The organism is Lacticaseibacillus hulanensis (genome assembly GCF_004010095.1).
Classification (GTDB): Bacteria; Bacillota; Bacilli; order Lactobacillales; family Lactobacillaceae; genus Lacticaseibacillus; species Lacticaseibacillus hulanensis.
Window position 1 is genome coordinate 115,343 of record NZ_RRYD01000001.1, and the last position, 57,671, is coordinate 173,013.

General features: G+C 53.9%; 48 protein-coding genes, 1 pseudogene and 1 riboswitch (2 of these 50 running past the window's edge). Of the genes and pseudogenes, 10 read left to right on the forward strand and 39 right to left on the reverse strand.

What is annotated here, in order from left to right; translation table 11 throughout:
* From EKN00_RS00530 to EKN00_RS00540, 3 genes are all read left to right on the forward strand, one after another.
* A protein-coding gene (locus EKN00_RS00530) for a uracil-xanthine permease family protein (protein WP_127848181.1) crosses the window boundary here: on the forward strand, positions 1-65 show its final stretch. 1,225 nt of this gene lie to the left of the window's left edge; the window shows 65 of its 1,290 coding nt (coding positions 1,226-1,290); the start codon falls outside the window, past its left edge; it ends in the stop codon at positions 63-65.
* 339 nt (positions 66-404) lie between these two features.
* Positions 405-1,481 carry a carbamoyl phosphate synthase small subunit gene (locus tag EKN00_RS00535; RefSeq protein ID WP_127848182.1) on the forward strand — a complete coding sequence of 359 codons (1,077 nt, stop codon included), beginning with the start codon at positions 405-407 and terminating at the stop codon, positions 1,479-1,481.
* Between the two features lie 13 nt (positions 1,482-1,494).
* Positions 1,495-4,359 carry an ATP-binding protein gene (locus EKN00_RS00540; RefSeq protein ID WP_164847972.1) on the forward strand — a complete coding sequence of 955 codons (2,865 nt, stop codon included), beginning with the start codon at positions 1,495-1,497 and terminating at the stop codon, positions 4,357-4,359.
* Positions 4,360-4,563: 204 nt separating this feature from the next.
* Here EKN00_RS00540 and EKN00_RS00545 read toward each other — a convergent pair whose 3' ends face one another.
* A complete protein-coding gene (locus EKN00_RS00545; protein WP_127848184.1) occupies positions 4,564-6,270 on the reverse strand; it encodes an NFACT RNA binding domain-containing protein in 1,707 nt (568 codons plus the stop codon).
* 368 nt (positions 6,271-6,638) lie between these two features.
* On the opposite strand from EKN00_RS00545, the gene EKN00_RS00550 reads away from it, so the two are divergent.
* The 5 genes from EKN00_RS00550 to EKN00_RS00570 all read left to right on the forward strand — a co-directional run bounded on the left by EKN00_RS00550 (position 6,639) and on the right by EKN00_RS00570 (position 11,898).
* The gene (locus EKN00_RS00550; protein WP_241559427.1) at positions 6,639-7,508 is read left to right on the forward strand and encodes a DegV family protein; all 870 of its coding nucleotides are present in this window, start codon (positions 6,639-6,641) and stop codon (positions 7,506-7,508) included.
* Positions 7,509-7,725: 217 nt separating this feature from the next.
* A complete protein-coding gene (locus EKN00_RS00555; protein ID WP_127848186.1) occupies positions 7,726-8,283 on the forward strand; it encodes an NUDIX hydrolase in 558 nt (185 codons plus the stop codon).
* 219 nt (positions 8,284-8,502) lie between these two features.
* Positions 8,503-8,796, forward strand: coding sequence for an ArsR/SmtB family transcription factor (locus tag EKN00_RS00560; protein WP_206611252.1), 294 nt, complete (start codon positions 8,503-8,505; stop codon positions 8,794-8,796).
* A gap of 1,234 nt (positions 8,797-10,030) precedes the next feature.
* Entirely contained in the window at positions 10,031-11,431 is a 1,401-nt protein-coding gene (locus tag EKN00_RS00565; protein ID WP_127848241.1) for an MDR family MFS transporter, read from the forward strand.
* Positions 11,428-11,898 carry a DUF4811 domain-containing protein gene (locus EKN00_RS00570; protein ID WP_127848187.1) on the forward strand — a complete coding sequence of 157 codons (471 nt, stop codon included), beginning with the start codon at positions 11,428-11,430 and terminating at the stop codon, positions 11,896-11,898. Before EKN00_RS00565 ends, EKN00_RS00570 begins: the two co-directional genes overlap by 4 nt.
* A 95-nt stretch (positions 11,899-11,993) precedes the next feature.
* On the opposite strand, the gene EKN00_RS00575 is transcribed toward EKN00_RS00570, so the two are convergent.
* The 4 genes from EKN00_RS00575 to parE all read right to left on the reverse strand — a co-directional run bounded on the left by EKN00_RS00575 (position 11,994) and on the right by parE (position 18,741).
* Positions 11,994-12,920: a manganese-dependent inorganic pyrophosphatase gene (locus tag EKN00_RS00575; RefSeq protein ID WP_127848188.1), complete on the reverse strand. Its 927-nt coding sequence runs from the start codon at positions 12,918-12,920 to the stop codon at positions 11,994-11,996.
* A 123-nt stretch (positions 12,921-13,043) separates the two neighbouring features.
* Complete coding sequence (locus EKN00_RS00580) at positions 13,044-14,030, reverse strand: LysR family transcriptional regulator (RefSeq protein ID WP_127848242.1); 987 nt, start codon at positions 14,028-14,030, stop codon at positions 13,044-13,046.
* Positions 14,031-14,289: 259 nt separating this feature from the next.
* Positions 14,290-16,725, reverse strand: coding sequence for a DNA topoisomerase IV subunit A (gene parC / locus EKN00_RS00585; RefSeq protein WP_127848189.1), 2,436 nt, complete (start codon positions 16,723-16,725; stop codon positions 14,290-14,292).
* Positions 16,726-16,728: 3 nt separating this feature from the next.
* On the reverse strand, positions 16,729-18,741 hold the full coding sequence (gene parE, locus EKN00_RS00590) for a DNA topoisomerase IV subunit B (RefSeq protein WP_127848243.1): 2,013 nt from the start codon (positions 18,739-18,741) through the stop codon (positions 16,729-16,731).
* 325 nt (positions 18,742-19,066) lie between these two features.
* On the opposite strand from parE, the gene plsY reads away from it, so the two are divergent.
* Positions 19,067-19,684 carry a glycerol-3-phosphate 1-O-acyltransferase PlsY gene (gene plsY, locus EKN00_RS00595; protein ID WP_127848190.1) on the forward strand — a complete coding sequence of 206 codons (618 nt, stop codon included), beginning with the start codon at positions 19,067-19,069 and terminating at the stop codon, positions 19,682-19,684.
* An 85-nt stretch (positions 19,685-19,769) separates the two neighbouring features.
* Here plsY and EKN00_RS00600 read toward each other — a convergent pair whose 3' ends face one another.
* The 14 genes from EKN00_RS00600 to EKN00_RS00665 all read right to left on the reverse strand — a co-directional run bounded on the left by EKN00_RS00600 (position 19,770) and on the right by EKN00_RS00665 (position 33,785).
* Positions 19,770-20,642, reverse strand: coding sequence for an aldose 1-epimerase family protein (locus EKN00_RS00600; RefSeq protein WP_127848191.1), 873 nt, complete (start codon positions 20,640-20,642; stop codon positions 19,770-19,772).
* Positions 20,643-20,825: 183 nt separating this feature from the next.
* Positions 20,826-22,220, reverse strand: a complete 1,395-nt coding sequence (gene hslU, locus EKN00_RS00605) for an ATP-dependent protease ATPase subunit HslU (protein WP_127848192.1) — start codon at positions 22,218-22,220, stop codon at positions 20,826-20,828.
* An 11-nt stretch (positions 22,221-22,231) separates the two neighbouring features.
* On the reverse strand, positions 22,232-22,756 hold the full coding sequence (hslV, locus tag EKN00_RS00610) for an ATP-dependent protease subunit HslV (protein WP_127848193.1): 525 nt from the start codon (positions 22,754-22,756) through the stop codon (positions 22,232-22,234).
* A gap of 127 nt (positions 22,757-22,883) precedes the next feature.
* Positions 22,884-23,819, reverse strand: a complete 936-nt coding sequence (gene xerC, locus EKN00_RS00615) for a tyrosine recombinase XerC (protein WP_127848194.1) — start codon at positions 23,817-23,819, stop codon at positions 22,884-22,886.
* A 155-nt stretch (positions 23,820-23,974) separates the two neighbouring features.
* Complete coding sequence (topA, locus tag EKN00_RS00620) at positions 23,975-26,056, reverse strand: type I DNA topoisomerase (RefSeq protein WP_127848195.1); 2,082 nt, start codon at positions 26,054-26,056, stop codon at positions 23,975-23,977.
* A 159-nt stretch (positions 26,057-26,215) separates the two neighbouring features.
* Positions 26,216-27,064 carry a DNA-processing protein DprA gene (dprA, locus tag EKN00_RS00625; protein WP_127848196.1) on the reverse strand — a complete coding sequence of 283 codons (849 nt, stop codon included), beginning with the start codon at positions 27,062-27,064 and terminating at the stop codon, positions 26,216-26,218.
* Between the two features lie 70 nt (positions 27,065-27,134).
* Complete coding sequence (locus EKN00_RS00630) at positions 27,135-27,893, reverse strand: ribonuclease HII (protein WP_127848197.1); 759 nt, start codon at positions 27,891-27,893, stop codon at positions 27,135-27,137.
* Positions 27,890-28,750, reverse strand: a complete 861-nt coding sequence (gene ylqF / locus EKN00_RS00635) for a ribosome biogenesis GTPase YlqF (RefSeq protein WP_127848198.1) — start codon at positions 28,748-28,750, stop codon at positions 27,890-27,892. The genes EKN00_RS00630 and ylqF overlap by 4 nt, the downstream gene beginning before the upstream one ends.
* 257 nt (positions 28,751-29,007) lie before the next feature.
* Positions 29,008-30,507, reverse strand: a complete 1,500-nt coding sequence (locus EKN00_RS00640) for a S41 family peptidase (protein ID WP_127848199.1) — start codon at positions 30,505-30,507, stop codon at positions 29,008-29,010.
* Positions 30,508-30,524: 17 nt separating this feature from the next.
* Positions 30,525-30,746 (reverse strand): YozE family protein, encoded by a 222-nt coding sequence (locus EKN00_RS00645; RefSeq protein ID WP_127848200.1) that lies wholly within the window; start codon positions 30,744-30,746, stop codon positions 30,525-30,527.
* Positions 30,747-30,776: 30 nt separating this feature from the next.
* Positions 30,777-31,292, reverse strand: a complete 516-nt coding sequence (gene msrA, locus EKN00_RS00650; protein WP_127848201.1) for a peptide-methionine (S)-S-oxide reductase MsrA — start codon at positions 31,290-31,292, stop codon at positions 30,777-30,779.
* Between the two features lie 29 nt (positions 31,293-31,321).
* A complete protein-coding gene (locus EKN00_RS00655) occupies positions 31,322-31,963 on the reverse strand; it encodes a YpmS family protein (RefSeq protein WP_127848202.1) in 642 nt (213 codons plus the stop codon).
* A gap of 2 nt (positions 31,964-31,965) precedes the next feature.
* Complete coding sequence (locus EKN00_RS00660; RefSeq protein ID WP_164847973.1) at positions 31,966-32,799, reverse strand: SGNH/GDSL hydrolase family protein; 834 nt, start codon at positions 32,797-32,799, stop codon at positions 31,966-31,968.
* Positions 32,800-32,942: 143 nt separating this feature from the next.
* On the reverse strand, positions 32,943-33,785 hold the full coding sequence (locus EKN00_RS00665) for a DegV family protein (protein WP_127848204.1): 843 nt from the start codon (positions 33,783-33,785) through the stop codon (positions 32,943-32,945).
* 205 nt (positions 33,786-33,990) lie between these two features.
* On the opposite strand from EKN00_RS00665, the gene trhA reads away from it, so the two are divergent.
* Complete coding sequence (gene trhA, locus EKN00_RS00670) at positions 33,991-34,641, forward strand: PAQR family membrane homeostasis protein TrhA (RefSeq protein ID WP_127848244.1); 651 nt, start codon at positions 33,991-33,993, stop codon at positions 34,639-34,641.
* Positions 34,642-34,930: 289 nt separating this feature from the next.
* Here the strand turns inward: trhA and EKN00_RS00675 are convergent, their stop codons facing one another.
* From EKN00_RS00675 to EKN00_RS00770, 20 genes and pseudogenes are all read right to left on the reverse strand, one after another.
* A complete protein-coding gene (locus tag EKN00_RS00675; protein WP_127848205.1) occupies positions 34,931-36,823 on the reverse strand; it encodes an ABC-F family ATP-binding cassette domain-containing protein in 1,893 nt (630 codons plus the stop codon).
* A gap of 16 nt (positions 36,824-36,839) precedes the next feature.
* Complete coding sequence (locus EKN00_RS00680; protein ID WP_127848206.1) at positions 36,840-38,027, reverse strand: CCA tRNA nucleotidyltransferase; 1,188 nt, start codon at positions 38,025-38,027, stop codon at positions 36,840-36,842.
* Positions 38,028-38,055: 28 nt separating this feature from the next.
* Positions 38,056-39,324 (reverse strand): tetratricopeptide repeat protein, encoded by a 1,269-nt coding sequence (locus tag EKN00_RS00685; protein WP_479680737.1) that lies wholly within the window; start codon positions 39,322-39,324, stop codon positions 38,056-38,058.
* Between the two features lie 171 nt (positions 39,325-39,495).
* On the reverse strand, positions 39,496-39,771 hold the full coding sequence (locus EKN00_RS00690) for an HU family DNA-binding protein (protein ID WP_054676083.1): 276 nt from the start codon (positions 39,769-39,771) through the stop codon (positions 39,496-39,498).
* Positions 39,772-40,004: 233 nt separating this feature from the next.
* A complete protein-coding gene (gene der / locus EKN00_RS00695) occupies positions 40,005-41,312 on the reverse strand; it encodes a ribosome biogenesis GTPase Der (protein WP_127848208.1) in 1,308 nt (435 codons plus the stop codon).
* 145 nt (positions 41,313-41,457) lie between these two features.
* Positions 41,458-42,657 (reverse strand): annotated as a pseudogene (gene rpsA / locus EKN00_RS00700) (30S ribosomal protein S1); the annotation flags it as partial.
* An 85-nt stretch (positions 42,658-42,742) separates the two neighbouring features.
* Positions 42,743-43,405: a (d)CMP kinase gene (cmk, locus tag EKN00_RS00705; RefSeq protein WP_127848210.1), complete on the reverse strand. Its 663-nt coding sequence runs from the start codon at positions 43,403-43,405 to the stop codon at positions 42,743-42,745.
* A gap of 93 nt (positions 43,406-43,498) precedes the next feature.
* Complete coding sequence (locus tag EKN00_RS00710; protein WP_127848211.1) at positions 43,499-44,110, reverse strand: LysM peptidoglycan-binding domain-containing protein; 612 nt, start codon at positions 44,108-44,110, stop codon at positions 43,499-43,501.
* Positions 44,111-44,164: 54 nt separating this feature from the next.
* Positions 44,165-45,583: a RecQ family ATP-dependent DNA helicase gene (locus EKN00_RS00715; RefSeq protein ID WP_127848212.1), complete on the reverse strand. Its 1,419-nt coding sequence runs from the start codon at positions 45,581-45,583 to the stop codon at positions 44,165-44,167.
* Positions 45,576-46,565: a helix-turn-helix domain-containing protein gene (locus EKN00_RS00720; RefSeq protein WP_164847974.1), complete on the reverse strand. Its 990-nt coding sequence runs from the start codon at positions 46,563-46,565 to the stop codon at positions 45,576-45,578. The genes EKN00_RS00715 and EKN00_RS00720 overlap by 8 nt, the downstream gene beginning before the upstream one ends.
* A 107-nt stretch (positions 46,566-46,672) precedes the next feature.
* Positions 46,673-47,248, reverse strand: a complete 576-nt coding sequence (locus EKN00_RS00725; RefSeq protein ID WP_127848214.1) for an ECF transporter S component — start codon at positions 47,246-47,248, stop codon at positions 46,673-46,675.
* 147 nt (positions 47,249-47,395) lie between these two features.
* Positions 47,396-47,514, reverse strand: a riboswitch (FMN riboswitch).
* Positions 47,515-47,582: 68 nt separating this feature from the next.
* Positions 47,583-48,308: a pseudouridine synthase gene (locus EKN00_RS00730; protein ID WP_127848215.1), complete on the reverse strand. Its 726-nt coding sequence runs from the start codon at positions 48,306-48,308 to the stop codon at positions 47,583-47,585.
* Entirely contained in the window at positions 48,301-48,888 is a 588-nt protein-coding gene (gene scpB, locus EKN00_RS00735; protein WP_127848216.1) for an SMC-Scp complex subunit ScpB, read from the reverse strand. The genes EKN00_RS00730 and scpB overlap by 8 nt, the downstream gene beginning before the upstream one ends.
* Before the next feature lie 24 nt (positions 48,889-48,912).
* The gene (locus EKN00_RS00740) at positions 48,913-49,644 is read right to left on the reverse strand and encodes a segregation and condensation protein A (protein WP_127848217.1); all 732 of its coding nucleotides are present in this window, start codon (positions 49,642-49,644) and stop codon (positions 48,913-48,915) included.
* Positions 49,645-49,647: 3 nt separating this feature from the next.
* Positions 49,648-50,010 (reverse strand): N-acetyltransferase, encoded by a 363-nt coding sequence (locus EKN00_RS00745; RefSeq protein ID WP_241559428.1) that lies wholly within the window; start codon positions 50,008-50,010, stop codon positions 49,648-49,650.
* A 77-nt stretch (positions 50,011-50,087) separates the two neighbouring features.
* On the reverse strand, positions 50,088-50,969 hold the full coding sequence (gene xerD, locus EKN00_RS00750; protein WP_127848219.1) for a site-specific tyrosine recombinase XerD: 882 nt from the start codon (positions 50,967-50,969) through the stop codon (positions 50,088-50,090).
* A 15-nt stretch (positions 50,970-50,984) separates the two neighbouring features.
* Positions 50,985-51,854, reverse strand: a complete 870-nt coding sequence (locus tag EKN00_RS00755; protein ID WP_127848220.1) for a CvfB family protein — start codon at positions 51,852-51,854, stop codon at positions 50,985-50,987.
* A gap of 185 nt (positions 51,855-52,039) precedes the next feature.
* On the reverse strand, positions 52,040-53,806 hold the full coding sequence (gene pyk / locus EKN00_RS00760) for a pyruvate kinase (RefSeq protein WP_127848221.1): 1,767 nt from the start codon (positions 53,804-53,806) through the stop codon (positions 52,040-52,042).
* A 61-nt stretch (positions 53,807-53,867) separates the two neighbouring features.
* Complete coding sequence (gene pfkA, locus EKN00_RS00765) at positions 53,868-54,827, reverse strand: 6-phosphofructokinase (RefSeq protein WP_127848222.1); 960 nt, start codon at positions 54,825-54,827, stop codon at positions 53,868-53,870.
* 112 nt (positions 54,828-54,939) lie between these two features.
* Positions 54,940-57,671, reverse strand: the 3' portion of a protein-coding gene (locus tag EKN00_RS00770; RefSeq protein ID WP_127848223.1) for a DNA polymerase III subunit alpha. Its footprint extends 538 nt past the window's final position; only the last 2,732 of its 3,270 coding nucleotides appear in the window; the start codon falls outside the window, past its right edge; the stop codon is at positions 54,940-54,942.

The window sequence follows — 57,671 nt, forward strand, 5'->3', positions numbered from 1 at the left end:
CCCTCGCCACGGTCATCGGCATTATCTTGAACCTCGTTTTGCCCGCTAAGGCCGCCAACGAATAACCTGTTTCCAACCAAGCCAGTTGGTCCGTTCGCGGATCAGGTGGCTTTTTTTAAGGCAATTGCCGCGTTTACCTAGGCGATGTTGCAAACAAAAGAGAGATTTAATCATTCACCCAAAATCGCAGTGGCTTGCACCTTCGCCAAATCACTTTCCGCAATTTGGCTATTCTGTAGCGCATAATTGGTAGTAAATAAAAGCGGATAAACATATAATTGAAAGCGTAACAACTTCGCAACAACCATGAACCTGGGCGCTTGCGCCCGGTTCCGATACATACGCGCCCTAGTTAGGGTGCGAGCAGGGTGGCCGTTAACGCCGCCCCAGAAAGGGTGATAAATATGCGCCGCTACTTAATTTTAGATGACGGCACTGCATTTGCCGGAACTGGTTTTGGTGCCCCAATCGTGACCACTGGTGAATTAGTGATTCAAACCGGGATGACGGGTTACCAAGCCACGATTACCGACAAAGTCAACACGGGCAAAATTTTGGCGTTCGCGGCCCCGCTCGTTGGGACGGTGGGCATCAACCGGGATGATTATGAGAGCATCGACCCGGCAATCAAAGGAGTCGTTATCGCCGGGCTGGCCGACGTTCCCGGTCACTTTGCCAGCAAGATGACCCTCGACGAATTTCTCACCCGCATGCGCATCCCCGGCATCTTCGGTATCGACACGCGGGCACTCATGCGCCACGTCAGCAACGCGGGGCACCCGTTCAAGGCCAGCATCGTGGACGCCGATGACGAACATGCGTACGACCAGTTACGCGCGCTCGTGATTCCCCACAACCAGGTCCAGCAGGTCTCAACCGAAAAACCGTACCCATCACCAGCAACCGGCAGAAACGTCGTGGTGGTCGACTTCGGCCTCAAACACAGCCTGCTGCGGGCACTGGCCGTTCGCAACTGCAATCTGACCATTGTGCCCGCTCCGACCAAGGCCGAGACGATTATCGGCCTCAGTCCAGACGGGGTGGTTCTGTCGGATGGCCCGGGCGACCCCGGGGATGTTGCGTACGCCGAAGAGATGATCCGCGGTATTCAGGATAAGCTGCCACTGCTCGCCATTGGCCTCGGGCACGAGTTATTCGCCCGGGCAAACGGTGCGGAAACGGTGCGGCTGCAAAACGAACACCACGGCCTGAACTTCCCAGTGCGGGAGGTCGCGACCGGCCGCGTTGACATCACGACACAAAACCACAGTTACGGGGTTAGTGCGGATAGCATTGAGCCAGACAAGCTGCTGGTGACCCACGTCAACGTTGTGGATGGCTCAATTGAGGGACTTAGACACCGCCTGTACCCGGCGTTTTCCGTGCAGTTTCAGCCGGAAGGGGCCCCGGGGAGCGGGGATGCAGACCACATCATCACCGAATTCATGGAATTAATGGACGCAAATGCGGCGCCGTTATAGGGAGGAGAGGAACATGACAAATTTTAAATCAGTCCTCGTAATCGGATCTGGGCCAGTTAGTTCGGCCCAACCCGCAACATCGGCCGCAGACACTGACCTTTCTTGCCGGGCACTAGTGGCGGCTGGCAAAACGGTCATCCTGGTCACGTCCGACCCCAATGTCTTTCGCGACCAACGGATGGCCACCCACTTTTATGTTTCGCCCCTGACAGCTGATTTCGTCAGCCAGGTAATTCGCCGCGAAAATCCGGATGCAATTATCGCCACTGCTGGTGGGCAAATTGCCCTGGACATCGTGCGCACAATCGCGGCCAGTGGGCTACTCGACCAGCTGCACGTTGAGCTGCTCGGCAGTCCGCTGGCGGCAATCAACCAGACCGAAGACGGCGAGGCATTCCGGCAGCTGGTGGCAAGTGAAAAAATCCCGCTGCCAGAATCCACCTACACCAGCAGTCAGCAAGAAGCCCTCGCCATCGCCAACGACATCGGGTACCCAGTCATGATGCGGCGCGGCCAAACGCGCGGTATTGCCCGCAACAGCAGCGAACTAGTTGACATGATTACCGACAGTATTGGTGGCGGCCGGATTCTGATTGAACGCGCGATTCGTAGTTTTAAGGCCGTCGAGCTGGTTGTCATGCGGGACGCAGCCGACACATGCGTGCTCCTCGGGACGCTCGAGAACTTCGACCCCGTTGGCGTTAACCCGGTGAACACCGTCGCCATTACGCCCGCGCAATCCCTGACGGACTCCGACCGCAGCGCGCTGCGAGCCGCCAGCTTCAAGGTGGCACGTGCGATTGACCTCCAAGGGGTCGCAACGGTGTCCTTTGCGGTCGAACCAACGAGCACTAACTGGTACATGCTCAAGTTCCGCCTCGGCCTGGCCTGGGGAACTGACCTCGTTGAACGGGCGACCGGCTACCCAGTGGCCACCGTCAACACCGCCGTTGCGCTGGGCCGCAACCTCGCCGACATCAACATTAACGGTGACGTCCCAGATGCACCCCGTATGGTCGCCGCTATCGAACCGGGCATCGACGCAATCGTGGCTCGGTTCCCGCAGTTCCCACAATCGGGGCTTAGCGGGGCCAAATTAGGACCGCAGCTGGCCGCTGGCGGTGCCATCATCACCGCCGGCCGAATGCTGGAATCGGTGCTGCTTCAGGGCATTTACTCCCTGCGCCAATCACCAACGACCGTCATTCCCGCTAGCATGCGTGCCTGGGATGAGGATGCGTTAACGCAACACATCATTCACCCCAGCGACTTGCGACTCGCGGCCTTTTGGGTGGCACTCGAGCGGGACTACACGGTTGAAGAATTGGCCGAATTAGCCCACGTTAACCGCATCTTCATCGCCGCGGTTGCCACCCTTGTGCGCACCGCAAGCAACCTTGCGCAAAACCCAAATGATCGAGCGCTCCTGCACACCGCTAAAAGCTACGGCTTTTTGGACACGACCATTGCAAACATATGGTCAAGTTCCGAGTCCGAGGTGCGTGCACTGCGCGCCGATGCCGGCATCAACCCAACCTTCAAGGCACTGGACGGGATGGGGCTCATTCAGCAGCCAACCGCGACGTACTACGCAACATACGAGCAGGAAAATGAAAGTGTCGCGGAGGGGACCAAACGGGTCATCGTCCTGGCGCCCAACGCCGCGGCCCCATGGCTCAATTTGGCCCACGAATCTATTAGCACCAAGATGCTGACGGCGATTAACGATGCGGGTTACACCCCGATTCTCGTCGGCAGTAGCCCGCGGCCCCTAATCTGTCCGGGTGCAAAACACTACATCAGCAACGTTTCGCCAGAACTAATCCGCGACATCGTGGACATCGAGCAGCCAGTGGGTGTGATTTGCCAGACAGCGGGGCGTGAAGGTAGTAGCGTCGCGCGCATGCTGAGCAAGCTCGACATCCCCGTTCTGGGCTCGACTGTCGGGGCAACGCGGAAAGTTCCGCGTGCACAGCTGGACGCGATTCTAGACGGGCTCAGCGACGCACAGTGGCGTGTCGCACAGGACCGGAACGTCAAAACTACGACAAGCGCAACGCACCTGGCCGTGGACGCAATTGCTGACGGGGAGAACGTCGCCGTCATGGGGGTCATTAACAGCCTGGAGCAAAACGAAAGCCGGGCGGGGACCGTGCTGGCGGTGACACCACCACGCAAGAAGGCCGCGCCAATGACGGACAAAGCAATCGACATCACCGTGACGATGAGCAAGATGATGGGCCTGGTTGGGTTCGTGCACGCCGACATGGTGGTCGAAGACGGCACAATTACCGTCACGTTCATCGGCCCAAGTGCCAGCGCGACGGTTCCGTTCCTCGCCAAGACTTTGCGCTGTGACGCCATCACGCTTGCGTGCCGGGTACTGCTCGGCCAAAAGCTCGAAGACAGCAACGTCGAGTCCGGCCAGCTGCCGCAAGCACCGGGCGTGCACGTGCTGCTCCCAGTGCTGCGCAGCGGGCTGATGGCCCCCGGAAAATCAATTCCCGAGACCGTTCAGACCGGATTGGTCATGGGCAGTGACCTTTCACTCGGGAAGGCACTCATCAAGGCTTTTGCGGCCGCCCACGAGCCACTTCTAGATCACGGGACGGTTCTGCTCGAGGAGGGGACCGAGGCTAGTCACGAACTGGCACCACGGCTCGCGTCACTTGGTTTCCAAATTGTCGGGCACGAACACGCCCAGCAGCTGAACGATGTGCAGCTGATCGTGATGAACGAACCGGATGATCAGTTGCGGCGCCGCGCAACGGCCCACACAGTTCCGGTTCTCAACACGGTCGCTGCGGATGCGATTTTGCAGGTATTTGAGGCGCGAGCATTCTCGTTAGCGCCACTAGTGCCAACTGAAAATGAATAGGAAAAAACCAGGTCGACCAGTCGCGCAGACAATATGCGCGGATGGTCGACCTGGTTTTGGTTTTTGGAGGTAAGGGCGTCTTATTGAAGCCCTTGTTTACATAACAAAAATTATCTACACCTGATCACTGGTCACCAATCGCAACGAAATAGCTAAAAATGACGAAACCCCCGAATGTCTTCCACAATTCAGGGGTTTTGTCATTTAGATTGTTGGCCGCACGCGCATCTTGTTCACCAAGGCCTCATCCGGCGTAACCGCCAGCGTCTTTTGGCCCGTGTAGATGACGTACCCAGGTTTGGCAACGTTTGGCTTCTTGATACGCTTGACCTGAATGTAGTCGACTTGAACGTTCGCTGAGTACTGTGAACGCGAGAAGAAGGCTGCCAGGTTAGCCGCCTCGAGCAGGGTCTTGTCGCTCGGGTGGTTGCTTTCAATGATGACGTGCGAACCAGGAACGTCTTTGGCGTGGAGCCAAATGTCGTCCTTGGCCGCGGTTCGCAGCGTGAGCTGGTCATTTTGCAGGTTGTTTTTCCCGACCAGGATGTGCGTGCCATCGCTAGCCCAGAAGCTGTCCGGCTTTGCGACCTTCACGCGCTTATTCTTCTTCCCCTTGGTCTTCGGGCGCCGAATGTAACCCGATTCCATGAGTTCGGTCTTGATGTCTTCCAAATCCTTAGGGGCAGCCAGGTCAACGAGGGCCTCGATGCCCTGCAGGTAGTTCAGCTCCTCCTTGGCAACGGCAATTTGCTCGTGCACGTGGGAGACCGAGTTACGAAGCTTCTGGTACCGGGTGAAATACTTCTGCGCGTTCTGATTGGGCCCGAGTTCCGGCGACAGGGCAATCTTCATGGGTTTCATGTCGTCGTAAAAATTCGGCAGGGTAACACTCGTAGCTCCGCGGGGAACTTGGTTCAAATACGTCGTTAGAATTTCACCACGAATACGCAACCGATCAGCCTTGGCGCTTTCCTCAAGTGACCGGTCCAACTTTTTGAGCTTGGAGGTGACCCGATCGATGTTGTTCTTCAGCACCCGGATAACCGTGCTCCCAACCTGATTGACGCGGGCACGCTCGGCTTTTTGTGCATAAAAGGCGTCGAGCATGGCCGACAGGGTAGGGTAGGTCTGCCGCTCACCTGGAAGCGTCACGTACGGCGTCGCGGTGAAGAACTCCTTCTTATCGGTGGTAATGGTTGGTTCAGGCTGATCCAGCGCGGCAAAGTACCCGTCCCAGGCCGGACCGGGGAGACCGCTCAACATGCGCGTTGCTAGTTCCACGGCGGAATCACGGGCAAAACCCTGGAAACGTGTCTGAATTGCCTTGGCTAAAGCGGGCACGTCAGGATTCTGATCGACCAGTGGCACCCAGTCGGAACTGCTGGCGGTAAATGGGTTGAGCTTGTCCTGGTGCGGTGGCTCAACGTAATCCGCCCCCGGCATCAGCAGGCGGTACCGGTTCTCATCGGCGGGGACATGACGAATCAGGTCAAGAATCTTGCCGGTTTCGACGTTCACCAGCGTGATGTTCGAGTGGCGGCCCATGAGTTCAACCACGAGCCGCAGTTTAATATCGTCGCCCAGTTCGTCGCGACTGGCAAAATCCAGGTGCAAAACGCGGTCGGCGCCAACCTGGTGCATTTCAACCAAGGTTGCCGCAGCCAGGTACTTACGCAGCGTCATCGTGAAGTTCGATGGCACCGCGGGGTTTGCAAACGGAATTGCGGTGATTTGCACCCGGGCGTACTGCGGATTGGCTGACAGCAGTAGCGGCCGGCTCTTACCGCGTGCACGAATCGTCAGCACGATTTCGTTTTGGTAAGGTTGTTGCACCTTCATGACCCGACCACCCGTGAGTAAGTCCGCGAGTTCGCCTGCCATGGCGTGGGTAAACATCCCATCAAATGACATAATTGTTCTCCTTATCTAAGTGCAACACCCAATATAGATGCTAAACACTTCCGCACAAAGTTAAATCCACCAAGTAATGGCAGATTAGTACTTAGCAATTATACCGTTTTGCCCGGGACGCATCAAAGCATCCGCCGCCTACGTTCGGGCAATTACCACCGATTGTCCGTAAGCGTGCCAGTGCAGGGCCTTATAGCACCAGATGTCAGCCCCGGAAAAATTACAGCAAAGCGGAAAAATATCGCGTGAAGATTTGGATAAGAATCCAAATGAATGCGAATACAGCGGCATTTTCAGCAATTCGTAGTTCGCCAGCGCCGGTTTCGTGTGGTATATTCTATAATGATTATTGTGAAGGAGCTGAGAAAGTGACGAAGATTGCGATTGTTACCGACAGCACGGCGTACTTAACAAAAGAGCAGGCTGCAGCGGCAAACATCACCGTCGTCCCGATTCCTGTAATTCTTGATGGGACCGTGTACGATGAGGGCGTCGACATTACGCCAGCAGAATACTACGCTAAACTAAAAACTGCTAAGACATTCCCCAGTACCAGTCAGCCACCACTCGGCGAAATGTTGAAGCTATACGAAAACTTGAAAAATGACGGCTACGAACAAATCATCAGCATTCATCTGGCCAACACGATTTCTGGGTTCCAGCAAACGCTTCGGGCAGCGGTAACTGAGCTCGATGGTGTGGACGTTACCATCTATGACTCCAAAATCACGGTTAAGTTGATGGGCTGGCTCGCCCTTGAAGCCGCAAAAATGGCGAAGGAAGGCAAGACGGTCGACCAGATTATTAACCGTCTGGATGATTTGCGCGGCACGATTGACGAATACTTCATCGTCAATGACATCCAAAACCTGGTTCGCGGTGGCCGCCTATCCAACGCAGCCGGATTCGTCGCTGGTATGCTGCGAATCAAGCCGCTACTGACGTTTGATCCCACAACCAACAAGATTGTGGCAATCGAAAAGATTCGCTCACTTAAGAAGGCCTACGCTCGAGTGGAAACACTCTTTAACGAGGCGCTAGAGAAGGTCGATTACCCGGTTCGTGGCCTCATCATTCACGCCAACGACCCAGAGGCAGCCGAAAAGTGGCAGGCCGAGCTGCAGGAAAAATTCCCGAACATCGAGTTCGAAATTTCCTTCTTCGGCCCCGTGATTGGGACACACTTAGGCGAAAAGGCGATCGCGCTCGCTTGGATGAAGGACTTCACCAAAGCTTAATTCAGTGCTTTCATCAAAAGGCTAGGGCAGACGTCCTGGCCTTTTTTTGGTGAAGAAGACAAAAACTAATAATACGTGAATAGTTCATTGACTGGCAACTGGTCGAATATGTGAACGAAACAGCCTTAAAATCGCCATGAACCAAATTCACAAGTTGTCACAGAGATATTGTGAACAGCATCACAGGCCAAATAAAATAGAATGTGAGGAAATAGACATGATTGACTTTGAACCAACCCCAGGCAAGATTGAGTCCGCCGAAACCGCATATGAGGGCCCTATTTTTAGCGTCCGCAAGCAAGTTATCACCACTCCGGATGGGCTGACGGTGCACCGGGACCTCATTGACCACGCACCAGCAGTGGTGATTCTCGCACTCACCGCTGATCGCAAGGAGGCCCTAATCGCACGCGAATATCGGGTAGGGGTCAATCGTGAAGCCATCGCGCTGCCTGCTGGGCTGATTAATCCCGGTGAAACCCCAGAAGAAGCAGCACGCCGTGAACTGGCGGAGGAGACGGGCTACGAAATGCAAAGCTTGGAGCCACTGCTCACCATCACCGCGAGCGAGGGCATGACCAATGAGCTGCAGCATTGCTTCGCCGCCACGATTGATCCAGAAAAGCGCACGGACAAGCATTTCGACGCAGACGAGTTCGTCACGACCGAATTAGTAGCCGTCAGCGACATCTTGGCGGCAATCAAAACCGGCAAAATTACATCAGCGCAGACCATTGCAACCGTCATGTACTGGCTGCACGAAAACCAAATCTGATTGTGTAAAGCCACCAGCAATATGTTGCATATGCTGGTGGTTTTTTGATGTAGCAAATCTCAAGGCAGGGGGACATGCACTTCTAATACCGTTATTTAAATCTAAACATATTTATGGGGATCCGCAATTTTCGGACGGAACTGCTCCCAAGCCAGGCTGCGCTCATATTTCCCAAAACATTGCTTTGCAGGCCTTTAGCGTGTGTGCTACAATTGTTCTATGAATATAAAACAATCGATTAGCAATGATGAATTGCGCGTAAAAATCTTCAAGGCACTCGCAGACGAGAACCGTTTGGCCATAGTTCGCCTTCTACACGAAAATCACGACAACATGGAATACGGGAAACTCAGTGCTGCGTTCAATGTCGGCAAATCAACCATCTCTTATCACCTAAAGATCATGCATGAGGCCGGTTTAATCACATTTGTTAAGCACGGGCAGTCTAAGGATGTGCAATTAAACAAGATGGTTTTCGATGGCGTATTGCCAGGATTCCTAGCAACTTTGTGAGACAAAGTGGGTGCAAGTGCCTCGGTTTGATGATTTTAAAACTATTGTAGCAACGCTGGCACCACGTGAGTATTGGTGTAATCATGCTTTTCCGTCGAGAAATTTGGCAAATGTACCATCCTTCATGTATTTTTCTATTTTTCGCGTGTTACGCGTGCTCGTGGTAATCCCAGCGTTATTTATCTGTGGTTGTGTCAGCCAATGTGCAACCGAATTTTGCGGTTTGCAAACTCGCAACCAACGTGGTGCCTCATAATTTGGATTCTCTGTTTTAGCATGATGTTGCACGGTAATGTGTGGTAGTTGAAGTTTGACCAACTTGGGTTAGACCAAAATTCGCGTAAGCACTCGTTGGTGACTACCAGTTAAGCAGCAAGTTGGTCGAAGGTGCCAATGACTTGAATTCGGGCAGCATGCAGTCTGAATTATTTGCGGGTGCGCCGGCAAAACCATTTTCGGCGTCGGTCACTTAATTGCACGCTTCGATCAGTTGCTCAGCTAACCGAGTGAACATGTGCTTAGAATTGACGTCTCAGGTCGAGATAATCGGCTGCATCGGAGGCTTGGGTGCTGGCTGCCACGCACGATGCTTCAATTCGCTGATTATTGCTTATTTGGCTCGCATTTGTGGTAGTGGGGTGGTTAAAGATGCCGGCGCTATTTTCTATATTTTCTAGTTTACATAATATATATTATACGCAGAAGACACGTCAGATATAATTAGTGCACGCACTAATTAATCATCTAAATGCACCCCGGCGCTTGCCGCCGCGGTTTGCGGTGCCTGGTCGCCTGTCCGAATTCAGCCAGAATAATTCTCGCACACAGATTATTTAGTATCTGAACTCACACAACCGTTAATTACTACCACGCACCAGCGTCTTGCTGTAGAACCATCCGCCGACGCGCCAGCGTACAGGTCAAAGCTGATTGACACTACCGAATGCGGCGCACAACCACACAATGCTAGATTTTTACCCACAGACACGATTCTGGCGACTTGCGGTATTTTCCCGAATTTTTGACATTATCCGGCTGCTCAATCATTCCAAAAGCACCTGCAAAGTATCGCGTTTGTCCGTTACGTCATGATTCCTTCATAAATTTAATGTATAGTTAACATATTGTCTTAACATTTCGAACACTTTTACCAAATTCAACGCAGAAAGAAGCTATCTTAGTGACAAATGCACGTCCTGTAGACGTTAATGGACGTCCGTACAACCGCATATTAATGGTAATTACCTTATTAACAGGAACTTTTACAACTTTTCTAACGCAAACCATTCTGACCACCGCATTCCCAACACTCATGCGCGACTTCAACATTGGCGCCAGCGCGGTCCAGTGGTTGACCACCGGATTCATGCTGGTCATGGGGATCATGATTCCAGTTTCCGCATGGCTGCTCGCGAAGTTCAACGTGAAATACCTCTATATCAGTGCAATTAGTCTGTTCTTACTTGGGACCATCATCTGCCGGTTTGCCGTCAGCTTCCCAATGCTACTGGCGGGGCGGTTAATCCAGGCAGCTGGTGTTGGAATGTCGGCACCAACCTTCCAAAACGTGATGTACTCCATCTTTCCACCCCAAAAGCGTGGTAGCGCGATGGGTCTGGCCGGAATTGTTATCGGTCTGGCCCCCGCTGTCGGCCCCACTTTGTCCGGGTGGGTCTTACTCCACCACGGTTGGCGCTCACTGTTTTCCATCATTATTCCTATCGCCATCCTCGTCATTATTGCCGCATCATTCACGATGCGTAAGGTGCTGACGACAACCAACCCGAAGATTGACAGTATTTCTGTCGTCATGTCGACGCTTGGGTTTGGTAGTGTTCTTTACGGCTTCTCGACAGTTGGTGATCGTGGTTGGGGCAGCCCAATCGTGCTCCTTGCGCTGGCAATTGGGGTCATCTTTGTCGCCCTGTTTGTCTACCGCCAGCTACACATGGACACTCCCCTGCTAGAGTTAAGGGTGTTCACCTCTCCCCTCTACACCCTATCCGTGATTCTGACCGCCGTTGCATTCATGTCGATGGTCGGGGTTGAGATGGTGCTACCGATGTACATTCAAACCATTCGCGGCGAAAGTGCGTTCCATTCTGGGTTGATTCTCTTACCTGGGGCCGTGATGATGGGGATTATGAGTCCCATCACCGGCCGGATTTTTGACCGCTTGGGCGCCAAACGCCTCTCCACCACCGGATTGTTCCTGCTTCTGGTCGGGACGATGCCACTCATTGCGGTGGACGTTAACACCCCGATTGTGATTGTCACGGTCCTGTACGCTATTCGGATGTTCGGGATTACCATGGTCACCATGCCCGTCACCACTGCCGGGATGAACGCCCTGCCCGCCAGTTTGATTAGCCACGGGACGGCGGTGAACAACACCGTACGCCAAATTGCCGCTTCAATTGGGACGGCCATCCTCGTTTCCGTCCTCTCTGTTGTGACCAAGGCGAATATGCCTGGTGCCGGGGTAAGTGCAGCGAGTGCAGCCGCACAAATTCGCACCGCAACGGTAACGGGTTACCGCGCTGCGTTCGTCGTATCATTAATCTTCGCGGTGGTTGGCTTTATTCTGGCAACTCGCCTGCCTTCAGACCGCATTGATCAGGAGGACATGAAATGATTTTAATTCTCTTTGCCATACTGGCCCTCGCGTTCTTTATCATCATGGTGTTCATGCAGCACTCCAAGCTACGTTCCATTCTGATTGCCGTTAGCGGCTGCCTGATGGTCGTTTGCGCCGTACTACTCACGCTCACCATGTCTACCCACCTTGGCTTCCAGAAGGTCACCAAAACGGCCACAGTTGCCTATTCCGCTGAAACACGCGTGACGAAGCATGGCCAAGGTGCCAGCTACACCGTTGTCGTCAAAAGTCCCTCTGGCCACCAGACCAAATACGTCAATGCGGGGCCGGATCAGACTGTAATCTTGCGCAAGGGCAACGCGGCGATGCTCCAATCCACCGTTACTAAGCGGCGCGCGAAGAACGGCTTCGTCAAATTCATGTATATGTACCTGGGCCTAGATAACCAGGTCATCAGTAGTCACACCGAAATCTCCGTTCCAGACTGGAAAACGGTCAAGTAGCAGACAATGTAACCTGCTCTGACCGCAGCTTAAGCCAAAAAAATGCCCTGCAGCATCTGCTGCGGGGCATTTTTTCACTTGAATAAGTGTGGTTCTTAGTTGAAGGCTTCCGTGAGTTGTGGGACAACCTGCTTCTTGCGGGAAACAACGCCAGGCAAGTCAAGGCGCTTGTTAGCGTCAAACTTCTTGCCGAATGCTGCTTCAACCTTGTCCGTTGCACCGAGGGCGAAACCGACAGAGTTGCTGTTCAGGATGTCGGTGGCAACCGTCAGGAACAGGCCGTAACCGTCTGCGTCAACTTCTGCCTGCATTGCGTCGGTGATTGCTGCTTGGCGGTCGTAGATTTCGTTCAAATCAACGGTGTTAATCTGCGCAACGCGAACCTTAACGCCGTTCATGTCGAAGGTCTTAGCGTCGCCGTCAATGAGCTCCTTGTCGGTGCGTGCGGCCAGGTTCGTCCCAGCCTTAAGCATCTTCAGACCGTATTCAGTCAGGTCAACGCCCGCGATTTCTTGGAGTTCAGCAAAAATCTGCTTGTCCTTTGCGGTCGTCGTTGGGCTCTTCAACAGCAGCGTGTCGGAAATCAAACCGGATGCCATGAGACCAGCAAGTGTTGGCGTTAATTCAAAGCCAGCTTCCTTGTACATTCCGTAGATGATGGAGTTGCAAGAACCCAGTGGCTGAATGTTCATGTACAGTGGTGCAGCCGTCTGGAAGTTAGCAATGCGGTGGTGGTCAATAACCTTGGCAATGGTAACCTGGTCGCGGTCGTCAACGGACTGCTGTGCTTCGTTGTGGTCAACGAGCTCAACGGTGTCTGTTTCGGGTGCAGCGGCGGTGATTACCCGTGGTGCATCAACCTTAAAGTAGTCAAGGGCAAACTTGGTTTCGTCGTTAGGGGTACCAAGTGCAACCGCCTCAACGTCGCTGTTACCACTCAGTTTTTCGTACTGGGCAAAGGTAATTGCGGAAGTTATTGCGTCGGTGTCTGGGCTCTTGTGCCCAAAAATCAAAGTAGACATGAACAGATCTCCTTAAATGTATTTAAGTTCATTGTGACCGGAATTTTACCCATTTTCAAGGGCAAAATGGGGATATTGCTGAAACCACCAAAAAAATCGGCCGTGCCGATTTTTTAGGAGTCCTTATTTCGCGTTATCTGGCTTTGCAAGCAGGCGACTGCTGTCGGCAACAATGCGCGTCAGGTAGTCTTCCTCGGCAAGGTAAGCGTCCAATTCATCCAGGAAGTTGGCAATTCGTGGAATCTGGTCCTTCCCCTTCCGGAAGACAAAGCTCAGTTCAAAGTGAATCGCAGGGTTGAAGCTGGCTGCCTCGGCTGTGATTTCGTTCTGGTGCGCCACGTAGAAGCTTTCTGGAAGCGCAGTATCTACGTTCGTGCGGTTGGAGAATTCCGCAATCTGGAATGGCGTTGTGAACTGGGCAACCGGCTTAGGAATCGTTACCAGCTGGTTCTTGTACATTTCCCGCATGAGGTGGGACAGGAAGTAGTCATCCGGGTACGATACCCATGGGCTGTCGACGGTCTCGTTGAAGGACACCGTGTCCCGCCCAGCAAGCACATCATCATGGTGCAGGAACATGAGCTGCTCGTCGAAGATTGTGCGTGATTCGTATGGCTTCCAGTTCTTGATGGAATCGTCTGGCAGGTACATTACGGCCAGGTCAATCTGGTTGTTCTCAAGCCGTTCCCAGATTTCGCGCCGGGTCATCATCCGGAAGTTAACCGCAATGTCTGGGTGCATCTTGTAGTACTTAGCGATAAAGGCATTGAAAACAGAGTCCTCAACGGAAGCCAAAAAGCCGATTGAAATCGCACCGGACGTTGCACTGGTTGACCGCTGGATTTCGTCAGTCGCCTGGTTCAATACCTCGTAGATTTCCTGCGTTGCGGCAAGCATCGTAGCCCCCGCGTCAGATAAGTGCAGTTTTTTACCAACTGAGAAAAATAGTGGTGCCCCAACCGTGCGCTCAAGCTTCTTGATTTGCTGCGTCAATGCGGGCTGCGTAATCCCAAGAATCTGCGCCGCCTGCGTGTAATTCATGGTTTCTGCGAGCTGGAGGAAATAGCTGAGTGTCTTGGAAGAAAAAATGTTTTCCTGCTTCGTTTTCATCGTCATTGCTTCTCCTTTGGCTGATGACTATTGCGTTCAAACAGAACGTATGGATGCCAACCTTTTAACAATAACTATAAGATAATCGTTAATAATTAGCAAGCGCTAACCACGCGATTTTTGCCACAACTACCAATTTTGTAATGATTTAACCGCGTAACAACTGTAACCGGTACCCTGACCATTAGTACGGCATCGGTTGATTGATTGGTTCGTGGCAAAATAAAAGCCCGCAACAGTAAATGTCGCGGGCTCTGCTTTAAATTAAGGTTTCCATTAGCCGGGAGTGCACATATTGTGGTTCCCCGGTTGTGTCGGTATCAAGAACAAATGACCCGTTACCGAACCGGTCACCAACCGGATGCTCGGCCGGATTAATTGTGTTAATGCTGCCATCTGCGGTCAGCACGTCCAAAACCGTACCCTCCGCAACAACGCGGGCCGCCACAATCCGGTGCGGACTCTTCTTGAGCTCACGCAGAATCTGCAGACCACGCTTGGCCCGGCTCGTTGGCATGACTTCACTAATCGGCATCTGCTTGAACGCCCCACGCTGGGTCACAATTGCGACCTTCGCGCTGGTATCGTCAGCCAAGATGAAGTTCGCCACCGTGTCGTCATCCTTCAGGTTAATCATCTTCACCCCAGCGGCGCGGGCCCCCGTGACGGGAACCTCATCGGCGCTGAACGTCAGCCCGTAACCCTTCGTCGTCGCGGCGAAAATCAGCTGATCCTTAGCCGTCTCCGTGTAGTAGACGTCCGTCACTACCGCGTCATCCTTGACCTTCATCGCCATCATTGGCTTGCTCCGGTAGGTCCGCGTCGGCTGCAGGTCCGCCAAGCGGGTCTGCTTAATCATGCCGTCGCTGGTGCCAAGCACAAAGGTGCCCGGTAAGGTCAGGTCACTGAAGGCGAAGACGGCCAGAACCGTCTCGTCAGCGCCAAGCCCGACCGTCTGGCTCAGATGCTCGCCAGAGTCCTTCCAGCGCTCGTCGCTTAACTCGTGCACCGGCCGGTAAATGACGTTGCCGAGGCTCGTGAAGATGTACAGGTGATCAAGCGTTGACCGCTGCGCCTGGTACATCACGAAGTCTTCATCCTTAAGCCCGTTCACCGAATCGTCGACCGCCTGGAATGACCGCAAGCTGCTCCGCTTGACGTACCCATCACGGGAAACCAGGACCATGACCTGCTCATCAGGAACGACAACCGTGGTGTCCACCTCAAGGGTTTCCACCTCGTTCTCGATGACGCTCTTGCGTGGTGTGGAGTATTCCTGCCCAATCCGTTCGAGCTCCTTGCGAATAACCCGGTCGCGCACGGCTGGATCAGCCAGAATTTCCTGGTACTCAGCAATGGACTTAGCGAGTTCGGCTGCTTCTTTTTCAAGGGCGGTGATGTCCGTGTTGGTCAACCGGTAAAGTTGCAGGGAGACAATCGCCTCAGCCTGTTCAACCGTGAAGTCGTATTCCTTCACCAGGTTGTTCTTCGCGTCGCCCTTATCCTTGCTGGCCCGGATGGTCTTAATCACCTGGTCAAGAATGGACAGGGCCTTGATGAGCCCCTGAACGATGTGTTCACGGGCCTGGGCCTTCTTGAGGTCAAACTGGGTGCGCTTCGTGATTACGTCGCGACGGTGTGCCAGGTAGGCCTCAAGCATCGGCTTCAGTCCGAGCTGCTTTGGCTGCAGGTCAGCAATTGCCACCATGTTGAAGTTATACGTCGCCTGCAAGTCGGTGTTCTTGAAGAGATAGGTCAGAATCCCCTCAGCGTTGGCATCCTTTTTCAGCTCGATGACGACGGAGAGGCCAAAGCGGTCACTTTCGTCGCGAATTTCGCTGATGCCATCAACCTTTTTGGCCAAGCGCAAATCATCGATGCGCTTAATCATCTGGGCCTTGTTCACTTCGTACGGCAACTCGGAGACAACAATCTGCTGGCGGTGCCCACGCATCTCAACGATCTTGGTCTTGGATCGGACAACAATGCGGCCGCGACCAGTCGCGTACGCCTTCTTGATGCCATCGAGACCCTGAATAATCCCGCCGGTCGGGAAATCAGGCCCCTTAACGGCGCGCATCAGTTCATCGAGGGTGACGTCAGGGTTCGCCATGAGCAACTGCAGCGCTTCGATGACTTCGCCCAGGTTGTGCGGCGGAATTTCCGTTGCGTAACCAGAGGAAATCCCGGTAGCCCCATTCACCAGCAGGTTCGGGAAGCCAGCGGGAAGCACAGTTGGTTCCTGCAGCGTGTCGTCGAAGTTGAGCACCATGTCCACGGTGTCCTTGTCGATGTCCCGCAGCAGTTCCCCGGAAATCTTCGCGAGGCGCGCTTCGGTGTACCGCATTGCTGCCGGCGGGTCACCGTCCATCGACCCGTTGTTCCCGTGCATCTCAATTAACGGCAGGCGCAGTTTCCAGTCCTGGGACAGACGTACCATCGCCTCGTAGATTGAGCTATCACCGTGCGGGTGGAAGTTACCCATGACGTTCCCGACGGACTTGGCAGACTTACGGAAGCCCTTGTCGTACGTGTTACCATCACGGTTCATGGCGTAGAGAATCCGGCGCTGAACCGGTTTTAACCCGTCACGAACATCTGGCAGCGCACGTTCTTGAATAATGTATTTTGAATAACGGCCGAAACGGTCACCCATGACCTCTTCAAGCGTTAATTCTTGAACTTGATTTGCCATCGATTACTTTCCTTTCCGCCCCAATTGTTTCTTGAGTGCCTGGGTCCCAAACTGGATGTTCTCGTGCTGGGCGGTTGGCGTCTCGAGAATTGACCCTTCTTCGTCCAGCGTAAACTGCACGTTCTTTTCGAGCCATTCTCGGCGTGGTTCAACCTTATCGCCCATGAGCGTGGTGACCCGCCGTTCAGCGAGCTGGGCGTCGTCAATCCGGACCCGAATGAGCGTCCGGGTTTCTGGGTTCATGGTCGTCTCCCACAGCTGGTCGGCGTTCATTTCCCCAAGACCCTTGAACCGGGTCAACGTGTAACCGCGGCCCATTTCCTTAACTTCCTTTTCCAGCTCGGCGTCAGTCCAGGCATAGCGAATCTGCGTCTTTGCGCCGGCACCCTTGGACAGCCGGTAAAGTGGCGGCAGGGCAATGTACACCTTGCCGGCATCAATCAGCGGCCGCATGTACCGGTAGAAGAACGTGAGGAGCAGCACCTGAATGTGCGCACCGTCCGTGTCGGCATCGGTCATGATGATGACCTTGTCGTAATTGACGCTCTTAATGTCAAAGTCGGTCCCGGCACCAGCACCAATCGTGTAGATCATCGTGTTGATTTCTTCGTTCTTCACGATGTCTTGCAGCTTGGCGCGCTGGGTGTTGAGCACCTTCCCCCGCAGTGGCAGGATTGCCTGAAACTTCCGGTCGCGTCCCTGCTTGGCTGAGCCCCCGGCGGAGTCACCTTCGACGAGGTATAATTCGTTCTTCGCCGCGTTCTTGCTCTGCGCCGGCGTTAATTTGCCGGATAAAACGCCCTGGTCCTTCTTCTTCTTCCGCCCCGTCCGTGAGTCATCCCGCGCTTTGCGGGCCGCCTCACGCGCTTCACGGGCCCGAATTGCCTTCTTGACCAGATCCTGGGCAGCATCCCCGGCCTCCATGAGCCAGAAACTCAGCTGTTCGTACACGACGCTGTCAACGACCGGCCGCGCTTGCTGCGTCCCGAGCTTACCCTTGGTTTGACCCTCAAACTGGAGCAGCTCTTCCGGAATCCGCACCGACAACACGCCGGCGAGCCCTTCACGGACATCACTACCTTCGAGGTTCTTGTCGCGTTCCTTGAGCAGGTTCACCTTCCGGGCAAAATCGTTGAACGCGCGGGTGAAACCAGTCCGTAGCCCGGTTTCGTGCGTCCCACCATCCCCGGTGCGCACGTTGTTAACAAATGAAATGATGTTTTCGGAATAGCCATCATTGTACTGGCCGGCAAAATCGACCACGATGCCGTCCTTTTCGCCCTCGAACTGCATGACCGCCGACATTGCGTCCTTACCCTCATTCAGGTAGGCGACAAAGCTCTTCAGGCCGTCCGGATAGTGGTAACTCTCGGCACGATCCGTCCGCTCATCGGTCAGCGTGATTGTGATGTCCTTGAGCAGAAAGGCCGACTCACGCAAACGTTCGGCCAGCGTGTCAAAGTTGTACACGGTGGTCGAAAAAATTGTTGGGTCGGGCTTGAACGTAATTGTGGTCCCATTTGGTTCCCGGACCTTACCGAGCTTCTGCAGACCGCCATCAGGGTGGCCCCCGTTAACGAAGTTCTCCATGTACGCCTGGCCCTCACGCACAACGCGGACGGTGAGGGATTCACTGAGCGCGTTGACGACGGAAGAACCGACACCGTGGAGTCCACCAGAAGTCTTGTAACTGTTCTGGCTGAACTTCCCGCCGGCGTGGAGCACCGTGAGAATCACCTCAATGGTGGGTTTCCCACTGGCGTGCATCCCCGTCGGCATCCCCCGGCCGTGGTCAACGACCGTGATTGAATTATCCTTATGAATCGTTACGGCAATTACGTCACCGTAACCCGCAAGTGCTTCATCGACAGCGTTATCGACGATTTCGTAAACCAGGTGGTGCAGCCCGCGACCGTCCGTGGACCCGATGTACATCCCGGGTCGCTTGCGTACGGCTTCAAGTCCCTCTAAGACCTGAATTGACGAGTCTGTATATGTTTCGCTTGACTTGCCCATCATCTAACCTCTCTTCAACAGCAATACATTAACTTTACACCATTGGCGCATTATTTCGAAATAATTTTTCCCGCAAACAAGTGCAAATTCGCGGTTTACGAAAATATGTTCGTAATCGTTCATTAGTTTAACGCTGAAGCCGATATGCGTCAAAACTATTATGCCAAATCGCAGCAAGATGCGCACTGCTAATGCCCGGCGACGACACTTAACCTGTCAGGGGGTGCAGACTGACTGCCAGCACGGCGCCATTTAGCCTGTTCAATTATAGCTACCCAATTAAGTAAAATATGCTAAACTGGAGTTCTTGGAAAGGAGTGGCAGCATGCTACTAGCTCTATCATTTGTGCTCGCATACCTCATCGGTTCAATTCCTTCTGGTGTCTGGATTGGCAGAATCTTCTGTCACAAGGACCCGCGGGATGCTGGCAGTCATAACATTGGTACTACTAACGCATACCGCGTGCTGGGCCCGGTTGCCGGGACCGTTGTCCTCGCGATGGACATCCTGAAGGGCACGCTTGGGGCTAGCCTGCCGGGGTTGCTGGGTTACCACCAGCACTGGCTCGTCCTCGTCTGTGGTCTTGCCGCCGTGCTCGGCCACACCGCCAGCATCTTCCTGCACTTTAAGGGCGGCAAGGCGGTCGCAACCAGTGCGGGGATTCTCCTCGCTTACAGTCCAATCCTGTTCCTGGTTGCTTCCGGAATGTTTGTTGGCTTCATCCTCATCACTTCCATGGTCAGCTTCGCCAGCATCGCCACAATCACAATCTTCACGTTGATTGCCGCGTGCATGCAGGACTGGGTACTCACTACCATCGCGGGCGTGCTCACCATCGTCTTCTGGGCGCGACACATCCCGAACATTCAGCGCATGCTGAAACATCAAGAAAACATGGTTCCGTTTGGCATTGGTCACCTGCTGCGCAAACGCCACCAGTAAACAAAAAGACGTCCTCCGCATAACTTCGGAGGGCGTCTTTTTGTTTACCTGCTATTTGCGCTGTTAAAGCCAGGCAGCTTTGGCCCTAGAATGTGCCGATGGTGAATCCAGCATCGAAGTTCTCCCGAGCACCAAGCTTGTTAATTCCGCGCTTGGTCTTGAAGTTACCGTCGCTGGTTGGTTCGTCCGCAACGCCCCACCATGGTTCGATGCAGCAGAAGGCGCCTGGGGTTGGGTAGTTCGACCAAATCCCCACGTATGGCGCACCAGTGACACTCAGACGGACACCGTGGCTGTCCTTAGGCGTCGACAGGGTCATGTCCGTTTGCTTGCCATCGAGCACGTAAATCAGCGCGTCGTCCTTGAACAGGTCCAAGCTGAGTGGCAGTTCGTTCTCGTTAACCGTCTTGCCGGCCGCGAAGTCCGCGTACTTACCGTCAAGCCCCACACGCGTCCGCTCTGCTTCGGGACTGAACTTGAATGAGTAGTCATCAAACTGCAGACCATCCTCAAGTGGAATCCGAAATGCTGGGTGTGCACCAATGCTAAAGTACATTTCTTCCTTGGCAGGATTCTCCACGTGGTAGCCAACCGCCAAATTCTTGCCGGTCAGGTTGTAGGTCAGAACGAGCCGGAATGCGTATGGGTACTTGGCGTGCGTGGCCTCGTTGTCCCGCAATTCCAGCTGCACGAAATTAGCCGTCTGGTTCACAACCGTGAAGTCCATGTCCCGGGCAAAGCCGTGCCGCGTCATGTGGTAGGTCTGACCATCAACGGTGTACTTATCATCCTTGAGTGCTCCGACAATTGGGAACAGAACGGGAGCGTGCCGTGCCCAAACCTTGGGATCCGCCTGCCACATGTATTCGGTGCCGTCTTCCTTGCTGATGAGGGATGCTAGTTCCGCACCATGCAAGTTAATCTCGGCCTTAAGAAATTCGTTTTCAATTTTGACCATGCTTCAATGTGCCTCCATGTACTTTTGATTAAACAATACCTTTATTGTAGCGCATACATCCACAGCTCGCTGGTCTTTTTCACTTCCACCGCGAATTTCCGCGCCAGTATTCGGCGGCAATTGACGCCCCAAACCACAAAAAACAGGGTGACTGTGCGCGTCACCCTGTTTTCCTCAATTAAGTTAGAGAATGTACTTACTCATGTCGGTGTCACCAGCGATGGTCCCGACCTTGTCGTCAACGTACTTTTCGGTAATCGTGATTGCCCCCATCTGCATGTCGGGCCCTTCGTAAAGAATGTCCTCCAGCAGTTTTTCGAGGATGGTCGCAAGCCGCCGTGCCCCGATGTTCTCTTGGGTTGTGTTGACCGTGGCAGCTAGGTGCGCAATCTTGGCAATTGCCTCCTGGGTGAAGGTAATCTTCACGCCGTCCGCACCAATCAGTGCCATGTACTGCTTGGTCAGCGCGTTGTCCGGCTCGGTCAGAATGCGGATGAAGTCCGTTTCGGTCAGATTCTTAAGCTCAACGCGAATTGGGAACCGGCCCTGCAGTTCAGCAATCAAGTCACTGGGCTTGGCCTCCGCGAAGGCCCCGGAACCGATGAACAGCATGTGGTCCGTGTTCACCGCCCCGTACTTCGTGTTGACCTGCGAGCCTTCAACGATTGGCAGAATGTCGCGCTGCACGCCTTCGCGGGAGACTTCGCCGCTACCGCTTTGCTTGCGTCCGGCCGCAATCTTGTCGATTTCGTCGATGAAGATAATCCCGGAGTTCTCCGCCCGCTTGATGGCATCGTGGTAAATGTCCGCCGTGTTGACCAGCTTGGCGGATTCTTCCTTGATGAAGACTTCACGGGCCTCGGCAACCGTCATCGTCCGCTCAACCATCTTCTTCGGCATCATACTGCCAAGCATGGATGAAACGTCAATGCCCATCTGGCCATAGGTGTCACCCATGCCCCCAGTTGGCTGCTCATCGGCGACCCGGACGGTTAATTCCCGGTCTTCAAGCAAGCCCTTTTGCAGCTGCTCGGCAACACTGAGCCGCTGGTTGCGGATTTCATCGGTGATTTCATCAGGCTCTTCAGTCTTGGGTTCTTCACCCTTCTGCATGGCCGTGAACATATTCATCATGTCGGCCATGGTGTTCTGGCGCTTTTCCTTCTTAATGCCGGGGACCAGTAGCTTGACCAGCCGCTTGTCGGCTTCCTGACTCGCACGACTACGAACAGTCGCGTATTTTTCGTCCTCTTCCATCTTCACGGCCACATCGAGCAGGTCGCGCACCATGGATTCCACATCGCGGCCGACGTAACCAACCTCGGTGAACTTGGTGGCTTCAACCTTGACGAACGGTGCGTTCACAATCTTCGCGAGGCGCCGGGCAATCTCGGTTTTCCCGACCCCGGTTGGCCCAATCATCAACAGGTTCTTCGGCGTGATGTCCTGCTGCATCTTGGCACTTAACTGCATCCGGCGCCAGCGGTTGTACAGGGCAACGGCAACTGCCTTCTTGGCCTCATCCTGGCCAATGACGTATTTATCGAGCTCGGCGACAATCTGTTTTGGTGTTTGCATAAAGGCGCCTCCTAAAATGATTCGACGTTAATGTTCTGGTTGGTGAAGATATCAATGGAGCTGGCGATGGACACGGCTTCCTTGGCGATAGCCGGTGCGTCCATGTCCGGCGCGTGGCGGAGCATCGCCACCGCCGCGGCCTGGGCAAAGTTACCACCAGAACCAATCGCAACCACGTCCTCGTCTGGGGCAATGACCTCACCACTACCAGAAATCAGGAGCAGCTCGTGTTCGTCCATCGCAATCAGCATTGCCTCCAGCTTCTGCAGGGAGGGGTCCTTCCGCCAGTCCTGAGCCAGCGCAACGGCGGAGCGGCGCAAATTGCCCTGGAACAATTCCAGCTTCTTTTCCAGCCATTCCTGCAAGGTGATGGCGTCGGCAACCCCGCCGGCAAAACCAATTACCACCTTGTCGTCGTAAATGCGCCGAATCTTCTGTGCCGACCCCTTCATGATGACCTTCTCACCCATCGTGACCTGGCCGTCACCAGCGATGGCGGTGTGCCCATTCTTCCGTACTGCAGCAATTGTTGTCATAGATATGCCTCTTTCATTTGTTGTGTTTTTACTCACGACCATTGCGGTTCCGCGAATGCGTCCGTTACCTAAGTCGTGATATTAGCATACTCACATTGCGAGTGCTAAACATCGTTCTTTAGTCTGATTATGAGTGCTTGTCAGCATCCCCGTGGCCCGGAAAATACTTCATGTAGTCGTCCACCAGGTGCTCCGTGGTGACGTGCGTGTAAATCTGCGTGGTGGAGAGGCTGCTGTGGCCGAGCAACTCCTGCACGGTCCGCAAATCGGCCCCGTGGTTCAGCATGTGCGTCGCAAAACTGTGCCGCAGCATGTGGGGATGAATCTTCGCCGTCAAGCTGGTCTGTTTGATAATCTGGTCCAAGACGTACTCAATCCCCCGCGGTGTCAGCGGCTTGCCGTGCTGGTTCAAAAAGACGTGGGGCTCGACCAGCCCCTTGATGCCGGCTAGTTCCATCCGTACCGTGTCCAGGTACCGGTGCAGGGCGTCGGCACAGCTCTTGCCAAAAACAACGTAGCGGTCCTTATTTCCCTTACCGTGAATGAGCATGGCCGAGACGTTGAAATCGATTTGCTTTAGCGTTAGCTGCGCGCACTCGGACACCCGAATCCCGGTATCATAGAGCACTTCGAGCAGCGCGCGGTTGCGAATCGTCAGCGGATCATCCCCACTGACGGCCTTAAACAGCGCATCAATCTCGGGCTCGAAGAAGAATTCGGGCAGGTGGTTGTGCGTTTTCTTGGTCTCCACGAGCGCAAACGGATCATCGCTGGCCGCACCAATTCTCATCAGGAACTTATACAGGCCGCGCAGACTGCTCAACTTGCGCGAGGTCGTCGCCGGACTGTAATTCTTTTCGTTCATGTACGAGATGTAACTGGCCACGGCCACGGAATCGACCGCACCAAACCCATTAAAGCCGCCGCTTGCCTCCATGAAGTCGATAAACGCCTGGACGTCACGCCGGTACGCCTTTTGGGTCTGCACGGAGTATTGGCGCTCCGTGGTCAGGTACTGAATATATTGTTCTAGTTCTTTGTTAGTTGCTTTTTCTTCTGCCATAAGCCAATTTTACCATAGCAATACCGTATCCGCTTTCTTCAATCGATTGGCGGCCGGCAAAGCTCAAACCTGCGCACCGCGATTGGGCAGTGCAGCCTGCGCCCGTGCTAGCAAAAAAGCCCGCACAGACTCTTCGTCTTGCATGGGCTTTTGCACTATTTCTGCACTGCTTCCTTGTAGTCGCCATTCGGGCACACAACCTGAACACCGGCCTTGCTGCGCTTTTCAATTAAGAAGTGTTCGCAAACCGGGCAGTCGCGACCAACGGGCTTGTCCCAGGAGACAAAGTCACATTCAGGGTACCGGTCACAACCATAAAATACGCGGTTACGCTTGCTCTTCCGTTCAACAATCTGGCCCTTGTGGCACTTAGGGCACAGAACGCCGATTTCCTTGACGATTGCCTTGGTGTTCCGGCAGTCGGGGAAGCGTGAGCAGGCGTAAAACTTACCGAACCGGCCCATCTTGATGACCATTGGCGCACCGCAAATGTCACAGTTAAAGCCGGCTGGTTCGTCCTTCAGCTGGACCTTTTCGATCCCAGTCTCGGCGCTTGCGACTTCCTTTGCAAACGGCTTGTAGAAGCGGTCAATAACCTTGACCCAATCTTCCTTGCCGGCTTCGATGCTGTCCAGGTCGCTTTCAACCGTGGCCGTGAACTTGATGTCCACGATGTCGGGGAAGAATTCAACAATTAAGTCATTGACGATTCCCCCCAATTCCGTGGGTTCAAAGCGGCGGGCGGTCAACTTCACGTAGTACCGCTTCTTGAGCGTTTCAATTGTTGGTGCGTACGTGGATGGCCGACCAACCCCGTTTTCTTCCAGCGCCTTAACCAGGTTAGCTTCGGAATACCGCGCTGGTGGCTGCGTGAAGTGCTGTGCCGGGTTGGTCTTCGCCAGCGTCAGGCTGTCACCCTCGGCCAGGTCAGGCAATTCCTTGTCGCCACTATCCTTATCGCGAGAGGAAACGTAAAGCTTCGTGAACCCCTCGAACTTGGTGTGGCTACCATTGGCGCGGAACTGCACCCCGTTTTGTTCAATCTTCACGGTGACGGTGTCGACCACGGCCGGCGTCATCTCGCTGGCCACGAAGCGGGACCAGATCAACCGGTAAAGCTTCATCTGGTCCTTGTCGAGCACGCTAGACAGGCTCTCTGGGGTCCGCTTAGTGGAACTGGGCCGAATCGCTTCGTGGGCGTCCTGAGCGCCTTCCTGGAGCTTACCCTGCTTAATCTTAACGGCCGCGTATTCCGCGCCGTACTGATTGTGGATGAATTCGCTGGTTTCGGCCTTAGCCACGCTGGAAACACGGGTACTGTCGGTACGCATGTAGGTGATGAGCCCCACGGTCCCTTGACGGCCACCCAGGTTAATCCCTTCATAGAGCTGCTGGGCGAGCATCATGGTTTTGCGCGTCGGGAACCCGAGCTTCCGGTTGGCTTCCTGCTGCAGGGAACTGGTGGTGAATGGCTGGGCCGGAGTCCGGCGACGTTCCTTGCGCACAACGCTTGTGACGGTGAACGGCTGATCCTTATCAATCCGCTTCATCACGTCCTGAACCGCATCGTTATTCGGCAGCGGCAGCTTCTTGCCGTCGACCCCGTAAAACGTGGAGGCAAACGCCTTCCCGCGGCCCTTCTTGAAGTCGCCATCAATGGTCCAGTACTCTTCGGGCTGGAACGCATTAATTTCGTTTTCACGGTCAATGATGAGTTTGAGCGCAACGGACTGCACACGACCAGCGGACAACCCCTTCTTGACCTTCTTCCACAGCAGCGGACTGATTGAGTAACCAACAATCCGGTCGAGGACACGGCGGGCCTGCTGGGCATCAACCAGGTTCATATCAATACTTCTCGGCGTCTTAAAGGCGTTCTTAACGGCATCCTTAGTGATTTCGTTGAAGACAACCCGGTTTTTGTCCTTGGTGTCTAGCCCCAGAATGTGGCAGACGTGCCAGGCAATGGCTTCCCCTTCACGGTCCGGGTCAGCTGCCAGGTATACGTGTTCAACCTTAGCGGCGTTGCGTTTGAGATCTTTAATGACATCCCCTTTACCCCGAATGGAGATGTAGCGTGGTGCGTAATTATTGTCGAAATCGACCCCCATCTGACTCTTAGGGAGGTCCCGAATGTGACCGAGACTCGCAACCACCTTGTAATTGCGACCGAGATATTTTTCAATTGTTTTTGCTTTTGCAGGGGATTCCACGATAACCAAGTTCTTGGCGGGCATGGTTCTCCTCCTTTCATTTGTTCAACAGAAAATGCACGCCTATCTTATGGTAGAAACGCGATTCTGTCAAATAAATATTGAGTAATCAACGGCAAAAATGCCGAATGTTCGGAATGAAACCCCGCCTGAAAACGCGCCCCGCGTGCAGTTAAGCCCAATCTAATCGAAATAATGAATATTTGTCCAATTTGTGTCTGGCAGAACCGGAATGGCCCCGTCCGCAATCATCTTGTTGGTGCCAATTCCCAGTGGATTGTGCATGCGGTTTGGCAACGCGTAGACATCGCGACCGGTTTCAAGTGCCATTTTGGCCGTAATTAAACTCCCACTTTTTTCTGCCGCCTCCGTCACGAACACCGCGTGGCTTAATCCGGCGATGATGCGGTTGCGCGCCACGAACCGGTACGGCTTGGGTTTGGTGCCGGGCGGGTACTCCGACACCAGCAGGCCAGTTGCGGCAATCTCGTCCTGCAAATCCTGGTGCTCCCGCGGATAATACACATCCAGGCCGCTGGCAATCACCGCCACCGTGCTCCGGCGACTGCCAATCGCAACGCTGTGGGCCATCGTGTCGGCCCCGCGCGCCAGTCCCGAGACAATCACCGTATCGCGCGGCACCTGACTGATAGCCTGCACAATTGCCTGATTGCTGTACTCGGTGGCAAGACGCGCACCGACAACCCCAAGACACGGCCGGCGCAACAGGTCGAGTTTGCCCGCATAGAACAATACCAGCGGCGGCTGACTGATTTCTTGCAGCCGCGCCGGATAGTCATCATCCGTGTACACCAAGTGGGGCGTGGCAATTAGCCGCGCCATTTGTGCCTGATTCCTTGCATCATCGAGCCAGGCAGTTACCTGGGCCTTTTGCTTCTCCGGCGTGCAGTGAACAATCGTTGATAGTTCGACCGGCATCTGGTGGCCCAGCCCGGTCAAGACGCGGCGCGCCATTGCCGGACTGGCACCCGTGGCCATGTGCGCCCACAACAAAAAATCGCGTATTTCCATATTGCACCTCTTCTTCCCGATGCAATAGATTACGCGATTTCTGCTCTATTCTGCTGGACAATTACCCGGATTATTGATTAAGGATGTCCTTAACCGGCGCAAATGAATGCCGGTGAATGGGCGTGATCCCGAGTTGCCGCAGGCCGGCCAGGTGCACCTTGGTCCCGTAGCCCGCGTTTTGGGCAAAGCCATAACCGGGATACACCTGATCATACATCGCCATCAGCCGATCCCGCACGACCTTGGCGACGATGCTGGCGGCACCGATGGAGATGCTCCGGGCATCCCCCTTAATCAGTTTCATCTGGGGGATGTTCACGGGCACAGTCATCGCGTCCACCAGCAAATAATCCGGCTGCAAGCGCAAATTATTGACCGCATCCGCCATCGCCAGTTCCGTTGCGTGGTAAATATTGTACTTGTCGATGTCCCGATTGTCCCGCACGCCAATGGCCACGGCCCGTGCGTTCGTGATAACGTCGGCAAATAACTGGTCGCGCCGGTGCGCGGTCAGCTGCTTACTATCGTTCACGGGCACGTCAAAGGTCGCGTCCAAAATCACCGCCGCGGTAATGACCGGACCGGCAAGTGGTCCCCGCCCCACCTCATCAATTCCGGCAATTGCGGGGTAGTCTGGCCAGAGCGACCGCTCAATTTGGCGGTGCTTTTCCAGCATGATTTCTTGTTGCCGCGAGTGCATTAACTTGCGCTTGTAACTGGCAAATAGGGCTTGGGCACCACTGCGCTCATCCATCGCTAATGCATTGATGATTTCGGGGGCTACCGGCTCCTTTCGCAGTAGCCGCTTGTATTCCGCAAGTGTGGTCATTCCTGATTGCCTTGCGCCTTGGTTGGCACTTCCAGGGTGTAACGGCCCAGTTCGCCCTTGCGCACGTCATTGTTGAAGCGGACGGCGGTGCGGTCAAATTCCTCGCCGTAACCAAACTTCTTCGTGAGGAGCTTAATCAAATCGGCGGGCGCAAGTGCCACGTCCTCGTCGGTTAACCCATAGTGCTTCCGCAGAACATTGCGGTAATTTTGCTGGAAATATGCCACACCCCACAGCGCAACCTCATCGGCGGTGAAGGCAGTCTCGGCGATTGCCCCGGTCAGCGCTAACCGCATCCCGATTTCCTGATCATCGAACTTCGGCCACAGGATGCCGGGGGTGTCGAGTAACTCGAGATTACCACTCGCCTTGAGCCACTGCTGGTTCTTCGTGACCCCCGGCCGGTTACCGGTGACCGCGATGTTCTTTTGCACGAGGCGGTTCAAAATCGTGGACTTGCCCACGTTTGGAATCCCTATGCACATCGCGCGCACGTGGGGGTTGCGAATGCCGCGCGCCCGCTTCTTGGCCAGCTTGTCCGCCAAAATCTTCTCCGCCAGCTGGGGCAACTGCTGCAGACGCCGGGCGTGCTGGGCGTCAATGGCGATGGCTTCCCGACCGGCCGCCTGGTACTGCTCAATCCACTGCTTGGTCCGGTTCGGATCGGCGAGGTCGGCCTTATTCAAAATGGAAATCATCGGTTTTTGCGCAAGCATCTCGAGCAACATTGGGTTGCGGGATGACTCGGGCACGCGGGCGTCGACGACCTCGAACACGATGTCCACCTGCTTAATCTTTTCGGCAACTTCCCGCCGTGCCTTCTGCATGTGCCCCGGGAACCAGTTGATGTTAGCCATATTATTTCTCCTTCAGTTAATTCTGGATTAATTGTACAGGTTTTGTGCCGGACTGTAAAAGCGGCCGGGCGAGATTTCGGTACTTCAGGGGGATGCTGCGTGCGGCGGGGACTGACAAAACCGGTCCCGGTTTACATAACTAGGATTATCTACAGTTAGACTGCATATGCCGGCAGAGCCCCTATTTCACGCTTATGTCCCGTCTGCTTTCAGTTCAAAAAGATGGCCCGCACTGCTGCCAATGCGGGCCAATCTGGTTACTTCAGAACTTGTTCAGCTTTCTTCATCGCATTATCGTTAGCACTAATCTTATCGCTAATCTGATCCTGCAACTTGGCAAGGGTCTTGCTGTCAGCCGTCCCCGTTGCACTCAGGTTGTTCTTGGTCTGGAACGCCTTGACTGCCGCGGCGGTATCACTGCCGTAGTAGCCGTTTACGCTCTTAATCTGGTAACCTAATGCCACCAAAATCTTCTGCAGCGACTTCACATCGGAGCTGACCTGCTCTTGTTTTAGGCTAGCTGCGGAAATCGTGTTGATGTACGCGTAACTTGGGTAATCGGCCTTAATGGTGGGCTGAATCCCCTTGTGGTGAATCCACTGGCCCTCGGGCGTGAGCCACTTGGCGATGGTCAGCTTGAGTTCGGCGTTCTTACCCATCTGGGCCACCGTCTGCACGGTACCCTTACCGAAACTCTTGGTCCCGATTAGCTTGATGCCCGCGCTCTCGTTCAGTGCCGCGGCCGTAATTTCACTGGCTGAGGCCGAGTTGCCGTCAATGAGCACGACAGTTGGTTCCTTAATCTTGAAGCCACCATCGTATTCGGAGCCGGCCCGGTAAATTTCGGTCTTACCCTTGCGTGGGTCAACCTTCAGCATGACCTGCCCGTCCTTTAGGAACATCGAGTCAATCTGCAGTGCCTGGTCGAGCACACCACCAGGGTTGCCGCGCAGGTCCAAGATGAACTTATTTGCGCCCTGCTTCCGGAGCTTCTTGACGGTACTCTTAATTTGCTTAGCGCTGGTTTCCGTGAACGTGGTGAAGGTGATGACCCCGATTTGCTTGTTCGTCTGGTCAATCTTGCCGCTGACACTAGGCACGGTCACCTTGGCGCGTTTCATCGTGAAGGTGAGCTGCTTGTTGTCCCGTTCAACCACGACCGTGACGGTGGAGCCAATCTTCCCGCGGATTTTGGCAACAACCTTGTTGATGTCCTTGCCGCTCATGTCCTTGCCGTCAACCTTAACAATCTTGTCGTTGGCCTTAACGCCGGCCTTTTGGGCAGCACTGCCCGGGTTGACGGAATCAACCTGCACCCCGTCAGCGGTTTGCACCATGGTTGCGCCAATCCCGCCAAACGAACCCGAGATTTCGGTGTTCAGGCTGGTGGCGTCGGTGTCCTGCAGGTAATTGGAAAACGGATCATCAAGGGACTTAATCATGCCGTTGATGGCGCCGTCCACCAGCTTCTTGTCACTTGGTTTCGTCACGTAATTATCCCGAATGGTCGTGTACGTGGTGAGCACCTTTTGGAAGTTCTTCGGGATGCTGCTGCTATCAAGGGTAACGGTTTGGGTCGTTGGTTTGGCCACGTAACCCGCAACCCCACCGATTGCTAGCCCAACGACGGTGAGGACCACCGCCAGCCACAGCGGCACGCGGCGATGATTCTTGGGCCCGTTTGTCCCCGTGGCTTTTTGTTCCGGTTTTACCGGCGTGTTATTTTCGCTTGCTTTGTTCTCTTCGTTATCTGCCATGCCTATCCCCCTGGAAATTAGGCCCGCGCGTCTTTGTACATCGCGTAGGCTTCATCAAAAACACTCATGCTAGGCAAATAACCTGCATTCAACTCCAAATATTCCGAAAGCTCATGGTAGTCTGTAGCTTGCTTCGGAAACGCGTGGTCAAGAAAAGCGTTGTTGGCAAAGTTAGCCACTTCCCGATGGTCCGCGGGATTACGCAAGGTCATTAGGTATCGGTAAAATGATTCAGACATACATTCGCTCCTTAGATTCGGGTATCACAATTAGTCCTGCCAGTGTTCCTGCCCAAATTCGCTGCGCTGAGCATGTTCGGCCGCGTACCGGCGTGGATTCTTTTCGTAAAACTGCTGGTGGTACTCCTCGGCCGGGTAAAACGGCTTGGCATCCTCAATCGTCGTCACAATTGGGTCGGAAAAACGTCCGGAGGCAATCAAAGCTTCCTTCGACTTCTCCGCGATGGCCCGCTGCTCCGGCGAGTTGACGAAAATGACCGGACGGTAGTTATCACCACGGTCTTGGAACTGACCCATTGCGTCCGTTGGGTCGGTCTGCCGCCAGTAGATTTCAACTAGTTCAGCATAAGTAATAATGTCTGGGTCAAAGGTGATTTGAACCGCCTCGGTGTGACCCGTCGTGTGGCTCTTAACCTGCTCGTAGGTTGGATTGGCCACGTGGCCCCCGGTGTAACCAGACAAAACGTTCAGAATGCCTGGCTGCTGTTCAAACGGTTCAACCATGCACCAGAAGCACCCGCCGGCAAATATTGCTGTTTCCTTCATATGTTCTTACCTCTTTTATTTCGCGGTACCTATTTGGCCAGGTACCCAGTCAAATCAATTTCATCGTGCTGCAAATCAATCCGGTCTGCCTTAACCCGCAGCCCGTTACCCAAATCAAATTGGTTCAATCTTAGCACAATGGTGTTTTCCTTGCTATCAAGGTGGACCATCTCGGGCAGATTGTAGTTCTTCGCCACGTAACCCATGACGTAGGTAATCGGCACGGACAGTGTCCCCACATTGAGCCGGGTTGCCTTCAGCAAGATGTTGCCGTTGGTCTGAACGTACGGGTCACATTGGAGGCCAAAGTTAATTTTCGCGCCAAAAAACTTGAACGAACCCTTGACCACCGCGTGATTGCCCACCGTGAGTGTGTATTGCACGTCGCCCTGCTTCAGATAACTCTTCAGGTAGTTGTCAATCAGCCGGTTGAGTTCCTTCTTGGTGAAGCTGACGTGCATGACACTGCCCTTGCTGCTGACAGTAGCCACCTTGGTTGTGGTCTCAACAGGCGCCTGGACACTGCGCCACACCGTGAATCCTGCCCCTAAAACTAGGCCAACGATGATAATTGTGACCCATTTCCACCAGTTGATTGGCCCACGCGGCTTTTTGGACTTGGGTGTTTGCGGCCTAGCCTTCTTTTGCATTGCTCTTGTTGTTTCTGCCACAATTATTCCTCCCAGCTACTTTCAGACTGCTTCATCACGTCCCAGAGTTGTGCGGTCATGCGCACATACCCCGCATTGTTCGGGTGAAAATGATCCTTACCGTAAATTAGGCGGTTGACGGCTTTCGACGCGTTCGTCGCACTGGCCGAGCTGTCGCTATCACCCTTGGTTAGCACCGAATCAATGTCGACGAAATAGGTGTTATCCATTTGCCCAAGCGTCTTTTTCGTTTCATTATTCCAGTCATGCACACTCGTTTGCATCTTCACCACGTTCGGGAAGTAGACGTAAAACGGATTGTAAATGCCAAATACGTAAATCGGCGCACTTGGGTTGTTCTTGCGCACGGCGTGAATCAAGCTCTTCAGGTGGGTCTGAAACTTGCTGATACCCTTGTTAACGTCCTTCGTATTAATATCGAGCAAATTATTTTGGAGAAGGTGCATCAGGTCGTTACCGCCAACGGTCATGGTAATTACGTCAGCACGTTTGAGCTGTTTGATGAGCTTTTTGTCCTTGACCACCCGCTTTTTAATTTGCTGGGAGGTATCACCCGTCACCCCGAAATTGCTCGTTTGGACCTTCATGCCCGTTTCGACCTCGATGTCCTGGGCAATCAGGGGCACGTAGCCACCCTGATCTGTTGTATCCCCGACGCCATGCGTCAGCGAGTCCCCGACAGCCGTCAGCACTAGCTTGTGGTCAGCCACCTTCGTCCCGGACGTGTCCAGGGGTTTAGCGGCAGGTAAAACCTTGCTGGTGATGGCCGCCCCCAAGATAACGGTCACAACCAGCCCTATAATACCGAGTAAAAGCGTTCGTAGTTTTCTATTCAATAGCGGTCCCCTTTCCCCAAAAAACGTCCGCATCAGTGCAACTGGACGGCAAAACGCCCGTTATTTGCACAAAAAGGGCGAAGCCTCAGCCTCACCCTTAACTGTTAACGCTTATTTTACACCCAAAACTGCTGGCGGCAAAATTAACCCTCGTAATACATGATTGCGAACGCACCTTCACCCGCATGTGTGGCCACGATTGGACCGGTTGGCCGGACAAGCACTGGCACACCGGGAACGGCGTCCCGAATCTGCTTTCCGATTTCTTCGGCCTTCTCCGCGATGGCCACAAATGATACACCCACACTCTTGACGTTGGGCTTCTGGCTCATCTGCTGAATTACCTCATCCTTAAATGCAGTAATTGCCTTCATCCCGCGAACCTTCTTGGCAACTTCGAGCTGACCGTTTTCCATCATTAATTCCAGCTTAATGTTGAGCACGCTGGTAATCAATCCGGCAGCACGGGAAAGCCGGCCACCCTTGACCAGATTATCGAGCTTCACAACCGCCATGCGCAAAATCGTGTTGGCCCGCACTTCCTCAAGCGCGTCAACAATTGCATCCATTTCTTGACCGGCAGCGGCCATCTTAGCGGCTTCAATTACCTGAAAGGCCATTGCCCGGTCGGTAAATCCGGAATCGACGATGGTAACATCACCGTCCGCCATGTCCGCGGCTTGACGTCCAGAGTTAACCGTCCCACTAAGGCTTTCGGCCATGAAAATCCCTAAGACTTGACTCCCATCCGCGGTGAGCTTATTAAAGGTTTCAAGAACTGTCCCGACAGCCGGCTGACTGGTCTGTGGCAGAGAGTTGGCCTGCCCCATCTTCGTAACGAACTCTTCGCGCTGAATCGTTTCACCATCGATATAAACCGTGTTGTCAATCATCACGGTCAGGGGAATTACCGTCACTCCAAGCTGCTGAATCTCCTCGTCCGTCATTTGAACGGAAGAATCGGTGACAATTTTAATCTTAGACATGTGGACGCCACTCTTTCTCGTTAAATTGAAAAATGCTTCTGCAACAAGTATACCCAATCGCCAGTAAAAACGCTAGATGATATTATTTAGTTTTAATAACTAGATGTACTTGATTTGCCAATTCCATAACGGTATCATTAACTTGTAAACAAGATTTATCGGTTAATTTACTTCGCACCAAGATTTAAGGAGGTTGCACTAAATGATGGCAGCAGTACCAAAAAGGAAGCCACGGCTTTACGATTTATACAACGAAATTTGGAGTGCAATTACGCACGGCGTTGGCATCATCCTCGCAACGGTCGCGACGACCCTGCTGGTTGTTAAGGCGGTTGCCACGGGGGATGCACTGCGCATTGGCGCCTTCGCCGGTTTTGGGCTTGCCCTCATTTTGCTCTACACCGCCTCGACCTTGTTCCACGCCCTTTACTTCACCAAGGCGCGCCACGTCTTCCAGGTCATGGATCACTCGGGAGTCTTCATCCTCATCGCGGGTTCGTATCTGCCCTACTGCCTGCTTGCAATCGGCGGGCGTCAGGGCATCATGCTCCTTGCGACCATCTGGTTACTTTGCGCCGCCGGAATTGGGATGGAATGCTTCTTCATGGGCCGCTTCAAGAAGATTGAAGTTGCCATCTACATCATCCTCGGCTGGCTGTGTGTGGTCGCCGCCAAACCATTGATGGCGCACCTGGGACTGATTGGTATCGCACTACTTGTCGCCGGTGGCCTGTGCTACACAATTGGCGCCCTTCTGTACACGCAAAAGCAGATTCCGTACATCCACGTCATCTGGCACCTATTCGTGATGGCCGGTTCGGCTTGCATGTTCTTCTCTATCTACCTGTTTGTCTAACCCATCATCAGTCTTGAATATATAACTACAAAAAATGACTGCTCCAGCTGCATTTAGCTTTGAATCACGTGTAACGCATACGCTGGTGGCAGCAAATACTAGCATTTTCGCGGTCTGGTCGCGTGCGTAAGTTTGCACCGATGCGGACAATAATAATAGGGGGTGTGACAATCGCAAAAACGCGATTGTCACACCCCCTATTATTGTGGGAAAATTTTGATTTGTATCGAAAAAGCCGCCCAATCGGATTCAAAGGCCAATTCACGCAGTGCGGAGCGCCCCCGATACGCTAGTTCACGAATCCATCCAAATAAACGTACCGGTCAAGCAGTTTGTCCTGCTTGGCGGTCAGGTCGTCAAGTTCACTTTGCAGTGTCCCCAGTTTGCCGTAATCATCCCCGCACGTCTGCATCTCCGAATTAATCTCCTCGATGCGTGCGTCAATTGCGTCCATCTCAGGCATTAACGTCTCGTACTCTTTTTGCTCGGCGTAAGTCAGCTTCACCTTCGTCTTGGGCGCAGCATCAACCTTAACACTCTCGGCTGAAGGTTTAACCTGCGCGTCCCCGCCCTCATCCTTGGCACGGGCATCCTGCTTAGCAAGATAATCGGTAAACAGGCCCGTTGCCTGCTCAATGTCGCCGTTGCCGTCAAACACAAGCAGGCGGTCCGCAACCTTGTCCAGGAAGTACCGGTCATGTGACACGGTAATGACGGTGCCCGCAAAATTATCGAGGTAATCTTCCAACACCGTTAACGTGGCAATATCCAAGTCGTTGGTCGGTTCGTCCAGCAGCAGGACGTTTGGCTGGTGCATCAGAATCTGCAGTAGGTACAGCCGCCGCTGTTCACCACCGGACAAGCGATTAATCCGGGTCCCGTGACTTGAGCGCGGAAAGAGGAAGTCATCGAGCAACTGGGTAACGCTTTGGTGCTCACCGTTTGCGTTAACCACGCCTTCCCCAACCGACTGCAAGTACTCAATGACCCGCATATTCTGGTCCATATCGGGCATCTGCTGGCGGTAGTAACCGATTTTGACGGTGTCACCGATGTCACAAATACCACTATCGAGCGGCAAATCACCCGCAATGACGTTCAGCAAACTGGACTTGCCGGCACCGTTAATCCCGCTAATCCCAATGCGCTGATTCCGTTGAACCAGTAGTTCAAAGTGGCGCAAAATCTGGTGATCACCCAGTTTGAGGCTGGCATCGTGGAGTTCGATGACCTTCTTGCCCAAACGGGTTCCGCCAACATCAATCGCGACCTTACCCCGTTCGGGTGCGACCGTCCCGGACTTCATGTCTTCGAACCGCTTAATGCGCGCATTTTGCTTCGTGGAACGCGCGTGGGCGCCCTCACGCATCCACGCCAGCTCGTGCTTGTAGAGCTGAGCCTGCTTGTGTGCGGATGCGGTTTCCAACTCAACCTGAGCCGCCTTTTGCTCAACATATGCCTGGTAGTTCCCGGGGTAAATACGCAGGGTGCCCAGATCGAGCTCAAAAATCCGGTTGGTCACCCGGTCCAGGAAGTACCGGTCATGCGTCACGACGAGCAAGGCGCCCTTGTAGTTGGCCAAGTACTTTTCCAGCCAGGCAATTGAGTCGAAATCAAGGTGGTTAGTTGGTTCATCCAGAATCAGCAGATCCGGATTTTCAATCAGTACCTGGGCCAGACCCACACGCTTGCGCTGACCACCGGATAACGAACCAATCTTCTGGTCCAAATCCGTCAGGTGCAGCTGCGTCAGAATCGTCTTGATGTTCGTCTCTGCGTCCCAGGCGTCTAGTTGGGTCATCCGCTGTTCGGCCCGGTTGTACTGGTCCTGCACGGCCTCATCGAGTGGCTGGGCCGTGTACGCGGCTAGTGCCCGCTCATATTCACGGATGGCCTGGAACGTCGCGGAATCGCCGCCGTAGACCGCATCCATAATCTTCGCGTTTTCATCAAGTGGCGGCTGCTGTTCAAGGAAAGAAATGCTGTATTTTTTCGGCGTCTGCACCTCGCCGGCATCAAACGGGTCGGTTCCGGCCAGTCCGCGCAGCAGCGTGGTTTTCCCGGTTCCATTAACCCCAATTAGGCCAATGCGGTCACCTTCATTAATCAAAAAATCAATATTATCGAGCAGCGTTTTGTCGCCGTACGCTTTTTGTAACCCACTTGCGGTTAAAGTTTGCACAGTGGTTGCCTCCGTTCTATTTGGCCAGTGCGGCTTGTAGCAGTACCTGCTTGTCATTCGGTAGCTCGCCGGCGATGACCGCCGTACGCATCTTGGCAAGAATCTTACCCAGCGCTGGACCCGGCTTCATGCCCGCGTCCATCAGTGCTTGGCCCGTCAGCGCCAGTTCACCCGCACTGTGGATTGGTAACGCGGCGTACCGCTTCTCCCAGCCTTGACCATCAAAATCTGGCTGCAGATAGCTGGCCGCGGTGATTGCTGCGGCCACACTGTCTGCCCCCGCCGCAAACAAAGCGGCGTTGTCGGCTCTTGCAGTAACTAATTCCGGCACCAACTTGGCCGCCCGACTAACAATTCCCGTGAGGTCGTTCGGCTGCTTCCACGCCTTCATGAATCGCACCGCGGGCACGGCCAAAACACTCAGGAGCAAGGTCCAGGCACTGGCATCGTCTGGCAGCTGCCGCGCCGGCAAATCCGCGAACTTTGCCAGGCCAGTTTCCTGATCAGCCAGCATTGGGCAATATTTGTCCAGTCCTGCCGTTAACATGCTGGACAAACCCGCCGTCCGGTTAATCCCCTTCAGCAGGCGACTGAACTCGGCGGCAATGCGTTCAACGGCAATGTGCTTGAGCAGTGGCGCGTTATCCGCCAGGGCGCGCGCGGTCGCGTCTTCGAGGGTAAAGCCCAGCTGACTTTCAAACCGGACGGCCCGCATCATCCGCAGTGCATCTTCGTGGAAGCGGTCCTGGGCGTTACCAACGGCCCGCAGCAGATGTGCGTCCAAATCCGCCAGGCCCCCAAAATTATCAATGATGAGGCCATCGTGGCGCGCAGCGAGGGCGTTAATCGTGAAGTCGCGCCGCAACTGGTCTTCCTTGAGCGAGCGGACAAAAGTGACCTTGTCCGGCCGTCTGAAATCTTGGTACGTGGATTCGGTGCGGAAGGTCGTGACTTCATAGCCCGTGCCGTGGTCCAGCACCATTACCGTGCCGTGCTGGATGCCCGTATCAACGGTCCGCCGAAAAATCTGCTTCACTTCACCCGGATACGCCGAGGTTGCAATGTCGACATCATGAATCGGCAAGCCCAGCAGTGCATCACGGACACAACCGCCCACAAAATAAGCCTCATAACCGGCCTCTTCAATCCGCCGCAAAATAGGTATTGCAGCGACAAATTCCGGATGGGTTAAATCAACACGCACGGTAATCCTCCTTTAACAAACATGGTTCCTATGACTCGTCCTTTAATTCACCCAAGCGGTCTTGCGCGTCAAAGTCGTCCGGCTGCAAGCTCGTCAACCGGGTAAGGGCTGCAGTTTCCTCAGCCTTCGCCCCGGTCGTCCGGAAGAATTCAGCAATTTCCCGCAAGAACTCTGGACGGTCTTGGAAGGTGCGAAATGCGAGGAGGTAATTGCTCCGTGCCTTTTCGTAATCTTCCACGTTTTCCTCCGACCGCGCTAGGTTCCAGTACAGCTGGGGGTCGCTTTCGCCACTAGCATCAAGGTCGCCCAGGTAGTCAATGTTTTCCTGGTCTCTGTGTTCGTGCAACAGGAAGTTCGACCACGCCAAAACGTAATGCTGGTTGTCTGGTTCAAGCTTGAGGGCGCCACGCAGGTACCGCTCGCCCGTCTCGCTGTCTTCCTGCGCCAGCGCTAACTCCGCGCCAACACTGTATAGCTCGGGGTTAGTATCGTCGTGGGCCAGCCCCGTCTGAATGGTCACGAGGGCCGCTTCCGGCTGACCAAGCTGCCTTTGCGCCTGCGCGAGTGGCAGGTATGCGTTAGTGTAGCTCTCATCGGCCTCAAGCACCGCGGAAAACGCGTCACTAGCCCGCTGGAACTCTTCCACCTGCATGTACAAGCCACCAATCTGGAACCGGTCCGCGATTGGCAGGCTGTCCTCCCCGACTTCCTGGTAGACGCTGATGGCATCTTCAAAGCGGCCAGTTTGGGCCAGACTCTCCGCATACCGCAGTCGCACGTTCACGCCCGCGATGTTCTCCTCGCCGCCATCAAGTAATTCAAGGTAAGCTGCCGCGGCCTGGGAGTAATGGCCCCAGTCATACTGCAGTTCACCAAGTGCGAAGATAATTACCGGTTCATCTGGGTCGAGCTTGCGGGCATCGGTCAGCTTCTGGAGACTAACTTCATATAAACCCTGACTCTGATACACGTCCGCGGCAGCAATCAGCGCCTGCACGTAAGCCGGATTGTCGGGCTTAACCCGATCAAGCAACGTGAGGGCCTGGTCCGTGTCACCGTCAGACACCGCAATGTCAGCCAGCGCGGTCAGCACGTCACCGTCGTCCGGGTAATTACCGAGTAGTTCTTGGTACAACCGCTTTGCCTGGCCGGTGAAACCCATGGCGTAAAGTTCCTCAGCAAGATTGAACTTGGTCTCGTCATCTTCATTAGCAAGCACCTGTTTAAATAATTCCCTGGCCTGGTCCATGTTGCCCTTTTCGAGCGCGTCCAGCATTTGCTTTGCGTATTCCACGATTTGCTGCCTCCTGGTCAAAATTTATCTACAATAATTAGTTACGAAAACGTCCACCTAATACATTACAACAAATCCAGCACATTGCCTAGCGATGCCGCTGAGCTGGCCGAAAAATGCAAAAAGAGCCACCCCGCGCAAGCGCGAGGTGACCCTCCTTCATGAACACGTTAATTACTTAACGGCGTCCTTCAATGCCTTACCAGGCTTGAATGCTGGTACCTTGGATGCAGGAATTTCGATTTCTGCACCGGTCTGTGGGTTGCGGCCCTTACGAGATGCGCGTTCGCGTACTTCGAAGTTACCAAAACCAATCAGTTGTACCTTGTCACCCTTAGAGAGGCTGTCCTGGATGGATGCGAATACTGCATCTACTGCAGCGGTAGCATCCTTCTTGGTCAAGCCAGTTGATGTAGCAACGCTTTCGATAAGCTCTGCTTTGTTAGCCATATTATTTCACCTCCGTAGATTAGATGCGTGAGCACCCAAACATGCCCACTTAAATGTGTGGTTCAAGAATGAGGAAATAATGAAAACCGAAGCATCACCATTTCAATCGTAAAGATATCACAGGAACGGCGTCGTATCAAGGGTTAAAGCGTTTTTTGTCTGTAAAAGCACGAAATATCACGTAACTGTCACAAAAAAACTAATAACCCGTAAAAAACGGCCGTTTTCCGTGTTTACTGGCGACTACGCGCGATTAAGTGAATTGGCGTACCGGTGAAATCAAACGTGTCCCGGAGCTGGTTTATGAGAAAACGTTCATAAGAGAAGTGCAGCAAATCAGGATCGTTTACAAACACAACAAACGTTGGTGGCTTAATGGCAACCTGCGTCATGTAGTAGATCCGCAGCCGCTTCCCGTTAACCGTTGGCGTTGGCGTCACGAGCAGCGCTTCGTTCAGCACGTCATTCAAGACACTGCTCTGAATCCGCCGTGACTGGTTTTCGGACGCCTGCAGAATCATTTCGGGCAGGTTCGTGAGGCGCTGGTGCGTCTTGGCAGAAACGAACACGACTGGCGCGTAATCCAGGTACTGGAATTCGCTCCGAATCAAGTTCTCAAAGTCACTCATCGTGTGGTTGTCTTTTTCGATGGTATCCCACTTGTTGACAACGATGATGATGGCCCGGCCAGCTTCGTGGGCGTACCCGGCGACACGCTTGTCCTGTTCACGAATCCCCTCCTCGGCGTTGAGGACCATGAGCACAACGTCGGAGCGGTCAATTGCCCGCATCGCGCGGAGCACTGAGTACTTTTCGGTTGCTTCATAGACCTTACCGCGTTTCCGGAGACCGGCCGTATCAATCATGGTGAAATCAGCGTCGTTGGCCGAGAACTTGGTGTCAATCGCGTCGCGGGTTGTCCCCTCCATTGGTGACACAATCACCCGGTTTTCCCCGAGAATTGCGTTAACCAGTGAGGACTTACCAACGTTCGGGCGCCCAATGAGTGAGAACTTAATTGAATCGTCCTCATCGCTGTGATCTTCATCAGGGAACTTAGCGAAGACGGCGTCAAGAACGTCACCCAGCCCAATCCCGTGCGTCCCTGAAAGTGGTAATGGTTCACCAAAACCGAGACTGTAGAAATCAAACACATCGTTCCGACGTTCGGCGTTGTCGACCTTGTTCACCGCCAAAATGACCGGCTTGTCGGCCCGGTACAGAATTTGGGCTACGCGTTCGTCAGCGTCGGTCACCCCATTTTCCACGTTCACGATGAACAGAATAACATCTGCTTCCTGAATCGCTACTTCAGCCTGCTCGGTAATCTGTGTAACCAGTGGGGCATCACCAATATCAATCCCACCAGTATCAATTACAGCGAATTCACGCGCAAGCCAGGTCGCCCGACCGTAAAGACGGTCACGGGTGACACCTGGGGTATCCTCAACAATTGCCTGGCGCGTGCCGACAATGCGATTAAAGATGGTCGACTTACCTACATTGGGGCGGCCGACAATTGCCAAAGTTGGCAAACTCATGTGTATCCCTTCCTTCCAAACAAAAAAGTTGAGCCAAGGCTCAACTTTTCTGCGATTAATTGTGCTTTGGTAATTAGTCCTTAGCAGCGTCCTTCAGGGCGTCACCAAGAATGTCACCAAGGGAGAAGCCGGAGTCGTCCTGCTGGTATTCAGCTGGGATCTGCGTGTGGCTTCCTTCATTGCGACGGCCACGGCCGCCACGGTTGTTGTTGCTGTTGTTGTTACGACGTGGCTGGTCGTTGTTGTTGTCGTTGCTACCAGCAGGTGCTTCAGTAAGCGCCTTGATGGACAACTGCAAACGGTGTGCGGATGGGTCTACAGAGAGAACCTTAACCTGCACTTCTTGTCCTTCAGAAAGAACTTCCTGAGGAGTGCCGATGTGTTCGTGCGAAATCTGGGAAATGTGAACCAGACCTTCAACACCAGGGAATACTTCGACGAATGCCCCAAATGAGGTCAAACGACGAACGGTACCGGTAAGAACTGCACCTTCTGGAGCCTTGTCTTCGATATCATCCCATGGTTCTGGCAAAGCAGCCTTGATGGAAAGGCTGATACGGTTCTTCTCTTCATCGAGATTGAGAACCTTAACCTTAACTTCCTGGCCAACCTTGAGCACATCACTTGGCTTGTCAACACGGTCGAAGGAAATCTGGGAAACGTGAACCAGACCATCTACACCACCAAGGTCAACGAATGCACCAAAGTTAGTGAGACGAGCAACCTTACCTTCAAGAACGTCGCCAACAGCGAGCTTGCTGAAGATTTCTTTACGTGCTTCAGCCTTGCTTGCTTCAATGACTGCACGGTGTGAAAGGATGAGGCGGTTTTCCGCTGCATCGATTTCAACAATCTTGAATTCAAGTTCCTGACCCTTGTACTGGTTCAGGTCTTCAACGAAGTGGTCTGCAACCATGGATGCAGGTACAAAGCCCCGCACGCCAGCGTTAACAACCAAACCACCCTTAACTACGGAAGTTACAGGTGCCTTAATCGTGTGACCAGCTTCGTATTCCTTCTGAATGTCAGCCCATACCTTCTGGGCTTCCAGACGGCGCTTGGAAAGCAGGTACTGCCCGTTTTCCTTATCCTTACCAATCGTGCTAATAACCACAAGCTCAAGTTCGTCACCGATCTTCGCTTCCGCGTGAATATCATCGACTGGCTGAGTACTTAATTCCTTAAGTGGCACAACCCCTTCAACACCGGTTCCTTCGATGCCGACGGTAAGCTGCTTGTCCTCAATTGCAAGAACCTCTGCCTTGACCACGTCACCTACTTTTACCGTGCTAACGCTGTTCAATGCGTCTGCCATTGTTTCTGGGTTTACGCTGTTTTCACTCATGCCAAAAAATCCTCCTTAACGACTATCATCAAATGATAGTATACCTGAAAATAAACCTAAATACCACTACTAACGCAAAATAAGTTTAACGTTCGCGTTCAGCTTGTAATGCCAGAATCTGATTAACGACTTCATCAATCGTCATTTTCGTTGTATCGATTAAAATTGCGTCATCTGCTTGGCGCAGGGGGGACGTCTTCCGCGTCGAGTCCTTGTGATCGCGCGTCGCAATCTCTTCCTCAAGAGTTTCGATGGAAACGTAGATGCCCTTACTCTGGTTATCAAGAAAACGGCGACGGGCACGTTCTGCGACACTCGCAATCATGAACACCTTGAGCTCCGCATTGGGTAACACAGTCGTCCCAATATCGCGGCCATCCATGACAATGTTACCCTCCGCCGCGATTTCACGCTGACGCCGCGTCAGGTCTTCGCGCACCGCGGGAATCGCAGACACCGCACTGGCGTTGTTCGTTACGTCCTCTTGGCGAATGGCTAACGACACATCCTCACCATTCATGTAAACCAGCTGCCCGTCCGCGGTGGGCACGAACTTGAATTCGAGCTTCGGCAGCAGTGCCGTTACCTGCTTGGCGTCATCCGGAGCCACACCGTTACGCAGCGCCATCAGCGTCACCGTCCGGTACATTGCCCCGGTATCACAGTAGACATAGCCGAGTTTCTTTGCGACTAGTTTAGCAATGGTACTTTTACCAGCACTAGCCGGGCCATCAATTGCAATTTGCATATTTTCCTCCAAATTTAGTTGCATCCACAGTCGCGGACACAATTAAAGGCAGGAGAAACTCCCGCCCCGATGGTATTTATTCTACCAGTTTTTTTACTTAACCTTCAATACCTGACCTGGCGTGATGGACACACTGGACCCCATGCCGTTTAGCGTCTGAATCTGGCTGAGCGTCATGCCGTGGTTAACCGCGATACGGTACAGGTTATCCCCAGCCTTAACGGTGTAGGTACCCGTAGCCGAACTACTTGATGAGCTGCTCGATGAAGAGGAAGACGCACTCGAACTGCTTTCCTTCTTCTCGCTGGACGAAGAACGAGCAACGGAGGAGGTGTCATCATTGGTCGAGCTGGACTTGCTGGAACTGGAAGATGATTCCTTTTCCTTGCTGGATGAGCTCGAGTCGCTGCTTTCATCCTTGACCGAACTGCTCTTAGTCGTCACGGAAATCCGTGTCGGGGTAGTTGCTGCGTTTTCCATCTTTTTTTGGACGGCAGACCAAAGAATTGGAATCATGAATACGAGCACAAGAACAACAACCAGTGTCGTGGTGAGAATTGTGTTCCCCCGTGTGTGCTTGCGCTTTTGCACACGTGAAAAATTCCCGTCATCGTCCCGGTCATCTTCAAACTGCTTATTCCAAGGCTCTTCGGCTGGCGCCTGGTTCTTCTTGGCGTTGTCTTTATCTGTTGGTCGCTTTGGCACAACAATGCCTCCCTATTTTCTCTGGATTCATTGTAGCACACAGAACGGCTACAACTAACGCTTGTTCATAAAAATCTCTTTAAAAACATCACGCCAGCCCGAAATTTCACTTGCCTTGCGCACTTTTTCACCGGCACTAGTCCGCAAATCTGCCGCAACGACGCCGCAACAGGTATCGTCGTGCTCCCGCGCCGAACTGTCAAAGCTGCTCATGAGCGCTGCCCGGTAGCAGCCGCTTGTCTGCAAATAATCGGCAACCTGCTGCACCCCATCCGCACGGACTGACAGCCGCTCCGTTAATTGCTGCACCACCTGGGCCTTGGTAAAGCCGAGGTGCTCATAACTACTAATCAGTTCAATTTGTGGATCAGCTGTTCGACTGTAAGCGGCGGGATTCGCGTAAACGGCGTCCACCACCGCCTGGTTCGGCAACGCGTCCGCAAACTGTTTTGCCCGCACCAAATCATTTGGCGTGTACAGCAACGCGGATACGGCAAACTGCCCATCGCGGCCCGCCCGCCCAATCGCCTGAAAATAATCGGTCAGGGTTTGCGGGACGCCCAAATACACGACGACGCGAATATTGGGCTTATCAACACCCATGCCAAACGCGCTCGTTGCACACATTACTTGGATTGTCCCCGCCTGAAACTGCCGTTCCCGCAATGTTCGCGTGTGTGCATCAAGGTCGGCGTGGTAGAAGGCCGCGGTCCGTCCGGTTTTTTTCTGGATGGTTTCGGAAAGCTGCTCGGCTTGCTTCCGGGTCGGGCAATACACCACCGCATCCCCGTCAAGCTGGCCGAGTAGCTGCAAGAGGCGCGCCTTTCGCTCCCCATCTGTGAGTAATTGTTCAACGCCCAAAAATAAATTGGGCCGATCAACACTGATGTTGACCGTAACGGGCCCGCTGAGCCGTAAATCCTTGATGATTTCTGCCTGCACGGGCGCTGCCGCGGTTGCCGTTAGCGCCAGCACTGACCGGGGCTGAATTGCTGCCCGAATTTGGCCCAGCTGCAAATATGCGGGGCGAAAGTCTGGGCCCCATTGATAGATGCAGTGTGCCTCATCCACGACCATGAGTTGCACCCGCACCCGGCGCAAAACGGCCTGCACATCGGGGCGTTGCAACATCTCTGGTGCGATGAACAGAAAATTAAACTGGTTTAGGTGCTGTAAAATGCCTGTGACCGTATCGGGGGCAAGCGTCGAGTTGAGTGCCACAACGCGTTTTGCGCCGAGGCCCTGGAGCCGTAGCACCTGATCACGCATGAGCGCCAGCAGCGGCTCAACCACGACGGTGAGTCCACCCGTAATTGCGGCTGGCAGCTGGTAACACAAAGTTTTGCCGCCACCGGTTGGTAAAACGCCGAGGCAGTCCTGCCCGGCGAGCACGGCATCAATGATGTCGGCTTGCCCCGGGCGCAACGAACTTAATCCGAATTTGGCTAACACCGGCTGAATTCGTTTATCCACGCTTGCTTGCCTCCCGTCTTAACTGCGCAATCTGAAATAACCGGACCTGCATAAAGGTCAGCTCAGGACTGCACTGCAGCAATTCCTGATAACTGCGCACGCCCGCTGCCCAGCTCGCGGTTAGCGCAGCAATCTGTCCGGCAGAGGCCAACAATTCAGGTGCAAGCGGCCGCACCAAGATGGCATAGGTCAGCAAGTACTCGTTAACCGTGCTTTGCTTGCGGCCAAGCTCTTGGGCAATGGTTTCGAGACTCTGCCCACTCTCAAACAACTGCACGCAGTACTCAGCCTTTGGCCCAGCTTGCGGCGTCGGCCCGCCCCACAAAGCAGCTAAGGCCGGCATGGTCTTCACGTTTTGCCACACCACCTGCACCAGCGCCGATAACTCATCCAAATTCGTGAGCCAATCGCTTGCCTGAACCCGGCCATTGTAGCCGTGGCCAACAAACTGCCCAGCCAGATTGTCCGCTGTCTGCTCAGGCAGACGCGCAAAAGCTGCGGTCAGCTCACTCGCAACGTCCTGCAGCCTGGTCGCCCAGTGCTTGTACCAACTGCGCACATACCGTTGCACCTGCCAGTCAGCACTGACCGGCACGTACTGCGCATTACCAGCCATTGCTTCAGACACGGCCTGAACCGCCAGAAAAAGGCGATTGCCAAATACGCGAACATTATTATCGGGTGCATAATGCACTGGCAAGGGTGTTCGAACGGCCGCCCGCCGCTTTTCAGCCAGTCCGGATTGCGTTAGCGCGATGGCTGTTCCATCATCAGTCGCATAGCCGGCCTGCACCAGTTTTGCCGTCGCGCTCAGTATTGCACTGCGCGGGCACTGTGGCGTCAGGCCCTGCCACTGCAAGATTCCATACTCAAGCCCTGCAAAGAGCACAGACGCCGTTTTACGACCACTGATGATGCCCCACACGCTCAGTGGCCGGCGCGGCGTCTCCGCTAGCATTTGGATGAAAATGTCGTCAAACATAAGCCCGGCTCCAATCCGCATTTATTGCTAAAAAAATAGCCAAGGAATAATCCCTTGACTATAGATTACGTCAATTATTTGTGTTGTGCGCGCCGAATCCCAAAATTTTAGGCGTGATTCCGCATTGCGTGCCTGCTTAACCAGTAGCTCATCGCTTTAGCAACCACGAGGAAGACCACCGTCAGGACAGCACCCTTGATGAGGTTAAACGGCACGACGCCAATCAGAACGTACCGCATGGTGCTCATTCCAAGCTGAAAATTCATGACCGCCATGTACATCGGCATGATCACCAGTAAATTCAGCACCGACATGATCACGGTCATCGAAAGCGTCCCGCCAATCATTCCGCCGACCGCGCGCGGCCAACTGTAACCACTTCTGATTAGAAGTGCTAACGGAATCATCAAACCGACACTGGCCAAGAATGCGGCGCTATCCCCAACGAGATTAACTAGACCCGCACCGGTGAGAACAAAGTGCAACATGCTCCTGATAAACGCAGTGCCCACTGCTCCACGCCAGCCGTACAACAGCAGACCAAGCAGGATGGCCACATCCGAAACGTCCAGCTTCAGAAACGGAAATGCTGGCAGCACCGGAAATTCGAACAGCATCAGGACATACCCGATTGCGCCGAGAACTGCGACGCCAATGTTGCGGTGTAACTTGGTGTTAATCATAAAACATTCCTCCAGGCGGTTCGCCCCTGGCAAGCCTGCCGGACACAACGATTGTGCCGGCACGTGTAATCTTCACCCAATACAATAAAACCCGTCACCAAAAATGCAGGGTGACGGGTGGTTGATTGCGTAAGACACACAAATAAGCCCCATCTTCTTCCATCTAGACTATCACTATCGGTCCCGGAGTTGCACCGGGTCAACCGCAAACGCGGGTAGCGGACTTTACCGCCGGTCGGGAATTGCACCCTGCCCTGAAGACGAACCATTTATTTATTTTTTGTAAGTAAATTACTTACAAACATACTATATCAGCTAACACTATGCTGCGCAACTATTTTTCCCCAAGTTCACGCAGTGCTGCTATCTCCGAGTGGGTTAGCTTCCGGTAATTACCAGGCTGCAGGCCGGTGAGTTCGAGGGGGCCAATGGCTTCGCGGGCCAGTTTCTCCACGGGAAAGCCAACTGCCTTGAGCATTTTCTTCACCTGGTGGTTGAGTCCCTGGTGAATCACGAGCTCAACGATGGCCGTTTGTTTGACACGGTCGCGGCTCAAAACCCGAGCGTGCGCTGGTGCCAGTTTCCGGCCCTCGATAGTAATCCCGTCACGCAATGGACGCAGCGCTGCCCCAGTCGGGATCCCCTTAACCTTGGCAACGTAGCGCTTGTCGATGTTGAACTTCGGGTGCATCAGCATGTTCGCAAAGTCGCCATCGTTGGTCATGATCAGGGCACCAGACGTGTCGTAATCGAGTCGGCCAACCGGGTAAAGACGTTCGCGGACTTCAGGGAAGTAGTCGGTCACGGTCTTACGGTCCTTGTTGTCCGTCACCGCGGTAATCACACCGCGGGGCTTATAGAATAAGAAGTACTGCTTCTTTTCCTTAGCCAGTGGCACCCCGTCAACCGTCACTTCATCATGTGTTGTGACCTTCACCCCCTGCTGGCGGACGATTTCGCCATTCACGGTCACTCGACCAGCGGTAATCATTTCCTCAGCGTGGCGCCGCGATGCGACCCCCGCGGCAGCGATGACTTTTTGCAGTCGTTCTTCATTCATCATTATTCTCCGTTTCTACCGGGTCCGTGAATAGCGGCTCCTGGTTGAACAAGTCTTCTGGATCGGCCGGCATCGTGCCGGTTTCAGGTAGTGGTGGTAAATCACTCAGGTGTTTGAGGCCGAAATAGTCAAGGAATTCCGGGGTCGTCGCGTACATGATTGGGCGCCCGGGGGCATCCAACCGACCCGCCTCATTTACCAGTTGCCTGGTGACGAGCGTTTGCAGCGCGCCAGAACTTTGCACGCCGCGAACCTGATCGATTTCAATTCGCGTAACCGGCTGCTGGTAGGCAATAATTGCCAGTACCTCAAGAGCTGCCTGTGATAACCCGGTCGCTGGTGGGCCCTGGAAATACTGCCGTAAAACCGCGGCCGTCTCCGGCTTCGTGAGCAAGTAATACTTGTCTCCGGCCAGTCGACAACACAAACCAGAATCGGCATCGGCGGCCAATTTGCTCATGAACTTTTCGAGTTGCTGGCGCGTGGCGGTGACGCTTAGCCCCAGAATCTGGGCCAAATTGACTAAATCAACGCCATCTTCACCCGCAGCATAAAGAATCGCTTCAATCTTGGCAAACATGGTTTCACTCCTTCTTCTGGTTAACTATGCGGTCGCACTGGCAGAGTTCAGATAAACCATAATTGGTGCGTGCAGACCATCCTGCTCACAGACAATCGTGTCCTCTTTCATCAGCTCCAAAATGGCGAGGAATGTGGTCACAACTTCCTGGACACTGGGCGCGCTAACTAAGCTGATAAAGTCGCAGGCACCGCCACTACCCAATCGCGTCTTAATCGCGGCAATTTTGTCCTCCAGTGAAACACTGTCGGTCTCAATCCGGCGCACAACCTGCTGCGTTGACGCAATTCGGCGCAAAACGGCGTTCATTGCGTTCGTCAAATCCCGCAGCTTGACGGCGCCAGGCGCAAGTGGCGACACGACGTCAGCTGGTGGCAGTGATGCGGGCTTAGCAAACAACGCCGCCCGCTTCGTCTCGAGCTCCCGCATCTCGCCGGCTGCTTCTTGGTAAACCTGGTAATTCAGCAGTTGCGCGACCAGGTCAGCCCGGGGGTCAACTGGTTCCTCATCGGGTTCGTCAATCTCGGGTTCCGGGAGCAACATTCTGCTCTTGAGCGCCATCAAACTGGCAGCCATAACAAAATAATCGCCGGCCACGTCCAGCGCTCGTTCCTGCATTGCGTGCAGATATGCGAGGTACTGCTCCGTGATCCGGGCGATTGGAATATCATAAATATCTACTTTATTATCTTTAATCAGGTGCCAGAGCAAGTCGAGCGGCCCTGAAAAATCTTCAAGAACCAGCGTTAAGGCCATGGCTTACCCCTTCTTGGCTTCTTCCCAGCGCATAATCACTGGGGTGACATCAATCGAGCCCATAATTTTTTTGGCGCCAACAAGCGCACTCAAATCATCCAAAACCGCAAAATAATCCTGATCCGTACGGTTTGCGGGTGACATATCTAGGTGGCGCACCAGCACGTAATCAGCACCGGTTTCCAGACCAACGACACCGCTGAAATTGCAGTTCACGTCGCTCGTTTCCTTGTAGAGGTATAATTCGTGCCCCTCATCATTCGTGTAGAGGTCGAATTCCGTCTTTAGGTTAGCGAGATTCTTGAGGTCATCCTCAAAGGACAGGAAGCCCATCGCAATCTTCTGATAGTCACGTTTGTAATTCACTAGCAAACTCAATCACCTACTTAAACCAAACTTTAACATATTTGCTGCCTGCACACCAACCCACTCAGCGCTGCCAATTATCCCCGGGGGTGCGTCTTGTGGTAGACCTCTGCCACGTGTTCGTTCGACAGGTGCGTGTAGATTTGGGTGGTGGAAATATCCGCATGACCCAGAATTTCCTGAACAACCCGTAAATCGGCACCGTTCTCGAGCAGTTGCGTGGCAAACGAGTGCCGCAGTGTGTGTGGCGTCACATCTTTTTCGATGCCAACAGCATTAATATAGCTTTTCAAATTCTTCCAGATGCCCTGCCGCGTCAACCGGTGGCCGTGAAAATTAACGAACACCGTCTCCGGGTCGCGGCCATGAACAAGCTGAGTCCGCCCGTCCGCGATGTAGCGTTCCACCCACGCGGTCGCCTGCACGCTAATCGGGACCAAGCGTTCCTTGTCCCCCTTACCAATTACTTGGATTAGGTGCAAAGGCAAATGCAACTGCCGCATCTGCAGGTTAACAACCTCTGAAACCCGCATGCCCGTTGCGTACATCAGCTCAAAGATGGCCCGGTCGCGCAGACCTAGAGGCTTAGCAATGTTTGGCGCCGACAGCAAACGATCAATCTCGGTTGCACTCAGCGTTGTTGGCAAATGCCGCGCGGGTTTGGGCGCATCAATTAGCTCCATCGGGTTGGCACTAATCACGCCCTGACGGAGCATAAACCGGTAGAACTTGCGCATTGCCGACTGCTCCCTGGCCATGCTCGCTGGTGCTAGTTCCCCCGCTTCGTGGGCAAAAAAGTCCGCCAAAGGTTCCCGTCTTTCTGGCAGGGCCGTCATGTGTTCATCCTTGAGCCACGCCTGAAACCGGGCTAAGTCACGCGCGTAACTGTCCTGGGTGGTTTGCGCCAGTCCCCGCTCTGCATCAAGGTAATGAACAAAGTCAGCGATTAAATCATCCACGGCCCAAGCCCCCTGCTAATCCTTCTTTGCGACCAACTCAATGTAGCCGTCATGAATCGTAATCTTCCGGGCCTTGAGCAGGTGACCAACGGCGCGCTTGAAGGCACCCTTGCTGATGTCCAATTGACGGTTGATTTCGTCCGGTGATGACTTGTCCGTCAGTTCGAGGCGCCCATCACGACTGTGCTCGAGAACGGCTAGCACCATTCCCGCATCGTCATCAATGGCCTCAAACGCGCGGGGCTTCAGTGAAATATTGAGTCCACCATCATCGCGCACCCCAATGACCCGACCGTGAACAACTTGCCCGAGGCGTGGTTCAACGTCGCGCTCGCTGGGATGGATAAAACCAAGCTGATGTTCATCGGTGAACACAAAGGTCCCAACAATCTTGTTGCGGTAAACGGTTGCCGTTACGTCCTTGTTCATCATGTCCGCATGTGCACGGCGTGACAGCTGGCTGATAATGTCCCCACCAGCAATCGTCGCCCACATCCGGTCCTTCTTATCGATAATCAGTTTGACCATGAGGCGGTCGCCCCGCTGTGGCCAAAGATATGTCTCAAGTGGCAATTCATCTAAGCTAACGGCAATGTCCTTATCTGGCAAGCCAGCGTCAACAAACACACCTAGGTCCCGGCGCGTTGCGACCACGTCACAATAGGCGTATTGTGATTCGCTGATTTTAGGTTGTTTGGTCGTCAGGCGCGGGTGGTGATGCTCATCTTCGTAAGCAAAGCCCGTGACGTCAGCCCCGATTTCGGGTACATCCTCGCCAAACTCGGTTGCATCTACTGGCATCGTAACACCCGCGTACTGAACAAAGACGGTCGTGTCGTTTTTATCCGACACCTTGCCGGTAATAAATTGACCGTTAAACTCCATGATTGTTTTCCTCCAACATATCTGTATATATCCGCACAATTAACGCGGCGGGTGCTTCTTGCGAATCACCCGCCCAATCCTCTCCCTACTTTACCAAATTCCGGCATAATAAACCAGTTACCATAATCCGCCAGACACAAAAAAAGCGTGCCGCAAGCGACACGCTTTTTTCACTAGGTTAAATCCTAGAGGGCGTTGGTAGCACCCTTGTAGATAATACCGCGACGAGAGTCAACGGTGATTACCTGGCCGTCGTTGATAACGGTCGTTGCGTTTTCAGCACCAACAACAACAGGAATTCCCATTGCGATGCCGACAACAGCAGCGTGGCTCGTAAGCCCACCAGCTTCAACAACAACAGCAGCAGCCTTTTCGATTGCAGGCAGGTAGTCCTTGTCCGTGGTCTTAACAACCAGAACGTCACCCTTCTGCATCTTGGCAACAGCTTCACCAGCAGTAGCAGCAACAACTGCCTTACCAACGGTGGTCTGGTCGCCAACACCGGAACCAGAGGTCAGCTTGGAGCCGATCATCTGCACCTTCATAACGTTGGTCGTGCCGGTTTCACCGACAGGAACACCAGCGGTAATAAGGATAAGGTCGCCTTCTTCAGCAAAGCCAAGGTCGGTAGCAGTCTTGGTAGCAAGTTCGAACATTTCGTCAGTAGAACCTGGCTTGTCAGCAACAACTGGGTAAACACCCCAGTTGATCATGAGGCCGCGACGAGTAATGTCATCGAAGGTAACGGCAAGAATGTCAGCCTTTGGACGGTACTTGCTGATCATCCGCGCAGTGTAACCAGAGTTGGTTGCAGCAACGATGGTCTTAACGCCAAGGTTACGTGCGGTGTGAGCAACAGCCTGACCAACAGATTCCGTAACGGACTGGTCGGAGTAGTTCTTAAGGGCGAATGCGTCCTGGTCGACCATAGCCTTTTCGGTGTATTCGTCAATCCGTGCCATAGCAGCAACGGATTCAACAGGGTAGTCCCCGTTTGCGGATTCACCGGAAAGCATGGTAGCGTCGGTACCGTCGAATACGGCGTTAGCAACGTCGTTAACTTCGGCACGGGTAGGACGTGGGTTTTCCTGCATGGAGTCAAGCATCTGGGTAGCAGTGATAACTGGCTTGCCAAGAGCGTTGCACTTCTTGATGAGGGCCTTCTGAACGAGTGGCACGTGTTCGAATGGAATTTCGACACCCATGTCACCACGAGCAACCATCAAACCATCGGAAACCTTCAGGATGTCATCGATGTTGTCGATACCTTCCTGGGATTCGATCTTAGGGAAGATCTGAACGTATTCAGCGTGCTTTTCTTCGAGCAGTTCGCGGATGTCAAGGACGTCCTGAGGCTTACGTACGAAGGAAGCAGCGATGAAGTTGATGCCGCTGTCAAGACCGAAACGAATGTCAGATGCATCCTTTTCAGTAATACCAGGCAGGTTAATCGCAACACCAGGTGCGTTAACACCCTTACGACCGCCCAAGATACCATCGTTTTGAACGGTGGTAACAAGTTCACGGTTTGCTTCGTCCTTTTCGGTGATCAGGCAGTCAAACAGACCGTCATCGAAGAGAACGTGACCACCAACGTGGGTGTCGTCGTAAAGACCTGGGTAGGTAACCGCGATCTTTTCCTTCGTCCCTTTGAGGGATGCATCCATCGAAATGCGAACAACGTCGCCGGTGTGGAATTCGATCTTACCAGTTGGCGTGTCCTGAACGGTGGTGCGAATTTCAGCACCCTTGGTGTCCAGCATAATCCCAACAGTCTTACCGGTGATCTTTTCAGCTTCGTGAACCATGTTCATACGAGCGAGGTGTTCCTCGTGGTCCCCGTGTGAGAAGTTGAAGCGGAAGACGTTTGCACCTGCTTCAATCAACTTAACAATAATGTCGGTTGTGTTACTTGCAGGTCCAAGCGTGCTGACGATCTTGGTCTTTTTCATGAAAGAAAACGCTCCTTTAAAAAATGTGTTTTTAAACTTTGGTACCCAAAATTAAATGTGCTTAGAATGCAAGATCCTGAGCAACCTTGTAGAGATCCATGTCGGCCTCGTGCTTGGAATCGAACAGGTCAAGCATGTTGTGTTGCACTAGCTTGTTGTTCTGAATCCCAATGGCAACCCCACCCTTGTTCTGCATCAGGAGTTCTACAGCGTAGACACCCATGCGGGAAGCAAGAACACGGTCGAAGGCGGTTGGTGTCCCACCACGCTGAACGTGGCCGAGAGTAGTTGCACGCAGCTGGAAGTCGCCGTATGGTTCAAGCTTCTTCGCGAACTCAGCAGCACTCATCACACCTTCAGCAAGCACGATGATTGCGTGCTTCTGGCCGCGTGCGCGACTGCTCTTAAGCTTTGCGGCAACTTCAGCAACATCAAAGTCCTTTTCAGGGATGATGACATCTTCAGCGGCGCTTGCAACAGCAGCCCACATTGCGATGTCCCCTGCGTTACGGCCCATGACTTCAACAACAAAAGTCCGTTCGTGACTTGCAGCGGTGTCGCGCAACTTGTCCATTGCGTCAACCGCAGTGTTCAGAGCCGTGTCGAAACCGATGGTAAAGTCGGTAAATGGAATGTCGTTGTCGATTGTGCCTGGAAGACCAACAGCGTTAAAGCCGTGTTCGTTCAGACGCAGTGCGCCATGGTATGAACCGTCCCCACCGATAACGATGATGGCGTCAATACCGAACTTCTTCAGAACTTCGATTCCCTTGAGCTGAACAGGTTCTTCTGCGAACTCTGGGAAACGTGCTGAGTAGAGGATTGTCCCCCCACGGTTGATGATGTCATCAGCCGTCCGGGAGTCAATCTTGAAAATGTCACCAGCCAGAAGGCCAGCAAAACCGTAGTTGATACCGTATGCTTCCAGGCCTTCGTGTTCGGCCTTACGCGTTACGGCACGAACCGCGGCGTTCATGCCAGGGGCATCCCCGCCGCTGGTCATAATACCAATGCGTTTCATTGTTTCACCTCACGTGATTACTCGTGGATAACTCGTTCGTTCCACACAAGAGTTAGCTTAACACTTTTCAGAAATAAAGTCGCCCTTATTTACCACATTTCTAATGGCTTCCTCACTCAATGGTGGGCTTGCGAATCGAGACTGCGTTTTCACCCAACATTTCGCGCAATGTTGCCTGCATGTCGGCGCTACCACTGACGGAGTAGCGTGCAGCGAGCAAAACGGATTTTCCGTCGCTGGTCACATTTACGCGCATCCGGCCGCGATTACTCAAGAGAACCCGCAGCACATCTTTTTTCATATTTACATTTGCTTCATTGCCAAGATTCAGAAACAAGACCTCGGGGAGATTGGCAACAGCTTTGTCGGCATGTTGCACCCGGTTGGCCAAATATCTAGGCGCATCGGGCGTGCTCTCCCGGTCCTGGCTCACATTAATTAGGTAAACGGTGCCGGCAGCCAGCCCGCCGCTTTGCAAATATTGCTGCGGAAAAACGGTCACTTCGGCCGTCGCCGATTCATCCTGCACCGTCAGAAAGGCCATCTTGGTGCCCTTCTTGGTGGTGATTACGTGCACATCCGTTGCCACGACCAGAACCCAGCACTGCTTGCTCAGCGCGCTTAGATCAACAACCGGGAAAAATTCACGCAGAATACTGTACCGGTCAACCGGGTGGCCCTGCAGGAAATACCCAAGCTGGTCAGCCGTCATGGCGTCCCGGTCACTGGCACTAAGCTGCTGCACCGTCGTTTTGCTTGGCCACACCGCTGCCAGTAGCGCCGCGTCACCACTGGCCAAATTAACCGCCTCGAGCATGCCATCCAGCCCGGCCAGCAGGTTCGCCCGGTCGAAGTCTAGGTTGTCAAACGCGCCGGCTTTGACCAGCGGCGTTAGGGTCGCGCTCGTGCGCTGCTTTGCAGTTAACGCCAGCAGGAATTCGGGAAAACTGGTGATTTTCTTTTCCTTCCGGGCCGCAATCACAGCCATCACCGCATCCCGGCGCAGACCACGAATCGCGCCCAGACCGACCCGAATCTGCCCTTGGACAACGCGGTAACCATTGCCAGACAGGTTAACATCGGGTGGCAAAATTTTCACGCCCGCCGCCTTCGCCTCACTGATGAATGCCTGGGTTTTGGCCTGATTACCGATGTTCGCGTTCAGCTCGGCAGTGTAAAATGCGGCCGGGTAATGCCGTTTGATGTAAGCCATCCAAAAAGCAAGCATCCCGTAAGCGACGGCGTGACTGCGGTTAAACCCGTAACCGGCAAACTGCTCAATTGCCGCGTAGATGGTCTCCCCGTCGGCAACACCAACGCCATTGCGCGTTGCACCAGCGAGGAATTCGGTCTTGCCCGCGTCAATGAGCGCCTGCTTTTTCTTGCTCATCGCCCGCCGCAAATCATCGGCTGCGGCCAGCGACATTCCCCCAACCGTGTGGGCCACCTGCATAACCTGCTCCTGGTAGACGATGATGCCGTACGTCGATTGAAGAATTGGCTCCAGCAGTGGCGTCGCGTAGGTAATTGGCTTCCGCCCGTGCATGCGGTCCGCAAATTCAGTAATAAACTGCAATGGCCCGGGACGGTACAGCGCACCGGTGGCCACAACGTCCTCAAAGGTCCGCGGCGCCACCGTCCGCAATGTTGCCCGCATCTGCCGGCGCTCGAACTGGAAGATACCAAGCGTGTCGCCCCTCGCGAATAATTGGAGCGTTGCCGCATCATCAAGGGGTACCTGCTGCAGCGTAAACTTTGGGTCAAACTGGCGCTGGACGATTTTTTGCATGCTCGTGAGCAGAGACAACGTGCGCAGACCCAGCACGTCAATTTTGAGCAAGCCGATACGTTCGACGTATTCCTTGGTCACCTGAGTCTGAATTCCGATGCCCACTCCGCTTTTCTGCAGGCCAACAGTATCCATCATGTCCCCGGCGGAAAGAACGACTCCCGCCGCATGGGTGGTCACAGTCCGGGGCAACCCGACAATGCGGTCAGCCACCGCAAGAATCCGGGCGATTTGGGGATCATCTTGGCGCAAATCGCGCAACTGCTGACTGTTTTCTAATGCGTCCGCAATTGTTTTGGCGCTGCCGGGAATCTCACTGGCCAAATTGTCAGTTGCATAACTAGCCAGCCCGTACACCTTGGCCACATCGCGCACTGCTTGGTGGGGGCCAAACGTGCTGGTCGCCATGATTTGGGCGATGTGTTGTGCACCGTACTTGTTCTTAATGTAACTCAAGACATCGCTGCGGCGCTCGTCCTGAACGTCAATATCGATATCTGGCATCTGTCCGCGGTTCGGGTTCAAGAATCGTTCAAACAGCAAACCGTACGCAATGGGATCCACGGCGGTGATGCCGAGGCTAAAGGCCACAAGGGAGCCCGCCGCCGACCCCCGTCCCGGGCCCGTCATAATCCCCTGCGCGTTGGCCGCCCTAATAATGTCCTGCACAATTAGGAAATAATCAGCAAACCCCATCTGGTCAATCACGTCGAGCTCGCGTTCCAGCCGCTGCGAATATTCGTCCGTAACCACGCTGATGCGCTCATTCAACCCCGTAGTTGCCAGCTTGGCCAAATACTCCTCGGTGGTCAGACCACTGGGTAGCGGAAACTGCGGCAGCTGCGGCTTGACCACGGGAATGGTGACGTCGCACCGCTGAACTAGATCCTCGGTGCCCGCAATGGCCGCCGTGAACCCCGCGCGGTTTAACACCTCAGTCAGCACACTCGCTTCAGGCAAAATGTACTCCGGATCATCCGCTGGCAACTGGGTCAGCTTCAGGTCCTGGTCAATTGCCATGAGTACCCGCCTGGTTTCGGAACCAGCGTGATCTA

Bases quoted from the DNA above. Each gene is read 5' to 3' on its own strand.
- EKN00_RS00535 (WP_127848182.1), top strand. From the start codon at position 405: ATGCGCCGCTACTTAATTTTAGATGACGGCACTGCATTTGCCGGAACT.
- EKN00_RS00540 (WP_164847972.1), top strand. From the start codon at position 1,495: ATGACAAATTTTAAATCAGTCCTCGTAATCGGATCTGGGCCAGTTAGT.
- EKN00_RS00545 (WP_127848184.1), bottom strand. From the start codon at position 6,270: ATGTCATTTGATGGGATGTTTACCCACGCCATGGCAGGCGAACTCGCG.
- EKN00_RS00555 (WP_127848186.1), top strand. From the start codon at position 7,726: ATGATTGACTTTGAACCAACCCCAGGCAAGATTGAGTCCGCCGAAACC.
- EKN00_RS00560 (WP_206611252.1), top strand. From the start codon at position 8,503: ATGAATATAAAACAATCGATTAGCAATGATGAATTGCGCGTAAAAATC.
- EKN00_RS00565 (WP_127848241.1), top strand. From the start codon at position 10,031: ATGGTAATTACCTTATTAACAGGAACTTTTACAACTTTTCTAACGCAA.
- EKN00_RS00570 (WP_127848187.1), top strand. From the start codon at position 11,428: ATGATTTTAATTCTCTTTGCCATACTGGCCCTCGCGTTCTTTATCATC.
- EKN00_RS00575 (WP_127848188.1), bottom strand. From the start codon at position 12,920: ATGTCTACTTTGATTTTTGGGCACAAGAGCCCAGACACCGACGCAATA.
- EKN00_RS00580 (WP_127848242.1), bottom strand. From the start codon at position 14,030: ATGAAAACGAAGCAGGAAAACATTTTTTCTTCCAAGACACTCAGCTAT.
- parC (WP_127848189.1), bottom strand. From the start codon at position 16,725: ATGGCAAATCAAGTTCAAGAATTAACGCTTGAAGAGGTCATGGGTGAC.
- parE (WP_127848243.1), bottom strand. From the start codon at position 18,741: ATGGGCAAGTCAAGCGAAACATATACAGACTCGTCAATTCAGGTCTTA.
- plsY (WP_127848190.1), top strand. From the start codon at position 19,067: ATGCTACTAGCTCTATCATTTGTGCTCGCATACCTCATCGGTTCAATT.
- EKN00_RS00600 (WP_127848191.1), bottom strand. From the start codon at position 20,642: ATGGTCAAAATTGAAAACGAATTTCTTAAGGCCGAGATTAACTTGCAT.
- hslU (WP_127848192.1), bottom strand. From the start codon at position 22,220: ATGCAAACACCAAAACAGATTGTCGCCGAGCTCGATAAATACGTCATT.
- hslV (WP_127848193.1), bottom strand. From the start codon at position 22,756: ATGACAACAATTGCTGCAGTACGGAAGAATGGGCACACCGCCATCGCT.
- xerC (WP_127848194.1), bottom strand. From the start codon at position 23,819: ATGGCAGAAGAAAAAGCAACTAACAAAGAACTAGAACAATATATTCAG.
- topA (WP_127848195.1), bottom strand. From the start codon at position 26,056: ATGCCCGCCAAGAACTTGGTTATCGTGGAATCCCCTGCAAAAGCAAAA.
- dprA (WP_127848196.1), bottom strand. From the start codon at position 27,064: ATGGAAATACGCGATTTTTTGTTGTGGGCGCACATGGCCACGGGTGCC.
- EKN00_RS00630 (WP_127848197.1), bottom strand. From the start codon at position 27,893: ATGACCACACTTGCGGAATACAAGCGGCTACTGCGAAAGGAGCCGGTA.
- ylqF (WP_127848198.1), bottom strand. From the start codon at position 28,750: ATGGCTAACATCAACTGGTTCCCGGGGCACATGCAGAAGGCACGGCGG.
- EKN00_RS00640 (WP_127848199.1), bottom strand. From the start codon at position 30,507: ATGGCAGATAACGAAGAGAACAAAGCAAGCGAAAATAACACGCCGGTA.
- EKN00_RS00645 (WP_127848200.1), bottom strand. From the start codon at position 30,746: ATGTCTGAATCATTTTACCGATACCTAATGACCTTGCGTAATCCCGCG.
- msrA (WP_127848201.1), bottom strand. From the start codon at position 31,292: ATGAAGGAAACAGCAATATTTGCCGGCGGGTGCTTCTGGTGCATGGTT.
- EKN00_RS00665 (WP_127848204.1), bottom strand. From the start codon at position 33,785: ATGTCTAAGATTAAAATTGTCACCGATTCTTCCGTTCAAATGACGGAC.
- trhA (WP_127848244.1), top strand. From the start codon at position 33,991: ATGGCAGCAGTACCAAAAAGGAAGCCACGGCTTTACGATTTATACAAC.
- EKN00_RS00690 (WP_054676083.1), bottom strand. From the start codon at position 39,771: ATGGCTAACAAAGCAGAGCTTATCGAAAGCGTTGCTACATCAACTGGC.
- der (WP_127848208.1), bottom strand. From the start codon at position 41,312: ATGAGTTTGCCAACTTTGGCAATTGTCGGCCGCCCCAATGTAGGTAAG.
- cmk (WP_127848210.1), bottom strand. From the start codon at position 43,405: ATGCAAATTGCAATTGATGGCCCGGCTAGTGCTGGTAAAAGTACCATT.
- EKN00_RS00720 (WP_164847974.1), bottom strand. From the start codon at position 46,565: ATGTTTGACGACATTTTCATCCAAATGCTAGCGGAGACGCCGCGCCGG.
- EKN00_RS00725 (WP_127848214.1), bottom strand. From the start codon at position 47,248: ATGATTAACACCAAGTTACACCGCAACATTGGCGTCGCAGTTCTCGGC.
- EKN00_RS00730 (WP_127848215.1), bottom strand. From the start codon at position 48,308: ATGAATGAAGAACGACTGCAAAAAGTCATCGCTGCCGCGGGGGTCGCA.
- scpB (WP_127848216.1), bottom strand. From the start codon at position 48,888: ATGTTTGCCAAGATTGAAGCGATTCTTTATGCTGCGGGTGAAGATGGC.
- EKN00_RS00740 (WP_127848217.1), bottom strand. From the start codon at position 49,644: ATGGCCTTAACGCTGGTTCTTGAAGATTTTTCAGGGCCGCTCGACTTG.
- EKN00_RS00755 (WP_127848220.1), bottom strand. From the start codon at position 51,854: ATGGAGTTTAACGGTCAATTTATTACCGGCAAGGTGTCGGATAAAAAC.
- pyk (WP_127848221.1), bottom strand. From the start codon at position 53,806: ATGAAAAAGACCAAGATCGTCAGCACGCTTGGACCTGCAAGTAACACA.
- pfkA (WP_127848222.1), bottom strand. From the start codon at position 54,827: ATGAAACGCATTGGTATTATGACCAGCGGCGGGGATGCCCCTGGCATG.